Annotated in this window: 56 protein-coding genes and 1 tRNA gene (2 of these 57 running past the window's edge); 27 read left to right on the plus strand and 30 right to left on the minus strand. The window is 63.5% G+C overall.

Features of this window, described 5'->3' with window-relative positions; translation table 11 throughout:
* The 4 genes from E0501_RS09755 to petA all read right to left on the minus strand — a co-directional run.
* Positions 1 to 178, minus strand: the 5' end (the start) of a protein-coding gene (locus tag E0501_RS09755) for an AAA family ATPase (protein ID WP_137701189.1). It extends 1,715 nt beyond the left edge of the window; only the first 178 of its 1,893 coding nucleotides appear in the window; its start codon is at positions 176 to 178; its stop codon lies beyond the left edge, outside the window.
* A 153-nt stretch (positions 179 to 331) separates the two neighbouring features.
* Positions 332 to 1,117 (minus strand): cytochrome c1, encoded by a 786-nt coding sequence (locus tag E0501_RS09760; RefSeq protein WP_137701190.1) that lies wholly within the window; start codon positions 1,115 to 1,117, stop codon positions 332 to 334.
* A gap of 16 nt (positions 1,118 to 1,133) precedes the next feature.
* Positions 1,134 to 2,456, minus strand: coding sequence for a cytochrome b (gene petB, locus E0501_RS09765; RefSeq protein WP_137701191.1), 1,323 nt, complete (start codon positions 2,454 to 2,456; stop codon positions 1,134 to 1,136).
* Positions 2,457 to 2,468: 12 nt separating this feature from the next.
* Positions 2,469 to 3,041, minus strand: a complete 573-nt coding sequence (gene petA, locus E0501_RS09770; protein WP_137701192.1) for a ubiquinol-cytochrome c reductase iron-sulfur subunit — start codon at positions 3,039 to 3,041, stop codon at positions 2,469 to 2,471.
* A gap of 313 nt (positions 3,042 to 3,354) precedes the next feature.
* On the opposite strand from petA, the gene E0501_RS09775 reads away from it, so the two are divergent.
* Positions 3,355 to 3,927 carry a phosphatase PAP2 family protein gene (locus tag E0501_RS09775; RefSeq protein ID WP_137701193.1) on the plus strand — a complete coding sequence of 191 codons (573 nt, stop codon included), beginning with the start codon at positions 3,355 to 3,357 and terminating at the stop codon, positions 3,925 to 3,927.
* A 3-nt stretch (positions 3,928 to 3,930) separates the two neighbouring features.
* Here the strand turns inward: E0501_RS09775 and E0501_RS09780 are convergent, their stop codons facing one another.
* The 6 genes from E0501_RS09780 to E0501_RS09805 all read right to left on the minus strand — a co-directional run bounded on the left by E0501_RS09780 (position 3,931) and on the right by E0501_RS09805 (position 8,260).
* Positions 3,931 to 4,536, minus strand: coding sequence for a glutathione S-transferase (locus tag E0501_RS09780; RefSeq protein WP_137701194.1), 606 nt, complete (start codon positions 4,534 to 4,536; stop codon positions 3,931 to 3,933).
* A 70-nt stretch (positions 4,537 to 4,606) separates the two neighbouring features.
* Positions 4,607 to 5,233 carry an FMN-binding negative transcriptional regulator gene (locus tag E0501_RS09785; protein ID WP_137701195.1) on the minus strand — a complete coding sequence of 209 codons (627 nt, stop codon included), beginning with the start codon at positions 5,231 to 5,233 and terminating at the stop codon, positions 4,607 to 4,609.
* Positions 5,234 to 5,280: 47 nt separating this feature from the next.
* Positions 5,281 to 6,273 carry an OmpA family protein gene (locus E0501_RS09790; protein WP_137701196.1) on the minus strand — a complete coding sequence of 331 codons (993 nt, stop codon included), beginning with the start codon at positions 6,271 to 6,273 and terminating at the stop codon, positions 5,281 to 5,283.
* Positions 6,245 to 6,814, minus strand: a complete 570-nt coding sequence (locus E0501_RS09795; RefSeq protein ID WP_137701197.1) for a peroxidase-related enzyme — start codon at positions 6,812 to 6,814, stop codon at positions 6,245 to 6,247. The genes E0501_RS09790 and E0501_RS09795 overlap by 29 nt, the downstream gene beginning before the upstream one ends.
* Positions 6,815 to 6,816: 2 nt before the next feature.
* Positions 6,817 to 7,542 (minus strand): GNAT family N-acetyltransferase, encoded by a 726-nt coding sequence (locus tag E0501_RS09800; RefSeq protein WP_137701198.1) that lies wholly within the window; start codon positions 7,540 to 7,542, stop codon positions 6,817 to 6,819.
* A complete protein-coding gene (locus E0501_RS09805) occupies positions 7,529 to 8,260 on the minus strand; it encodes a competence/damage-inducible protein A (RefSeq protein ID WP_137701199.1) in 732 nt (243 codons plus the stop codon). The genes E0501_RS09800 and E0501_RS09805 overlap by 14 nt, the downstream gene beginning before the upstream one ends.
* Positions 8,261 to 8,319: 59 nt before the next feature.
* Here E0501_RS09805 and sfsA point away from each other — a divergent pair, with 59 nt between their 5' ends.
* From sfsA to E0501_RS09825, 4 genes are all read left to right on the plus strand, one after another.
* The gene (gene sfsA, locus E0501_RS09810) at positions 8,320 to 9,018 is read left to right on the plus strand and encodes a DNA/RNA nuclease SfsA (RefSeq protein ID WP_137701200.1); all 699 of its coding nucleotides are present in this window, start codon (positions 8,320 to 8,322) and stop codon (positions 9,016 to 9,018) included.
* Between the two features lie 197 nt (positions 9,019 to 9,215).
* Positions 9,216 to 10,061: a type I methionyl aminopeptidase gene (gene map / locus E0501_RS09815; protein ID WP_137701201.1), complete on the plus strand. Its 846-nt coding sequence runs from the start codon at positions 9,216 to 9,218 to the stop codon at positions 10,059 to 10,061.
* 4 nt (positions 10,062 to 10,065) lie between these two features.
* Positions 10,066 to 11,232, plus strand: coding sequence for an MFS transporter (locus tag E0501_RS09820; RefSeq protein ID WP_137701202.1), 1,167 nt, complete (start codon positions 10,066 to 10,068; stop codon positions 11,230 to 11,232).
* Positions 11,233 to 11,301: 69 nt separating this feature from the next.
* On the plus strand, positions 11,302 to 12,636 hold the full coding sequence (locus tag E0501_RS09825) for a ComEC/Rec2 family competence protein (protein WP_137701203.1): 1,335 nt from the start codon (positions 11,302 to 11,304) through the stop codon (positions 12,634 to 12,636).
* Positions 12,637 to 12,645: 9 nt separating this feature from the next.
* Here E0501_RS09825 and E0501_RS09830 read toward each other — a convergent pair whose 3' ends face one another.
* The 3 genes from E0501_RS09830 to E0501_RS09840 are packed head-to-tail and all read right to left on the minus strand — an operon-like array spanning position 12,646 to position 15,165.
* Positions 12,646 to 13,350: a hypothetical protein gene (locus E0501_RS09830; protein ID WP_137701204.1), complete on the minus strand. Its 705-nt coding sequence runs from the start codon at positions 13,348 to 13,350 to the stop codon at positions 12,646 to 12,648.
* A 49-nt stretch (positions 13,351 to 13,399) separates the two neighbouring features.
* On the minus strand, positions 13,400 to 13,960 hold the full coding sequence (rsmD, locus tag E0501_RS09835) for a 16S rRNA (guanine(966)-N(2))-methyltransferase RsmD (protein ID WP_137701205.1): 561 nt from the start codon (positions 13,958 to 13,960) through the stop codon (positions 13,400 to 13,402).
* Positions 13,957 to 15,165 (minus strand): NAD(P)/FAD-dependent oxidoreductase, encoded by a 1,209-nt coding sequence (locus E0501_RS09840; protein ID WP_137701206.1) that lies wholly within the window; start codon positions 15,163 to 15,165, stop codon positions 13,957 to 13,959. The genes rsmD and E0501_RS09840 overlap by 4 nt, the downstream gene beginning before the upstream one ends.
* 83 nt (positions 15,166 to 15,248) lie before the next feature.
* On the opposite strand from E0501_RS09840, the gene E0501_RS09845 reads away from it, so the two are divergent.
* Positions 15,249 to 15,737: a peroxiredoxin gene (locus E0501_RS09845; RefSeq protein WP_137701207.1), complete on the plus strand. Its 489-nt coding sequence runs from the start codon at positions 15,249 to 15,251 to the stop codon at positions 15,735 to 15,737.
* Positions 15,738 to 15,918: 181 nt separating this feature from the next.
* On the opposite strand, the gene mtaB is transcribed toward E0501_RS09845, so the two are convergent.
* Both mtaB and dapF read right to left on the minus strand, forming a co-directional pair.
* Entirely contained in the window at positions 15,919 to 17,175 is a 1,257-nt protein-coding gene (mtaB, locus tag E0501_RS09850) for a tRNA (N(6)-L-threonylcarbamoyladenosine(37)-C(2))-methylthiotransferase MtaB (protein WP_137701208.1), read from the minus strand.
* 1 nt (position 17,176) lies between these two features.
* Positions 17,177 to 17,998 (minus strand): diaminopimelate epimerase, encoded by an 822-nt coding sequence (gene dapF / locus E0501_RS09855; protein ID WP_137701209.1) that lies wholly within the window; start codon positions 17,996 to 17,998, stop codon positions 17,177 to 17,179.
* Positions 17,999 to 18,095: 97 nt separating this feature from the next.
* On the opposite strand from dapF, the gene E0501_RS09860 reads away from it, so the two are divergent.
* Together E0501_RS09860 and E0501_RS09865 are read left to right on the plus strand one after the other, a co-directional pair.
* Positions 18,096 to 18,171: transfer RNA gene (locus tag E0501_RS09860), tRNA-Lys, on the plus strand.
* Positions 18,172 to 18,365: 194 nt separating this feature from the next.
* A complete protein-coding gene (locus E0501_RS09865) occupies positions 18,366 to 18,920 on the plus strand; it encodes an HPF/RaiA family ribosome-associated protein (protein WP_137701210.1) in 555 nt (184 codons plus the stop codon).
* Positions 18,921 to 18,947: 27 nt separating this feature from the next.
* Here the strand turns inward: E0501_RS09865 and E0501_RS09870 are convergent, their stop codons facing one another.
* From E0501_RS09870 to E0501_RS09915, 10 genes are all read right to left on the minus strand, one after another.
* The gene (locus E0501_RS09870; protein ID WP_161594591.1) at positions 18,948 to 19,940 is read right to left on the minus strand and encodes a hypothetical protein; all 993 of its coding nucleotides are present in this window, start codon (positions 19,938 to 19,940) and stop codon (positions 18,948 to 18,950) included.
* A 232-nt stretch (positions 19,941 to 20,172) separates the two neighbouring features.
* The gene (locus E0501_RS09875; protein WP_137701212.1) at positions 20,173 to 21,129 is read right to left on the minus strand and encodes an SGNH/GDSL hydrolase family protein; all 957 of its coding nucleotides are present in this window, start codon (positions 21,127 to 21,129) and stop codon (positions 20,173 to 20,175) included.
* A gap of 12 nt (positions 21,130 to 21,141) precedes the next feature.
* Entirely contained in the window at positions 21,142 to 22,569 is a 1,428-nt protein-coding gene (locus tag E0501_RS09880; RefSeq protein WP_137701213.1) for an MBOAT family O-acyltransferase, read from the minus strand.
* A 27-nt stretch (positions 22,570 to 22,596) separates the two neighbouring features.
* Positions 22,597 to 23,142, minus strand: a complete 546-nt coding sequence (locus E0501_RS09885; protein ID WP_137701214.1) for a hypothetical protein — start codon at positions 23,140 to 23,142, stop codon at positions 22,597 to 22,599.
* Positions 23,143 to 23,155: 13 nt separating this feature from the next.
* Positions 23,156 to 23,707: a hypothetical protein gene (locus E0501_RS09890; protein WP_137701215.1), complete on the minus strand. Its 552-nt coding sequence runs from the start codon at positions 23,705 to 23,707 to the stop codon at positions 23,156 to 23,158.
* A 2-nt stretch (positions 23,708 to 23,709) separates the two neighbouring features.
* Positions 23,710 to 24,039: a type II toxin-antitoxin system MqsA family antitoxin gene (locus E0501_RS09895; RefSeq protein WP_161594592.1), complete on the minus strand. Its 330-nt coding sequence runs from the start codon at positions 24,037 to 24,039 to the stop codon at positions 23,710 to 23,712.
* Positions 24,026 to 24,994 (minus strand): alpha-ketoacid dehydrogenase subunit beta, encoded by a 969-nt coding sequence (locus E0501_RS09900; RefSeq protein WP_137701217.1) that lies wholly within the window; start codon positions 24,992 to 24,994, stop codon positions 24,026 to 24,028. Before E0501_RS09900 ends, E0501_RS09895 begins: the two co-directional genes overlap by 14 nt.
* Before the next feature lie 29 nt (positions 24,995 to 25,023).
* A complete protein-coding gene (locus E0501_RS09905; protein ID WP_205123480.1) occupies positions 25,024 to 26,244 on the minus strand; it encodes a thiamine pyrophosphate-dependent dehydrogenase E1 component subunit alpha in 1,221 nt (406 codons plus the stop codon).
* Positions 26,245 to 26,610: 366 nt separating this feature from the next.
* Positions 26,611 to 27,480, minus strand: a complete 870-nt coding sequence (locus tag E0501_RS09910) for a Crp/Fnr family transcriptional regulator (protein ID WP_137701218.1) — start codon at positions 27,478 to 27,480, stop codon at positions 26,611 to 26,613.
* A 34-nt stretch (positions 27,481 to 27,514) separates the two neighbouring features.
* Positions 27,515 to 27,976, minus strand: coding sequence for a host attachment protein (locus tag E0501_RS09915; protein ID WP_161594594.1), 462 nt, complete (start codon positions 27,974 to 27,976; stop codon positions 27,515 to 27,517).
* Between the two features lie 325 nt (positions 27,977 to 28,301).
* On the opposite strand from E0501_RS09915, the gene E0501_RS09920 reads away from it, so the two are divergent.
* From E0501_RS09920 to glpK, 5 genes are all read left to right on the plus strand, one after another.
* Positions 28,302 to 28,997 carry a Crp/Fnr family transcriptional regulator gene (locus E0501_RS09920; protein ID WP_161594595.1) on the plus strand — a complete coding sequence of 232 codons (696 nt, stop codon included), beginning with the start codon at positions 28,302 to 28,304 and terminating at the stop codon, positions 28,995 to 28,997.
* Between the two features lie 118 nt (positions 28,998 to 29,115).
* Positions 29,116 to 30,435, plus strand: a complete 1,320-nt coding sequence (locus E0501_RS09925) for an efflux RND transporter periplasmic adaptor subunit (protein ID WP_137701221.1) — start codon at positions 29,116 to 29,118, stop codon at positions 30,433 to 30,435.
* Positions 30,432 to 33,551, plus strand: a complete 3,120-nt coding sequence (locus E0501_RS09930) for an efflux RND transporter permease subunit (protein WP_137701222.1) — start codon at positions 30,432 to 30,434, stop codon at positions 33,549 to 33,551. The genes E0501_RS09925 and E0501_RS09930 overlap by 4 nt, the downstream gene beginning before the upstream one ends.
* A gap of 146 nt (positions 33,552 to 33,697) precedes the next feature.
* Positions 33,698 to 35,278, plus strand: coding sequence for a glycerol-3-phosphate dehydrogenase (gene glpD / locus E0501_RS09935; RefSeq protein ID WP_137701223.1), 1,581 nt, complete (start codon positions 33,698 to 33,700; stop codon positions 35,276 to 35,278).
* Positions 35,279 to 35,327: 49 nt separating this feature from the next.
* A complete protein-coding gene (gene glpK / locus E0501_RS09940) occupies positions 35,328 to 36,812 on the plus strand; it encodes a glycerol kinase GlpK (RefSeq protein WP_137701224.1) in 1,485 nt (494 codons plus the stop codon).
* Here glpK and E0501_RS09945 read toward each other — a convergent pair whose 3' ends face one another.
* Positions 36,813 to 37,190 (minus strand): hypothetical protein, encoded by a 378-nt coding sequence (locus E0501_RS09945; RefSeq protein ID WP_170222773.1) that lies wholly within the window; start codon positions 37,188 to 37,190, stop codon positions 36,813 to 36,815.
* Between the two features lie 163 nt (positions 37,191 to 37,353).
* On the opposite strand from E0501_RS09945, the gene E0501_RS09950 reads away from it, so the two are divergent.
* The 7 genes from E0501_RS09950 to E0501_RS09980 all read left to right on the plus strand — a co-directional run bounded on the left by E0501_RS09950 (position 37,354) and on the right by E0501_RS09980 (position 43,875).
* On the plus strand, positions 37,354 to 38,787 hold the full coding sequence (locus E0501_RS09950; protein ID WP_137701225.1) for an FAD-linked oxidase C-terminal domain-containing protein: 1,434 nt from the start codon (positions 37,354 to 37,356) through the stop codon (positions 38,785 to 38,787).
* Between the two features lie 57 nt (positions 38,788 to 38,844).
* Entirely contained in the window at positions 38,845 to 39,957 is a 1,113-nt protein-coding gene (gene glcE / locus E0501_RS09955) for a glycolate oxidase subunit GlcE (RefSeq protein WP_137701226.1), read from the plus strand.
* A gap of 5 nt (positions 39,958 to 39,962) precedes the next feature.
* Entirely contained in the window at positions 39,963 to 40,307 is a 345-nt protein-coding gene (locus E0501_RS09960; RefSeq protein WP_137701227.1) for a hypothetical protein, read from the plus strand.
* Positions 40,308 to 40,313: 6 nt separating this feature from the next.
* The gene (glcF, locus tag E0501_RS09965) at positions 40,314 to 41,597 is read left to right on the plus strand and encodes a glycolate oxidase subunit GlcF (RefSeq protein WP_137701228.1); all 1,284 of its coding nucleotides are present in this window, start codon (positions 40,314 to 40,316) and stop codon (positions 41,595 to 41,597) included.
* Positions 41,598 to 41,699: 102 nt separating this feature from the next.
* Complete coding sequence (locus E0501_RS09970; RefSeq protein WP_235857804.1) at positions 41,700 to 42,467, plus strand: trypsin-like serine peptidase; 768 nt, start codon at positions 41,700 to 41,702, stop codon at positions 42,465 to 42,467.
* An 11-nt stretch (positions 42,468 to 42,478) separates the two neighbouring features.
* Entirely contained in the window at positions 42,479 to 43,291 is an 813-nt protein-coding gene (locus E0501_RS09975; protein WP_137701230.1) for a trypsin-like serine peptidase, read from the plus strand.
* 116 nt (positions 43,292 to 43,407) lie between these two features.
* A complete protein-coding gene (locus E0501_RS09980; protein WP_137701231.1) occupies positions 43,408 to 43,875 on the plus strand; it encodes an Hsp20 family protein in 468 nt (155 codons plus the stop codon).
* 66 nt (positions 43,876 to 43,941) lie between these two features.
* On the opposite strand, the gene E0501_RS09985 is transcribed toward E0501_RS09980, so the two are convergent.
* Together E0501_RS09985 and E0501_RS09990 are read right to left on the minus strand one after the other, a co-directional pair.
* Positions 43,942 to 45,885 carry a vWA domain-containing protein gene (locus tag E0501_RS09985; RefSeq protein WP_137701232.1) on the minus strand — a complete coding sequence of 648 codons (1,944 nt, stop codon included), beginning with the start codon at positions 45,883 to 45,885 and terminating at the stop codon, positions 43,942 to 43,944.
* Positions 45,882 to 46,418 (minus strand): RNA polymerase sigma factor, encoded by a 537-nt coding sequence (locus tag E0501_RS09990; protein WP_170222774.1) that lies wholly within the window; start codon positions 46,416 to 46,418, stop codon positions 45,882 to 45,884. The genes E0501_RS09985 and E0501_RS09990 overlap by 4 nt, the downstream gene beginning before the upstream one ends.
* 104 nt (positions 46,419 to 46,522) lie before the next feature.
* On the opposite strand from E0501_RS09990, the gene E0501_RS09995 reads away from it, so the two are divergent.
* The gene (locus E0501_RS09995; RefSeq protein WP_137701234.1) at positions 46,523 to 47,041 is read left to right on the plus strand and encodes a DUF6647 family protein; all 519 of its coding nucleotides are present in this window, start codon (positions 46,523 to 46,525) and stop codon (positions 47,039 to 47,041) included.
* A gap of 92 nt (positions 47,042 to 47,133) precedes the next feature.
* On the opposite strand, the gene E0501_RS10000 is transcribed toward E0501_RS09995, so the two are convergent.
* Positions 47,134 to 48,612 carry an NAD-dependent succinate-semialdehyde dehydrogenase gene (locus E0501_RS10000; RefSeq protein ID WP_137701235.1) on the minus strand — a complete coding sequence of 493 codons (1,479 nt, stop codon included), beginning with the start codon at positions 48,610 to 48,612 and terminating at the stop codon, positions 47,134 to 47,136.
* A gap of 98 nt (positions 48,613 to 48,710) precedes the next feature.
* On the opposite strand from E0501_RS10000, the gene E0501_RS10005 reads away from it, so the two are divergent.
* Positions 48,711 to 49,502: an alpha/beta hydrolase gene (locus E0501_RS10005; protein ID WP_137701236.1), complete on the plus strand. Its 792-nt coding sequence runs from the start codon at positions 48,711 to 48,713 to the stop codon at positions 49,500 to 49,502.
* A gap of 55 nt (positions 49,503 to 49,557) precedes the next feature.
* Here the strand turns inward: E0501_RS10005 and E0501_RS10010 are convergent, their stop codons facing one another.
* Complete coding sequence (locus tag E0501_RS10010; RefSeq protein WP_137701237.1) at positions 49,558 to 50,547, minus strand: P1 family peptidase; 990 nt, start codon at positions 50,545 to 50,547, stop codon at positions 49,558 to 49,560.
* A gap of 154 nt (positions 50,548 to 50,701) precedes the next feature.
* On the opposite strand from E0501_RS10010, the gene E0501_RS10015 reads away from it, so the two are divergent.
* The 5 genes from E0501_RS10015 to E0501_RS10035 form a co-directional block, all read left to right on the plus strand.
* A complete protein-coding gene (locus E0501_RS10015; protein WP_137701238.1) occupies positions 50,702 to 51,910 on the plus strand; it encodes a M24 family metallopeptidase in 1,209 nt (402 codons plus the stop codon).
* A 293-nt stretch (positions 51,911 to 52,203) separates the two neighbouring features.
* Positions 52,204 to 53,280, plus strand: a complete 1,077-nt coding sequence (locus E0501_RS10020) for a GumC domain-containing protein (RefSeq protein WP_137701239.1) — start codon at positions 52,204 to 52,206, stop codon at positions 53,278 to 53,280.
* Complete coding sequence (locus E0501_RS10025; RefSeq protein WP_137701240.1) at positions 53,280 to 53,534, plus strand: hypothetical protein; 255 nt, start codon at positions 53,280 to 53,282, stop codon at positions 53,532 to 53,534. Before E0501_RS10020 ends, E0501_RS10025 begins: the two co-directional genes overlap by 1 nt.
* Positions 53,527 to 54,678 carry a hypothetical protein gene (locus tag E0501_RS10030; protein ID WP_235857805.1) on the plus strand — a complete coding sequence of 384 codons (1,152 nt, stop codon included), beginning with the start codon at positions 53,527 to 53,529 and terminating at the stop codon, positions 54,676 to 54,678. Before E0501_RS10025 ends, E0501_RS10030 begins: the two co-directional genes overlap by 8 nt.
* An 80-nt stretch (positions 54,679 to 54,758) precedes the next feature.
* Positions 54,759 to 55,793 carry the 5' portion of an AAA family ATPase gene (locus tag E0501_RS10035; RefSeq protein ID WP_137701241.1) on the plus strand. It continues 903 nt past the right edge of the window, so 1,035 of the gene's 1,938 nt are visible here — the first part of the coding sequence; the start codon lies at positions 54,759 to 54,761; its stop codon lies beyond the right edge, outside the window.

Raw genomic sequence — 55,793 nt, forward strand, 5'->3', positions numbered from 1 at the left:
TCAGGAAGCCTTCTTCGTGGGAGCGGGGCGAGATGTAGAGATCGCGGATATTGCCAGACATGACGAACTGGGAGCGCACCGAAAGGCTCGAGCGCATCTCGTCGTACCAGCCGGGATGGGATTCGTGGCTGGCTTCGGGATGTGCCGGGGCGCTGCGGTGGTTCAATGGTTTGTTCATCAGGTGCTCGGGCCTTTTCGCAGTCGAAATTGCTGCGGCTTTCCGTGCGACCCTAGCGAAGGATAGCGGCTAAAATTTGACCTTCCCGCGCCGGAACATGGCAAAGAAAAACCCCGCCGAAGCGGGGTTTTCCAAAGGCCTGTCGCGTCTGGATCAGTGTTTGCCCTTGTGGGGGGCCCAGAGGCGCTTGTTGGTCAGGTAGAGAAGCACCGAGAGGATGGTAAGCATCAGCACGCCGATGAAACCGGCCTGCTTGCGTGCCATCATCTTCGGTTCGGCCGCCCACATCAGGAAGGCCGACACGTCCTCGGACATGTGGTGCAGCGAGTTGCTGTGACCATCGTCGAATTCGACCATTTCATCCGAAAGCGGCGGGGCCATCGCGATCCAGCCGCCGGGGAAGGCGGTGTTCTCGTAGAAGATGGTGCCGGCTTCCTCTTTCTCCTTGCCGGTATAGCCGGTCAGGATCGAGGTGATGTATTCCGGGCCGCCCATGCCCTTGAAGAGCTGGTTGAGGCCGGTGCCGGCGGGGCCGTGGAAGCCCGCGCGGGCCTTGGCCATCAGGCTGAGGTCCGGTGCGCCGGCGGCCGTGTTGGCCGGGAAGTGGTCGGTCGGCTTGGCCGGGCGGAAATCCTCGAGCTCGGGGTCGAAGACCTCGAAGTTCGCGGCGTAGGCGCGGACCTCGGCTTCGGAGTAGTGCGGACCACCTTCGTCACCCAGGGTGCGCAGCGGCACGTATTGCAGGCCGTGGCAGGCGGCGCAGACCTCGGTATAGACCTTCAGGCCGCGTTGCAGCTGGTTCTGGTCGAACTTGCCGAACGGACCTTCGAAGGAGAAGGCCACGTCTTCGATGTGTTGTTCGCCACCACCTGCGGCCATGGCTCCGCCCGCCGAAAGGGCGAGGGCGGTTGCAGCGGTAAGTGCAATCTTTTTCAGCATTGTCCCTTGTCCTTTCTTATTCGGCCGGGGTGGCCTTGGTGCCGTAATGGGCCTCGAAGTCTTCTTCGATGGTGGCCGGTGCGGCGGTGGGTTTCTCGATCACGCCGAGGAGCGGCAGGATCACCAGGAAGTAGGCGAACCAGTAGGCCGAGCCGATGAGCGCGATGGTCGAGTAGGGCGGTTCGGCCGGCATTGCGCCACACCACATCAGGACAACGAAGTCGATCAGCAGCAGGTAGAACCACCATTTGAACATCGGACGGAAGCGGCCCGAACGGACGCGGCTGGTGTCGAGCCAGGGCACGAGCACCATCACGATGATGGCGCCGAACATGGCCAGCACGCCGAAGAACTTGGCGTCGATGATGCCGCCGGTGATCCAGCTGGCAAACATCACGACCCAGACATCCGCGGTGAAGGCACGCAGGATCGCGTAGAACGGCAGGAAGTACCATTCGGGCACGATGTGCGCGGGTGTCACCAGGGGGTTGGCTTCGATGTAGTTGTCGGGGTGGCCCAGGTAGTTGGGCATGAAGCCGACAACGGCGAAGAAGATCGCCAGGATCACCGCCAGGGCGAAGAGATCCTTGATCACGAAGTAGGGCCAGAACGGCAGCGTGTCTTTCGCCGCTTCTTCCTTGGAGCCGCGGCGGACCTCAACACCGGTGGGGTTGTTGTTGCCGGTGGTGTGGAAGGCCCAGATGTGCACGATGACCAGTGCCGCGATCACGAAGGGCAGCAGGTAGTGCAGCGAGAAGAAGCGGTTCAGCGTGGCGTTGTCCACTGCCGGGCCGCCCAAGAGCCAGGTCTGGATCGGTTCACCGATGAAGGGGATGGCGCCGAAGAGGCCGGTGATCACCGTTGCGCCCCAGAACGACATCTGACCCCAGGGCAGAACGTAGCCCATGAAGCCGGTAGCCATCATCAGAAGGAAGATCAGCATGCCGATGATCCAGGTCACTTCGCGGGGCGCCTTGTACGAGCCGTAGAAGAGGCCGCGGAAGATGTGGATGTAAACGGCGAAGAAGAACAGCGAGGCGCCGTTCATGTGCAGATAGCGGATCATGTGCCCACCGCGCACATCGCGCATGATGTGCTCGATGCTGGCAAAGGCGTAATCCACGTGGGGGGTGTAGTGCATCACCAGGATGATGCCGGTGACGATCATGTGCACCAGGCAATAGGCGAGCACGATGCCCCAGATCCACCACCAGTTCAGGTTCTTCGGGGTGGGGATCATGATCGTGTCATAGACGAGGCCGACCACAGGCAGACGCTTGTGCAGCCACTTTTCGATGCCCGACTTGGGCTCGTAATGATCGTGGGGAATTCCGGACATAAGCGCGTCTCCTTATCCGAGGACCAGTTCGTCGCCGTCGAAGGCAGCGACCGGAATGTCGAGGTTCCGCGGGGCGGGGCCTTTGCGGATACGGCCGGCCGTGTCGTAGTGCGAGCCGTGGCACGGGCAGAACCAGCCGCCGACGTTGCCGTCGAGCGTGTAGTCGCCGGCGTTGCCCAGCGGCACACAGCCGAGGTGCGTGCAGACGCCGATCATCACCAGCCATTCGCCGGCTTCGTCCAGCGTGCGGTTTTCGTCAGCGGCGTCGGCGCCGGGCTTGTTGGCGTTTTCTGCCTTGGGGTCGGGCAGGTCTTCGATGGCCACGGAACGGGCGTCTTCGATCTCTGCGGGCGTGCGGCGGCGGATGAAGACCGGCTTGCCGAGCCATTTCACCGTCAGCTGCGTGCCCACCTCGACGCCCGAGACATCGACCCGGATCGAGGAAAGCGCCGAAACGTCGGCGGAGGGGTTCATCTGGTTGACCAGAGGCCAGACAGCGGCACCTGCGGTTACGGCACCGGCCCCTGCGGTGGCGTAGTAGAGGAAATCTCTGCGGGTGCCTTCGTGATCTTCTGCGTGCGACACGAGGTATTCTCCGTTTTTTCGAGGCCCGAGCGGGCCACCGTCAAAGGGGCCGCAGAATCCAGCAGCCCTTCCCGGGGCGTTCTTTAGCGAGGGAATGCGCTTGCGTCCAGAAGCGATTGGCAAATGCGCGATTTCAACGCAGCCCTGAGTCCCTGAGGCACCTTTTTTCGCTCCTGGCATGTCCGGGGCGTGTGCCTGGCCCGGGCTAAACCGGAAGCGGGGCCTTTCCGACTACAACTCCGGTCCAATAGGTGCGGCAAAGGTTTCGGGGCAGGCACGGCGCCAGTTTGGTGCAACATGAGGAGTTCCGGGCATGCAGCGGTACCTTGGGCATTTCGGGTTCTTTCATTGGATCCGGCATGTGAGGGACGGGATCATTCTCGTCACGATCCTTTCTGTCGTGCTGTGCACGGGGACTCTGGTGGAAAGGTGCGGTGACCGGATGCAGGTCGCCCTGCCGGTACTGGGGCTGGGCTGTACGGTTGTGACCGGCGGAACCGGGCGATACCTGGCGCGGTTCGCGGCGATGGAGGTGGTTGTCCAGGGCAGCAAGTGGGAGCTGGGAGATCGACCGATCAACCGCCGCCCGAATGGCGGACTGAGCGGGTTTCCTTCGGGGCACACGGCGGCGGCGAGTTTCGGCGCCAGCGCGCTGGTGCATGACTGCATTCGTTCCAGCGCCCCGGTCAAGGCAGTGGTGCTGATCGCGGCCGGGTTTACCGGGGCATCAAGGATCGAGGCCGGCAAGCACGACATATGGCAGGTGCTTGCCGGTGTCCTGACCGGATGGCTGAGCGAGCGGCTGTTGCGCGGCGGAGTGAGGAGGGCGCACGAAGGCGTCCGCCGGCGACATGCGACGGGCCAGGCCAGCCGTCCGGGGCGTTGAATGTCAGTCGCTGGGCGCGGTGGCAACCATGCTGTCGCGCTGCGAGAACACGGCGAACCAGTCGTCGAGCGCATCGCTGCCGCTGCGCCAGTTGCGCGCGTCGTGGCGGAAATCGAGATAGCCAAGCGCGCAACCGATGGCGATATGGCTCATGTCAATCGGGCCGGAAAGGTGGCTCATCCAGCGGTCGTTGACCGCTTTGACTGCGTGGGAAACCTTGCTCCATTGCGCCTCGATCCAGTCTTCGGAGCGGTGTTCGGGCGGGCGCAGGCGGTTTTCGTAGGTCACGAGAATCGCGGCATCCATGATCGCGTCGGCGGTGGCTTCGAGCGTCAGCACCTCCCAGATGCGGGCATCGGGGTAGAAGCCGGCATTCGCGCGGGCATCGAGATACCGGGTGATGACCCGGCTGTCATAGATCGAGGGGCCGTCCGAGCGAATGAGCGCGGGGATCTTACCGGCGGGGTTCGCGGCGCGGACTTCTTCGGCGGTGGCGGTGGGGGCGGTCTTGACCGAGACAAGCTCGACATCATCGAACTGGCCGGTTTCGTGCAAGAGCGCGCAGACCTTGCGGACATAGGGCGAAGCGGCGGCGTAGATGAGCTGCATGGGTCGTGATCCTCCCGGCTGTGTTGTTTGCGGAGACGTTAGAGCGGGCGGCGGGCGCTGTCCACGCCTGTCAGGATGGCGGGGCGCGCATCATCGCGGCGAGGATCGCGACCTCCTGGCCCATGCCGTAGGTGCCGACGTGATCGGCGGCGGAAAGCCGGGCCGCGTCGGGTTTGTTCTGGCCCAGTTTCCAGGTGCTTTCGAGCGTGTCGATAACAAGCCGGAAGGGCAGGATCTGGCGCATCATGCGCTGTGCGGCGTCCGACGGCATCTTCGCCATCGTCCATTCGGGCTTGGGGGCGAGGCGGGATTCGAAATGCGCCGAGAGACGGTCGAGAATACCGGGCAGCGTGTCGGCGGGCAGAGGCTCGAGCCGGCCAGTGAGATGAATGGCGAGGTAGTTCCAGGTGGGCACCTGGTCATCGAGCCCGTACCAGTCGGGCGAGATGTAGGAATGTGGACCCTGCACGGCGAGGCGTGCGGGCAGGCCATCGGCGCCGCAGGCCCGCGCAATGGGATTGGAGCGCACCAGGTGCAGGTCGGCCCCGGTGCCGGCGTCGTCGATCAGGAAGGGGATATGCGAGAGCATAGGCGCGCCGTCGGGAGCGGCGACAGCGAGCATGCCGAAGCCCGTTTCGCGGGCGAGGGCGAGCGATTCGGCGTGATTGTCGGGGCGGAAAGCGGGATTGGGGTGCATGGGCGCATTGCGGGGGTGGACGCCGTTTTTGTCAAGGCGCGAGGCAGCTATTCGGTGTTGAGCAGGATCGCCTCGACCCGGCGGTTCATCTCGCGGCCTTCTGGCGTGAGGTTGGTGGTCAGAGGCGCGAGATAGCCCATGCCTTCGGCGGTCATCTGGTTGCGCGGGACACCATAAGCAGTGGCCAGCCGTTCGAGTACCGAGGCGGCGCGGCGTTTCGACAGCGCGATGTTGTTTTCAAGCGTACCCACGGCATCGGTGTGGCCGACAAGGGCGATACGGCGGTTGGAATCGGCCAGAAGGTAGGCGGCGAGCCGCGCGAGCGAGTCGTACTGGCCGTCGCCGAGATCGGAGGAGCCGGTTTTGAAATCGAGGTCGGAGAGCACGATATGGCCCCGGGTTTCGAGGGCTTGGGCCAAGGGCAGGTTGGCGTTGGTCTGCCAGTCGGCGGCTGGCGCCGTCGTCGCCTGTCCGCTGGTTGTCGGCTTGGGCGCGGTGGCGCCCTTGGCCGTGATCTGGACGATCTGGACGAAACCCGCGCTGGCCGTCCGGCTGACGATGATGGTGGCAAAGGACGATGCCCCGCCATCCGCCTGCAAACGGGCGGACAGAAAACGGTAGTCGTAGAGATCGACATGCATATCGGGGGCGGGGAAGACCTCGATCCCGAAGCGGAAATCGAAGCCGCCGCAGGTCGCGGCCTCACACTCGAAGATGATCTCGTAGCCCGCATCGGCAAGCTGGGTGCGCAGCGGATCGAGCAGTTGCAGCGTGGTGATGCCCTGGGCGTCGATGCGCCAGGCCCGTCGCGAGACTTGTCCTTCGACCTGGCGGGTCGGCGGTGCGCTGCCATCGGCGGCACCCGTGGGCAGGTTGTAGCTGTCGGGGCCGGTTATGCGCTCGGCGGTGAGACGCGCGTTTGACGGCAGGGTGAAATCGAGCGCATGGGCGGCGGGCGCACCCGCCGCCGCGATCAGCGCCAGGAGAACGGCGCCGAGCCACGTGCGAGGATCAGCGCGATTGCGCGTGGTATTCGTCATTCGGCCGCATGTCGGTGGCCGAGGCCACGCGGTTTGTCATGTTGTAGAAGCCTGCCACGTTAGCGATGTCCCAGATATCGCGATCGGAGAAACCCACGTCACGCAGGTGCTGGCGGTGCTTTTCCTCGATCTTGTAGCTTTCGACCGTCATCATCTCGGCGAATTCGAGCATGGCGTATTGCCGTGCGTCGAGATCGGCGCTGCGCCAGTTCATCACCATCATTTCACCCAGCATCGGGTTGCCCGAAAGCTCGCGCACGGCCTGGCCGTGGGCGGTGAGGCAGTAGAAGCACTTGTTGATCGAGGAAACGGCGACCGCGATCATTTCGCGTTCCAGCTTGCTGAGGCCGCTCTCGCCCAGCATCAGGTCGTTGTAGAGCGCGGTGAAGGCGTTGAGCTTGTCGATATCGAAAGCATAGGCCTGGAGCACGTTGGGAACGAGGCCCAGCTTGTCCTGGCAGATGTCGAAATATTTCTGCGTCTTTTCGGGCAGCGGGTCGACCATCGGCAGGTCGAGGGCGGTGGGGCGGTTGTTGCTCATCTTCAGTCCATCCGTTTGCGATAGTGATACTGTCCCACAAGGGTCATCCCAAGGGAAGTGTAGAGGGCGTTGGCGCCGGCATTGGCCTGCGTGCAGACCACCGACATGTGGGTGGCGCCCTGTTTTTTCGCCCAGAAGGCGGCGCGGCGCATCATCCATTTGCCCAGGCCCTGCCGGCGCTGGTGTTCCAGCAGTTCGAGCGCGTGGACCATGGCGATGCCATCGTGCATGGCGCAGAAGAGGCAGCCGCCGGGATGATCGTTCCAGCGGGCGATAATCGCCGTCTTTGGTCCGGCGGCGCGGTGCATCACGTTTATCCGGCCCGGGCCGATGCCGCCCTTGGCCCAGATATCGAGCATGATCGACAGCGGCTCCCATACCGGGATGGCGGTGACGGGCGGCACGGGTTCGGTGGTGAGCGTGTCGATGGGGGTGACGTAGAGATTGACCGGATCGACGATCTGATAGCCGCGCGCGGCGAGTTGCGCATCTAGATCGGCCTGGCCGTCGCGGATCATGAAAAGGCAAGGCTGATCTATGGCGCGCATCGCGGTCTCGGCCACGTCGAGCTGAGCGTCGGTGACCGGGCCCGAGACAGTTGTGGCGCTGACGCGCTGACCTCCGCCCCAGCCTTCGCGGAAGGTAAAGGGGCCATCGGTTTCGTAGCGTGCGGCGGGCCAGGTGCCGTCGATCACGTCATAGAGGGTGAACACGTCAGGTAATGGCATCGGGGAACATCGCTGCAAGGGCCTGCATCGCGGCGTCGAGTCGGGCGCCATCGTGGCCGCGGATCACGATATTGGCGCCGAAGGTGCCGGAATGAGAAAAAGGGTAGGAGCCGATCGAGAGATCGGGGAAATCCGCGGCAAGCTGGCCGAGAGGGCCGGCGATATCGCCTTCGCCGCGCTCGATACGCAGCGTCTGCGAGAGCAGCGGGGCGCCGCCAGTGAGCGTGGGCAGGACCGAGGCGACCATGGTTTCGAAAATGGTCGGCACACCGGCCATGACGTGACAGTTGCCGATGGAAAAACCGGGTGCGGCCGAGATCGGGTTGTCGATCAGGCTGGCGCCATCGGGGATGCGGGCCATGCGCAGGCGGGACTCGTTCAGCTCAGTGCCGGTGCGTTTGTAATGCGCGGCGAGGATGGCGCGCGCGTCGTCACGAACATCGATGGGGGTATCGAAAGCGGCGGCGATGCAATCGGCGGTGATGTCATCATGTGTCGGGCCGATGCCGCCTGAGGTGAAGAGATGATCGTACGCTGCCGAGAGCGCCTTGACGGCCGCCGTGATGGCGGGGGCATCGTCTGAGACCACGCGGACCTCTTTCAGGTCGATGCCGTGCTTGGTCAGTTCGCCTGCGAGGTGGTGCATGTTCGCGTCGCGGGTGCGGCCTGAGAGGATCTCATCTCCGATCACGAGCATCGCGGCGGTGGGGTTGGGCATGGGGGCCTCCTGCATGGGCGCACTTGAAGGGTACGCGGGGCAGGTATAGGCCTTGGGTCATGCGCTTTCAAACCCCTCTTGAACCGGCCCGGCTGATCCGGCGCTATAAACGCTTTCTGGCGGATATCCGGCTGGAGGACGGGCGCGAGGTGACGGCGCATTGCGCCAATCCGGGCAGCATGATGGGGCTGGCCGAGGAAGGCATGAAGATCTGGGTCGAGCCCAACGACGACCCGAAGAAGAAGCTGAAATACGGCTGGCGGCTGGTGGATCATGAGAACGGGCATTTCACCGGGGTGGACACGAGCGTGCCGAACCGGGCGCTGAAGGCGGCGCTGATGGCGGGCGAGGTGCCGGGGCTGAAAGCGCCGATGGTGCGGCCTGAGGTGAAGTATGGTGAGAATTCGCGCATCGACTTCCTGCTGTCGGGGGATGGGCCGGATATTTTCGTGGAGGTGAAATCGGTGACGCTTTGCCGGCAGGCGGGGCTGGCCGAGTTTCCCGACGCCAGAACGGCGCGGGGGCTGAAGCATCTGGAGGAACTGGCGAAGGTGGCGCAGGGGGGCGCCCGCGCGGTGATGCTCTACCTCGTGCAGCGCACGGATTGCGCGCGCGTGGGGATCGCCGAGGATATCGACCCGGCCTATGCCGAGGGGCTGAGCCGGGCGCGCGACGCGGGCGTCGAGGTGATGGCGTTCGATTGCCGGATTTCGCCCGAGGAGATCACGCTGGGCGGGGCGCTGCCGTTTCAGGGGTGATGCCTGCGCCCCGGCGTGCGGCCCACCTACCCGCCCCCGTGCGCCGGGGCGCGGGCACCGTTGGTGTGGTGCGCGGTGCATGGGCGGGATTTGAGTATTTGTTCCAAGAAAGAGCACCCGGTGCGGAAAGAAGGCAATCGGCGCCACGGGTATTGCATGCTCTGGCCCTTGCGTGCGTTCTGCCCTAAGTAAGGGCAATGATACTGAATATCGGCAAGAAGGCTGGCGCCGTGAACGAGACACACCGGGGACGCATGACGCGAGAGGGCATCCGCATTCACGAGACGGCAGATTTCGCCGGGATGCATGTGGCAGGTGAACTGGCCGCGCGTATTCTGGACGAGATCGCCGAGCATGTCTTTCCGGGCCAGACCACGGGCGAGATCGACCGGATCATCGAGGAGAAGGTCAACGCCGCCGGGGCGAAATCGGCGACAATCGGCTACAAGGGCTACAAGCACGCAAGCTGTATCAGCGTGAACCACGTGGTTTGCCACGGCATACCGGGTGACAAGAAGCTGAAGGATGGCGATATCCTGAATATCGACGTGACCGTGATCGTCGATGGCTGGTTCGGGGATACGAGCCGGATGTACGTGGCCGGCAAGCTGAGCCGCAAGGCCGAGCGGCTGATCCAGGTGACGCATGATGCGCTGTTCAAGGGGATCGAGGCGGTGAAGCCCGGCAATACCTTTGGCGATATCGGGCACGCGATCCAGAGCTATGTGGAAGCCCACCGGATGAGCGTGGTGCGCGATTTCTGCGGTCACGGGCTGGGCCGGGTGTTTCACGCGCCGCCCAATGTGCTGCATTACGGCCGCGAGGGCACCGGGCCGGTTCTGGAGGAAGGCATGTTCTTCACCATCGAGCCGATGGTGAACCTCGGGCGGCCGGAAACCAAGGTGCTGGCCGATGACTGGACAGCGGTGACGCGTGACAAGTCGTTGAGCGCGCAGTTCGAGCATTCGGTGGGCGTGACTGCGGACGGGGTGGAGATTTTCACCCTGTCGCCGGCGGGCAAGTTCCACCCGACCTGGGGCTGATCGCATGCAGGATCGGGCCCGCGCGGTGATCCCGATCCTGGCGGCGGCGAATTTCATCATCGGCATCGGGGCTTTCCTGGTGATCGGGGCGATGGTGCCGATCATCGAGGACCTGGGCGTGAGCCCGGCCCGGGGTGGCTGGATCATGACATCCTATGCCGTCAGCTACGCGGTGCTGTCGCCGGTGCTGGTGTCGCTGACCGGAGGTATCGGGCGACGGCGCGTTCTGGCGGCGGGGATGGCGGTTTTCGCGGTTTCGCTGGCGGTGGCGGCGCTGGCGCCCAATGACATCGTGCTGAATGCCGCAAGGGTGATGGCGGCGGCGGGGGCGGGGATTGTCACGCCGGTGGGTGCGGCGGTGGCGGCGGGGATCAGCCGGCCCGAGATGCAGGCCCGCGCGCTGTCGGCGGTTTTCCTTGGGTTGACGCTGGCGCAGGTGATGGGCGTGCCGCTGGGCAGTTTCCTGGCCTATTCGCTGGGCTGGCGGGCGGCGTTCTGGATTGTCTGCGGCCTGTCGCTGCCGGTTCTGGCGGGCGTGTGGCTGCTGATCCCGGCGGGGCTGACCTTTCGCCCGGTGAAGCTGTCGGATCTTGGCCGGGTGCTGGCCACCTGGCGGCACATGTTCGCGGTGCTGTTCACCTTCAGCTTTGTCGGTGCGACTTATGTGATCTTCACCTTCCTGACGCCGCTGTTGACCGAGACGATGGGATTCGGGCGCAACCAGATGACGCTGATCCTGCTGGTTTACGGCAGCGGCGCGGTAGTGGGGAACCTGATGGGCGGGTGGCTGACCGATCGGATCGGGCCGTTTCGCACGCTGCTGATCCTGTCATCATCACATGTGATCTGGAACACGAGCTTTTCCACCCTGCCGATGCCGGTGGCGATGGTTTTTGCGCTGGTCTTTCTGTGGTCGACATTCGGCTGGTCCTTCTTCGTGGCGCAGCAGACGCGGCTGTTGCGGCTGGCGCCCGAACGCGCACCGGTGATGATGGCGCTGAATGCCGCCGCGCTCTATGCCGGGGTGGCGGCGGGATCGGCCGTGGGCGGCGCGGTACTGAGCGCGTGGGGCCTGGGCGCGCTGGGCGTTGGCGGCGCGGTTGTGGCCTTCTGGGCGGTGGTGCACCTGGTCTGGTCCGAGGCGATGACCCGGGACGGTGCGGTGAACTAAGCTGCGCGACAGGATCGTGATTTCGTGCTAGGGTTGCGCCATTGATTGATCCATTTCCGGGAGGCGCCCATGGCATTGCGGTTTTCCACGCGCAAGACGCAGCGGTTTTACTACCAGCTGGATGGCGAGGACGAGAGTTATGTCCTGATCTATGGTGACGAGATCGACATCCGCGACGGCGCGTCGTTCAAGGGGCCGGATTACGCGAAAGCGGTCTATCGCGGGCGCGAGGGCGCGGTGCGCAAATACAGCATCGGCGGCGAGAAAAAGCCCGATGTGGGCACTGAACGGGCGATGGAGATGTATTTCCTGGACGTGGGACAGGGCGATGCCGCGTTCATCGTGACGCCGGGGGGCAGGAAGATCCTGGTGGATGGCGGTATCCGGCGGACGACGACCACCGACTTCCTGGTGTGGAAATACCGGCTGGACAAGCCCAACACGCGCCTGACGATCGACCACCTGTTTCTGAGCCATGCGGACGAAGACCACGTGGTGGGCCTGATCCCGCTGCTGAAACACCCGCGGGTGACGGTGAAGAATATCTGGCACAACGGTATCGCGCTCTATGCCAGCGGCTATAACGAGAAGCTGGGCCATGTGGCGGATGACAAGCTGCATACGCTGCATTCGTCGCTGGACGACCTGGATGGCGCCGACCTGACCGACACGTTCGGCGAGTGGATTGCCGCAGTACGCGAGCAGGGCGCGAATTATGCCGCGCTGAGCAAGGCGGACGGCGCGGTGGACGTGGGCGACCCGGACGTGCGGATGGAGATCACCTCGCCCATCAAGGAAAGCGACGGTACGCTGCTTTGGCTGAAGGACAAATCGCACACGATCAACGGGCATTCGCTGACCTTCCGGCTGGTGCACGGCCATGTGCGGGTGTGTTTTTCGGGCGATATGAACGTCGAAGGGGGCAAGCATATCCTTGCCCAGCCGGGCGGGGCGCTGTCGCTGGATGCGCATGTGTTCAAGTCGCCGCATCACTGCAGCCACGAGTTTCACATTCCCTATCTCGATGCGGTGCGGCCGCTTATCACCGTGGTGTCATCGGGCGACAGCCCCGACCACGGCCATCCGCGCGCCAGTTTCCTGGGCGCTGTGGGGCGTTCGGGGCGGAGTGACCATCACCTGGTATTCTCGACCGAGATCGCGGCGACATTCACCGACACCGGCGAAGCGGATGCGCCCGCGCCTGAGGTGCCCGAGGGGACCGACCCCGACCTGATGTTCGCCACGACCGAACTGAACCGGATGGCGCGGCGGCGTTTCAAGCAGGCCCTGCCGGGGATCATCAACGTGCGCTCGAACGGGCGTGAGATTTTCGCCGCGCGGCGGGTGCAGGCCGGGTACCAGTGGGAGGCCTATGAGGCGATCGACATGACCGACTATCCCTGAACGCGCGGCTCAGCCGAATTTCAGGAACAGTCTCGCATAGGGCTTCTTCAGGCCGCCGATCGCGGCCTTGATGGCTGCCGCGTCGCCCGCGCGGGTGGCGGTGAGTAACTCTTGCACAGACGTGGTGAAAGCTTTGATCAGGGCTTCGTATTCGGGCGTTCCCGCCGCGCCGGGCGGAGGCGTGCCGACCAGGTCCCTTGCGAGATAGTCCAGCACCGCGGCGCGTTCGCGCAGGGTGGCGATGCCGGCGTCATCAAGCGCGGACAAATCCGAGGCTAGGACATGTTCCATTTCGGCGTGATAGGCGTTCATCCGGTCCGAGAAGGTTTCGATGGCGTTGCGGGCGTGCAGATCGCTCAGGAGGTCGCGTACACCTTCGAGCGTTTCATGTGCTCCGGGCAGATCACCCTGTCCGATCTGCGCGCGGGCAAAGACCAGAATTGCAGTGACCGCCAGCATGGTGGTGGCATATTCGTCATCGTTTTCCAGGTGGGGCGGCGGGTTTCCCCAGGCGTCGATCAATGCCTGCCATTTTTCGGAAAAGGAGTTCGTTGCCTTTTCCGCGGCGGCCGCATCGCCGGAATTGGTGGTGAAGAGCGCAGCGCGATAGCTGGCATAGGCATCGCGGTACTGCGCTTCGAAATCGGCGACCGGCCCGGCATTGGCGGGATTGGCGAAGGCCAGAAACAGGCCGAAAGAAAGGGGGCGCAACATGATGCTGTCTCCGATGTTTTCTGCAGGGTGCCGAGCGGGCTGCGGGCTGTCAATCGGCGCGCAGGATCGAGATGGTGGTATCACCATAGCGCCGCGTGTCGAGCAGCGTGGTGCCATCGGTCGGGGTGATGGCGGTGTTCTCTTCCCACACGATGAGCGCGCCCGGGGCTATCCAGCCGCCGGCCAGCGCAGCGGCGAGCGCGCGTTCGCCCAGCCCCTTGCCATAGGGCGGATCGAGGAAGACGAGCGTGAAGGGCGCCGCGGGGCAGGGCCCGAGCTTGCGGGCGTCGCGGCGGAAGAGTTTCGTGGCGCCCTGGGCCTGGCAGATCTCGATATTGCGGCGGATGAGGGCGCGGGATTTCACCCCGTCATCGACGAAGGTTACGTGCGATGCGCCACGCGACAGCGCCTCGAGCCCGAGCGCGCCAGTGCCGGCAAAGAGATCGAGCACGCGGGCATCGGTGATCGGATCGCCGAAGCGCCCGCCTGAGAGGATGTTGAACAGGCTTTCGCGGGTGCGGTCGGTGGTCGGGCGCAGATGTGCGCCCGCATCGCCCTTGCCCAGCGATGCCAGCGCCCGGCCCCTGAATGCACCGCCGACGATCCTCACGCGAGCAGCGATTTCAGCTCGGTTTCCGGATCGGCCACCGCCGCCGGGTCGGGCGATTTGCCGGCCTCGATCAGGCGCTTGCCGATCATGTAGGCGCGTGGATCGTTCATCGCGTCGACCGCCAGCAGCGTGTCGCCCCGGTAATACCAGAAGGATTCGCTGCCTTCCTTGTCACCGGCGCGGGTGATGACGCGATCGTAGCCGGCATTCAGCCCGGCGATCTGCAGTTTCACGTCATACTGATCCGACCAGAACCAGGGCTTCGCGATATAGTCCTTGCCCGCGCCGAGCATGTTTTCGGCCACCACCTCGGCCTGGTCGATGGCGTTGGGCACGGATTCCAGCCGGATGCGGGTGCCGTGATAGGGGAACGAAGCGCAATCGCCCGCGGCCCAGACATGCGGGTCCGAGGTGCGCCCCTGTGCATCGGTCTTGATGCCGTTGTCGATCTCGAGGCCCGCAGCCTCGGCCAGCGCGGTGGCGGGTGTGATGCCGACGCCGACGATGACGAAATCGACCGGCAGTTCACGGCCGTCCGACAGGCGCGCACCGGTAACGCGGGCATCGCCGGTGAGGGTTTCCAGCCCGACACCTTCGAGAATCTTCACCCCGTGGCGCGTATGCAGATCGCGGAAATAGTCCGAGGTTTCGGGCGCGGCCACGCGTTGCAGAATGCGGTCGGCCATTTCCACCAGCGTGACGTCGAGGCCCTTTTTGGCCGCGACAGCGGCGGCTTCGAGACCGATATATCCCCCGCCGACGATCAGAACGCGGCGGCCCGGCTGGAATTCGGGCGCCATGCCATCGACATCCCGCAGGGTCCGGACCACGTGCACGCCCTGCAGCGCACCGCCAATGGCGGCAGGCAGGCGGCGCGGCACCGAACCGGTGCAAAGGGCCAGCATGTCATAGGTGAACTCTTCGCCCCCGGCGATCACCTTGCGGCTGGCGCGGTCGATGGCCTGAACCGTGGTTCCCAGGCGCAGCGCGATATCGTTCTCTGCATAAAAGCTCTCGGGCCGCAGGTAGAGCCGGGCCAGTTCCATCTCGCCCAGAAGGTAGGCCTTCGACAGCGGCGGGCGCTGGTAGGGCGGTGCGTTTTCTTCGCCAACCAGAGTGATCGGTCCGTCATGGCCGATATTGCGCAGCTTGGCGACGAGCGAGGCGCCGGCCTGGCCCGCGCCGATGACGACGATGTGAGACATGAATGCATTTTCCCGCTTCGCTGATCCGGACCGAGCCTATATCCGTAACCTTCGTGAACGCAACGCAAGATAAGGAGCGCGCAATGACGATTTCCGTGGGAGATGACCTGCCCGGCGGCACTTTGATGACGATCGGGGCCGAGGGGCCCCAACCGGTGGAACTGGAAAGCAAGGTGCAAGGCAGAAAGGTCGTGATCTTTGCCGTGCCGGGGGCCTTCACGCCGACCTGCCATTCGGCGCATGTGCCCAGCTTTCTGCGGGTCAAGGACGAGCTTGGCGCCAAGGGCGTTGACGAGGTGATCTGCGTTTCGGTCAACGATCCGTGGGTCATGCAGGCCTGGGGCGATGCCACGGGCGCCGCCGCTGGTGGGATTACGATGCTGGCCGATGCGACCGGTGCGTTCACCAAGGCAATCGGCATGGATTTCGATGCTCCGCCCGTGGGATTCTCGGGCCGGTCGAAACGCTATGCCATGCTGGTCGATGATGGCGTGGTAAAGGTGCTGAACATCGAAGAAGCATCCGGCACATGCGAGATTTCCGGCGGCGAGGCGATGCTCTCGGCGCTCTGAGCCCTCGCCGGGCCGGACCGGCAGGGGCGTGACCCTCCCCTGCCGGTCTTTCTTGGCAGAAGCACTCATTGTGCGACGGCGCGTCTGCGCATGCCGTCAAAACCGGGACAAGGGCGATCGGAAAGGACCGGGCCGAGCGCAGCGAGGCCCCCGGGCGACGGCAAAGTCGGCGCAAAACCTGCTAGGCTGTCAGGCGCTGGCCGGTCTGGCCGGTGATCGTTGCCGATATGATCTGGCCCTCGGGCCTGGGCGTGGCGAAATCGACCTCGGCAAATTGCCGGGTGCGGCCCATATGCGGGTTTTCCATCAGGATGTCATGTGTCCGCCCCTGCTGCGCGGCCAGGTGGCGGGCGACGGCGGCATCGCCGGCGGCGCGCAGGCGCGCGGCGCGTTCCTTGATCGCCTTGCCGTGAACCTGCGGCATGCGTGCGGCCGGCGTGCCGGGGCGCGGCGAATAGGGGAAGACATGCAGCCAGGTGAGGCTGCACTCGTCCACCAGTTTCAGCGAGTTTTCGAAATGCGCCTCGGTCTCGGTGGGAAAACCCGCGATGATGTCGGCGCCGAAGGTCATGTCGGGGCGCAGCCGCAGGGCCTCCTCGGCAAAGCGGATCGCGTCGTCGCGCAGGTGGCGGCGCTTCATCCGCTTGAGGATCAGGTCATCGCCATGCTGCAGTGACAGGTGAAGGTGCGGCATCAGCCGCGGCTCGGTGGCGATGGCCTGCATCAGGTTTTCATCTACTTCGATCGAATCGATCGAGGAGATGCGCAGGCGCGGCAGATCGGGCACCAGTTTGAGGATACGCATCACCAGGTCGCCCAGCTTCGGCGCGGCCGGCAGGTCGGCGCCCCAGCTGGTCAGGTCGACGCCGGTCAGCACGACTTCGTTAAAGCCCTTGTCCACCAGCCGCTTGATCTGGTCCACCACCACGCCGGCCGGTACACTGCGCGAGTTGCCGCGGCCATAGGGGATGATGCAGAAGGTGCAGCGGTGATCGCAGCCGTTCTGCACCTGGACATAGGCGCGCGAGCGTGTGCCGAACCCGTCGACCAGGTGGCCGGCGGTTTCCGTGACGCTCATGATGTCGTCGACCAGCACGCGTTCGGTTTCGCCGGTGAAATCCGGGGCAAGGCGGGCCCAGGTGTCGGGCTGCATCTTCTCGGTATTGCCGATCACCGCGTCGACCTCGTCCATCGCGGCAAAGCTTTCCGGGTCGATCTGCGCGGCGCAGCCGGTGACGATGACCTGCGCGCCGGGATTGTCGCGCCGCAGGCGGCGGATTTCCTGGCGCGCCTTGCGGACGGCCTCGGCCGTGACGGCGCAGGTGTTGACGATCACCGCGTCGCCCAGGCCCGCCTGCGCGGCAAGGTCCTTCATCGCCTCGGTCTCGTAGGCGTTGAGACGGCAGCCCAGCGTGGTGAATTTCGGCGCGCCGGACATCTCAGCCCCTCCAGACACCGTCGAACACATGGGCGGTGGGGCCGGTCATCCAGATGCCATCCTCGGCCAGGCGGACGTGAATCGTACCGCCATCGAGATGCAGCGTGACATCGCGGCCAACCAACCCGCGCCGATGCGCGGCATGCGCCGTGGCGCAGGAGGACGACCCCGAGGCCAGCGTGATGCCGGCGCCGCGTTCCCACACGCGCATGCGCAGGGCATTGTTACCGATCACATGGGCGAACTGCACGTTGGTGCGTTCGGGAAAAAGCGGATGATGTTCGATCTCCGGGCCGCGCGCGGCGAGGTCAACCGCCTCGGCATCCTCGACGAAGAAGGTGCAATGCGGGTTGCCCATGGACGTGGCCGTCGGGCCGCCCTCGATCGGCAGTTCGAGCGTGTCCATCTCGCGCGCGAGGGGGATCTGATCCCAGCGGGTTTGTGCATGGCCCATGTTGACCGATGTCAGCCCGTCGCCGGCGTCGCGCGCGGGCAGCAGACCATGATCCGTGGCAATGAGCACCTCGGCCTTGCCGGTCTCCTCCATCAGATGGCGGGCAATGCAGCGCGTGGCATTGCCGCAAGCCGCCGAGAGCGAGCCGTCGGAATTGTAGAAGACAAGGTGCAGGTCTGCGGCATCGCTGTCGCGCATCACCGCAAGCTGATCGAAGCCGATCCCGCGATGGCGGTCGGCCATTTTCGTGGCGATCCCGGCCGTGACCACGGGTGCCCGCCCGCGCTCGTCAACAACGACGAAATCGTTGCCGAGCCCGTGCATTTTCATGAAGGCGATATCGGTGTCGTGCATGGTCATGCGCGGCATATACGCCCCGCCCGACGATGAATCCAGTCGCACCGGAAATTTCGGCAAGATTCGGGGTTGACCCTTCGCAGGCATCTTTCTAGATAGGCCGCCTAGTGGGCCGTTAGCTCAGTTGGTAGAGCAACTGACTTTTAATCAGTGGGTCGCAGGTTCGAATCCTGCACGGCTCACCACTTCAACAGCAGAATTCATGGGCCTTTTGGGGCGGTATTGATGCGCGCGGTCAATGCGTGTTGCTGTCATTGGTCCATTTTGGCGATGCGAACCCGGCCGAGGGATGCGATCTGCCCGGCTATCTGGCCGCGGGCAATCGGCGCTGTGGGCCGGGGTCGCGCAGATATTCGATCGCGCTTCACGAGGACAGAAGATGCAGACAGAACCGATAATCACATTTCGCAACATGGAAACATCGGCGGCCGTCAAGGAACTGGTCGGCCGGCGCATTGATGCGCTGGAACACCTGAACGACCGGATCGTCGGCGTCGAGGTCATCCTGGACGCACCGCAGAAGCGCAAGGTTTCGGGGCGGATGTTTCGCGCGAGGGTCAACCTGCAGGTACCGGGCCCCGACCTTTCATTCGAGCGCTCGGTGGCGCAAGGTTCGGCGCGCGACGACCTTCTGCTTGCGGTTAACCGAGCTTTTTCAGCCGCAGAAAAAGCACTCAAGAAACAGAAGAAGCAGATGGGGCGGGTCGAGGTGAAACAGCATCCGCCGGTTCTGCATGGCGAGGTGACCCTGATTGAGGCCGAACTGGGATATGGCTACATGCGCGCGGATGATGGCCGAGAGGTTTATTTCCAGCGTGATAGCCTGACCAGTGAAGGCGATTGGGAGAAGATCGAAAAAGGGACGCAGATGCGGTTTCGCGAGCGGCAGGGCGAAAAGGGGCCTTTTGCGACGGGCGTTACGCTGGTCGAGTGAACTGCAGCGGCCAGGTGGTCTGACGGGTCAGGATCCGTGACCGGCACCTGAGTGTGACAGGAAAAATTTTCGCACGTCCGGCAGGATGCGCCGACGCCAGCACGCCCCGTGGAACAGGCCGAAATGCCCGCATTCGGGAGCGACCAGCGTCTTGCGGGCCTTTGCCGGAATTGCGGGAGTGAGTGCGTGGGCCGCCTGCGTCTGGCCGGGCGCGGCAATCTCGTCCAGGGCGCCATCGATGGTCATCAGGGCGGTGTCGGTGATGGCGGCGGGATCGATCACACGCCCGTCGAGCCGAAGTGTGCCCTGCAAGAGCGCGCGGGAGAGAAAGACACGGTCGATGTTTTCGGCAAATTGACGCGCGTCGAGGTCCATGACCGAGGTATAGAGATCGCCGAACGGAAAATGCACCGGGTCCGCGCCATCATCATCGCTGATCTTTCGGGCGAGCTCGGTATTGCGGGCCTTGGCCTGGTCGAGATAGCGGCTGAGCGCCGTCAACTGAAGCTCGGCCGGGTAGACCCAGCGGCCCCAGCCATCGTGATCCGAGCCAACGCGGCCGATGGGCACGATATCATACCAGTAGCGGGATTTTTCGCGGATGAGGCGCACAACCGGCGTGGGGTTGGCCAGTGGGTCAACCGGGGCGGCGACAAGGGCCAGCGCGGCCGGGTTGTGACCTGGGGTGCGTTGGGCGATATCGGCAACGGCGGCAAAGGCGGGAATACCGCCCTGGCACAGGGCGAGGACCGAGAGGCCCGTGCCACATAGGCCGATGGCGTCGGAAACCGCGCGGATGTTGTCCTCGAAACCGAAGCGGCCGCAGGACGTGGGCACATGGCGCACGTTGCTCCAGTCGAGAACGGACACGGTGAAATCGGGCAAAAGCCCCAGGACCACGTCGCGCATAACAACCGGGAAATGGCCCGAGAGCGGCGGCACGATGAGCAGTGTCGGAGCTGGCTGCGCGCGCTCGACCAGATCGAACCGGCGCAGGGTGAAAAACGGTGTCTGGTGCAAGGCGTTTTCAGTAGCGGGCACTGTGCCGCGGTCACAGCTGACGGCGGTTATCGCGAAAGGGCGATAAAGAGGCTGATCGGCCCCTTGGAAGAGGGGCGCAGCGGGCGGGCCGGCCAGAGGGGACATGGCGCTTTCGGTGGCGAGCTTGGATGGTTCGGCCCTTTATACACGAGCGTGAGACGGGTGAACATTGACCGGCGTCAAACGCGGTGTCGCTGGGGGCGCGATCCAACTAGTGCAGGATGGATTGGAGGTGGCTTTCGTAAAGGGTTTCCATACCCTGGCGATTGAGGTGGTCGGGATCGAAATAGAATTCCGGACCCGGCAATTCCGCGCGCAGGTCATGCAGGGGAACATTCAGGCGCTGCAGCATCTGGCCGAGCCTTGCATCGAAGGCGTTAAGATCGGGGAGTGCGTCCCGAAACGGGCCAGCGACCGGCAGGCGCAGGATTTCGATTTCGCTGCCGGCGGCGTGCGTTTCGGCGATCAGTTTCTCCAGCGTGCCGAGATAGCGATTGGCCGTGGCCATATCGGTGCCGTCGGGAAAGAGATACTCGGCCCGGCTCTGGATTGCGTGGCGCGACGGACGAAAGCCTTTGTCGAAGGCGGCGCGCCCCTCCCAGCCGGGTTGGGGGAAGCGTTCGGGCGGGTTGAGCTTGGAAAACGCCGTCAGGTAGTCGGCGAGCGCGGTGACGGGGACGCTTTCGCGGCGCACCATCTGCCAAAGGCCGGAGGCCGTTGAGAGGCGCGTGGGGGTATGGCGCAGCAGCGTGCGGTCGGCGATCCGGTCTTCGTTCCAGTCGGGCGCGTAGAAGGCGAAATCATCAAGGATATAGAGCACGCGGCGCGCGGTGAGATCAGCGTGGGCCTGACGGGCCACGAAAAGCGCGTAAAGCGGCCCGGCGCCGGTTTCGGCCAGCACCATCATGGATTGGCCCGTTTCAGCACCGAGGCGCGCGGGTATGCCGCCAAACTCAAGCGGCATGGCGTGTGAGGAGCCGATTACCAGCCAATCGACCGTTTGTCCTTGGCGTGCAAGCAGTATCTGAAAGGGACGGCTGCCGGGGGTTCGGGCGATCCAGCGGTCGGCCAGCGTTGCGGCTGCGGCGTAGAGCATCAGGACAAGCGCGATGAAGCCGGCAGTACTGCGTGCCGTGATGAGGCGGGTATGGCGGGGGGGTGGGTGCATATCCTGCCTCGCCTAGAACTGCATGTAGACGAAAGCCGTGTCCGACCAGCGTCCGAAGAGAAGCAGGATGAAGGCCAGGGCCAGCCATGCGGCCCAGTGGACCCAGCGGGGCAGACGGGTGAGCGTGCGGCAAAAGCGCGGGAACTCGGGCACGGCCTCGACCAGGAGAAGAGCCGCGACCAGAGCGGCGAGAAACCCGTGTTCCGCGGTGAAGGGATAGGCCGCCAGAAGGCCGGGCAGTTCGGGCAGGGCGGCCCAGATGCGGCGCAGGATCAGCATGGCATCGCCGATGTTGCCGGCGCGGAAGAAGACCCAGGTGACGAGGATGAGGTGGAATACGATCAGGCCGGCCAGAATGGCGTGGAGCCGTGCCCAGGCCGAGCCCGAGAACCGCGCGGTGAGCCACTGGCGGGGATGATAGAGCGCGCGCTCTGCCCAGACGAACAGCCCGTTCAGCGCGCCCCAGATCAGGAAGCCCCAGCCGAAACCGTATCCGAGACCGGCGTGCCACAACCCGCTGGCGAGGAAGACCGCCATCAACGCGGGGTATCGGATCAGCTGACCTTTGCGGTTCCCGATGAGCGGGTTGTACAGGTAGTCGCGGAACCAGTTGGACAGGGTGATGTGCCAGCGCCGGGACCAGAAGTGGCTGACCGAGGTGGAGAAATAGGGGCGGTGGAAGTTTTCGGAGAGCCGGATGCCGAAAAGCCGCGAGATGCCGCGCGCCATGTCGGTATAGCCCGAGAAATCGCAGTAGATCTGGAAGGCGAAGGCATAGCTGGCGATTACCAGTTCCATCGGCACGGCATATGCCGGGATGGCATAGGTGCGATCGACAAAAGGGGCGAGATTGTCGGCAATGACGACCTTTTTCACCAATCCCCAGAGGATGAGTTGGGCCGAGATGACAATCACCGCCGGGCTGGGCCGCAGACGGCGGCGCAGGGTGGTGGCAAAGGCGGTGATGCGTTCGAGCGGGCCGGCGAGCAGTTTCGGAAACCAGGCAAGAAACAGCAGGTCCTGCCCAGGGCCTGCGCGCGCGGCCAGGGGGGCCCGGTAGCGATCGACGATCAAGGCGATCGCGGTGAAGGCATAGAACGAGAACCCCGCGGGCGCGGTGAGCCCGAGCGTGGCTAGATCGCCGCGGGCTGTCGCCCAGGGCTCGTAGTATTTCAGAAGGCCCATAAGGCCGAGAATGGCAGCGACACCCATCCAGAGCGCGAGGCTGCGAAAGCGCGTTGAGGTGGTAAGGAACCGCCCTGCAGCAAGAGCGACGAGGGCGACGGCCGCGAATGCCGCGAGGCTGTCAGAGCCATGCGTGCCGTAGTAGACGAGGCTGGCGAGGATCAACCATACGAGGCGCGCGTATCCGCGCAGAAGTACCGCGCCGGCGAGCGCCAGAGGCAGGAAGAGAATGAAACCGGGCGAGGTGAACAGCATGGGCGAGCCCCCTTCCCGGCTCAGGCCTTAGTACGAGGCGCCGCCTGCGCGCAGGGCCTGCGGAACCTCGTCAATCGGGATGCCCGCGTTGAGAACGAGATAGTCGGCCAGAAGGCCGCGTTCCTCGGGCGTCATCTTGATCTCGATATGGCTGGGCGATTGCATGGTGCCGAGCCAGGCCTCGCGCGCGCGGCTTTGGGTGATGACGACGGTAATGATATGGCAGGACTGGCAAAGCTGCATAGCCAGATCGCGCCCGTCGCGGGGTAGGTCAGCGGCCGGGTCGATCGGTGCGCGGACGGCAAGATACTGGGCGAGCGTGTCGAGCTCCCAGCTTTGCAGACTGAGCCCGCCTGCGCTGTCGATTTCGCCGCGCCAGAATTCGGTATCGCCCTTTTCGGAAGAGAGGCGCGCCGCAAAACCATCGGGAAGGCCGCTGGCCTGCGCGGTTTCCAGAAGGCTGCGCCCGCCGGGCGGTATGAAGGAAAAGATGTCATCCTCTTGTGCGAGGCTGGCGGCCGTGCCGAGGGCCAGGGCAGTGACAATTGCGGCGCCGAAACGGGGTAAGGCCATTTTTTCCTCCTTGTCAGAAGCGCAGTTCGGGGGGGACGTCTTCGAATTTAAGCGGCATGTTGAGAGCGGAATAGGCGGCAAAGGTCTTGCGCTCGATCTCGGTCATCTTGATTTCGGTGTGGAAGGGCGCGTTGAAGGTGCCGAGCCAGGCAGGTTCTTCGCGCTTGATCATCAGGTATCCGCTGAAGAACGAGTGGCAGAACTGGCAATGCGCGATGGCAAGATCCTTGCCGTCGAGGGGCAGCGCGTCGAGATCGCCGGAGGCAAGGGCATCGCGCTGATCGGATGTCAGCGGGAAATTGAACGCGGCGTAGGCTGCGAACGTTTCGGCCGCGCGGTCATCCGCAAAGCGGCCTTCGACCAGGGCCCAGTCCAGCCACTCCGCACGATCGGCGGAGCGGCTGGCGGTTTCGGCGAGTGCGGCACTGTCACCTGCGAAAAGATCGGTCAGCAGGGTCCTGCCGCCGGACGGCATGAAATCATACTGGCCGGTTTGCGCATGCAGGATCGGCGTGGTGACGAGCAGCAGCCCGAGCGCCAGAGCCTTGACGGTGCCGGAACGCATGATCATGCCCCCTTCGGGTATGTGAAGACAGGCACGCGGCGTTCGCCTGTCTGTTGCGCGTCGCGAAAGTCGGCGGCGCGCAGACGGTCCAGGCGCATGGCGGTCTGGTCTTCGGTGTATTGTTCGCCGCATCGGTTGCAGATGAGCGCGGGCACGCCTTCGACAAGAACCATCCGGTCGCCGGACCAGAAGGCCATTTCGACATGCGCGCGTTCAAGGTGACCCGACCCGCAGCTGTCGCAGCGGGGCGCGTCCTGCTCGTCGGCCTGTTGGCGGCGATCCCCTTGTGCCAGGGGATCGCCGTTGGCCTGCGCCGTGTCAGAGCATTGCACGGGCAGCCTCCACGACGTTTGCCACATCGGGCCGCATCCAGGTGAACATTTCCGGAGAGGCGGGCGGCGGCGCATCGGGGAAGGCCACACGCTTGTAGCGTGCGCCGTCGACGTTTTCGGCCACGCGGGCGATCACCTCGGCGCCGGGGCAGAGCGTGTAGTAGGATTGGTCCACCGTCAGCAGGCGCTTGGTCTTGGCGACGGACGTGACCAGCGTTTCGGTGTCCATTTCCTTGAGCGCCCGCAGGTCGATCACCTCGATCCCGGCACCTTCGTCGGCCAGCATCTTGGCGGCTTCCAGCACATCGGGCATGCCCGCGCCGGAACTGACGATCGTCAGATCGCTGCCTTCGGTGCGCACAGCGGCCTTGTCGAGCGGCACCTCGTAGGGTTCGTCCGGCACCTCTTCGGTCAGGGTGCGCAGCCCGGCGGGGTAGAGATAGACCACCGGATCGGGCGAGCGCAGCGCCGCATGCATCAGCCCCTTGGCATCATAGGGTGTCGACGGGATGACCGTGCGGATGCCGGGGATGTGCATGTAGTAGCTGTCCTCCTCGTAACAGGAGTGCTGACCGGCGAAGCCGGGGGTCTGGCCCGTCATCTCGATCACCCAGACGACCGGCATTTCGGCCTTGCCGCCGGTCATGTGCCGCAGCTTGCCGGCGACGTTCTGGATCACCTCGAAGGGGATGCAGGCGCCCTGGTAGGGGATATAGGTGGCGGCCTTGGACCCGGAGAGACCGGCGCCGAGGACGGCCGAAGCCATCCAGTTTTCGTCGATCCCGGTGTTTACGCAGCGTTTGCGTCCGAACTCGGTTTCCAGGTTGATCACGGGTTTGCCGGGGTTCGAGGCCACCGGCGGGGTGAGCTCGAAGATCCAGGTCATCGCCGGGTCTTCGCGCATTTCGTACTGTACGGCTTCGAGAACCGAGTACATCCAGCTTTTCTGTGCCATGGTGTTGTCCTTTCAGGAAATGCGTGCGTTCAACCGAACTGGCGCGGCGGAACCGTGCCTTCGGCGAAGACGTGTTTGAGACCATCCTCGGGGTTGCAGAGCGGTTGGCTGAGGCCCCATTCGAAGGCCGCCTTGATCTCGGCCTTCACCTCTTCCTCCATGTCGAGGGCGGCCTGGCGCTCCATCACACCCCAATCGACGAGGATGTTGCGGGCGATCTCGACCGGGTCACGCTGCATCCAGGCGCGGACTTCGCGCTCGGGTCGGAACGAGGTGATGGCGAGCGGGTCATAGCCGAATGCACCCAGTTTGCCGGCCTCGGCACCCGGGGCGCCCCAGTGGTTGTAGTAGCGGTAGGTCTTGGCCTCGATGAAGGTGGGGCCACCGCCCGCGCGGGCACGATCGACCGCTTCCCTGGCCGCATTGTAGACCTGGACCACGTCCTGTCCGTCGACGACGATCGTCGGGATGCCATAGGAAGCGGCAGCGGTGGCGATGTCTTCGTGCGGGCAGGAATAGGAGTAGTGCGCGTACTGGTGATAGAGGTTGTTTTCACACACGTAGATGAACGGCAGGTCCAGCAGTCGCGCATTGTTCAGCGTCGAGTGGAAATGCGGCGCGGCATAGTTGCCGTCGCCCGCGAACACCACCGACACCTGGTCGGAGCCGCGCGCCCGCATGGCAAAGGCGGATCCCGAGGCGATGACCGGCGCCGGGCCGATCATCCCGTCGGCGCCGATGAAACCGACCGAGGGGTCCGAAATGTGCATCTCGGCGGCATACCCGCCGTTCATGCCGGTGGCGCGGAAGTCCATCTCGGCCACCATTGTGGGGATGTCCACACCTTTGGCGATGGCATGGCCCGAAGGGCGGTGCGAGGAATAGACCAGATCGATCTGATCGAACGGACCGTCATTGCGCAGCGCGGCGCAGACGCCCGTGGCGACAGCCTCCTGACCGGCATAGAAGTGGTTGTAGCCGCGATACTCGGTATTGGTGAGCATCTCGTCCGCCTGGGTGCGTTCGTGCCAGCGGATCTTGAGGATCGTGCGATACATGTCGATCAGCTTTTCATCCGGCAGATCCTTGGCGAAGAAGTTGATATCGCCCTGCGCGGCAAAGGCCACCTGACGTGACGCGGCAACAGCGGCGCCCGTCAGCCCTGCGAGTTTCAGGAACCGCCGGCGCGCCTTCGAGGACAGCGTGTCATCGTGTTGACGCTCAGGGGCAGTGTCATGGGTATCCTTCATGGTCTCTCTCCCTTTTGGGGCGCGATGAGCCTAGATCGAAGCTCTTCGCGCCGCGATGCACCTACAGACTAGGAGCTTCCGAGCGCGCCACATTGACGGCGCGCAATGCAATCAGCACGTGAATTTGGGCAGGCAAAAAAGCGCCGGCCGCGGAGTGATCCGCGGCCGGCCTTGGAAAGACCGGATGCGCGTATCTGGGGCGTGGCGCACCCGGTTATGTGCCCGGCAGCCCAGGAAAGGGATCTTGGCTCTGTCGGGGTTTGCGGGCGCCCGTCTTGTTGCCGAACAAGGCGCCATGTTGCGGGTCAGCTCGCTTTCACCTCGATTTTGCGCTCGGTTTCGCGTGCTTCGACAGGTTTTTTCACGTCAACCTTGGGTTTTTCCTGTGCCATGGTCGACCTCAGGTGGTTTTGTCCGCCCGGGGCGCGCGCCATATTTCGGGCGTTCAGCCTCACTTGTGCCGTTCTTGCGCGAAACGGCATTGATGGCGGTCAAAAGCGTTGGGTGCCGCGGGTGGGTATCCGTGAAGAACGGATCATCGAGACCGGCCATTTCGACCAGGCGAGCAGGATCCTGAACCCTGTACCGTTTTCCTTCGAGATGCGTGACGATCCCGGCCACGGAAAGCTCGGTCATCAGGCGGCTGATCGTTTCCATCGACGTGTTGCACAGATCGGCCCAGTCCTTGCGCCCGACAGGTACAGAGATGACCACGCTGCCATCCGGCAGCGGTTCGCAAGGGATCATCGTCGAGGCCCAGAGAAGGAAGGCGAGGATGCGTTCGCGGCTGGACAGGGCGCCGCGAATGAGCGCCATGTTGAGTTGTCGGAGCAGCTGTTCATCCATGGCGGCGACAACGCCGCGGCGAAAGACGGCATCTTCGTCAATGAACCTTTCCACGGCGCTGGGCTCGAAATGGCAAATTTCGCAATCGGTTGCCGCTTCGAGCGTGTATTTCACCGTTCTGCCGGGAAGTTCGCCCACGAGATCGCCGGGCAGATCAAGGCCGATCACCGTTCGGTCGCCTTCGCGGGTGAGCCGTTCGCGGCGGAGATAGCCGCGCTTCAGAACGCCCACCAGCCCGGGCTTGTCGCCGACTTCGAAAAGCATTGCGTTTTCGGACAGGCGGTATGGTGTTGGGGCCGTGGCGACCGGTGTGCGCTTCATCTGCCTTATCGATCGGCAGATATCGGACTGGTTGTGTTTGCATACCAAACAATTGTCTTTGTAACACATACTTTCCTCCCGCGGTTGGGGGTGTGAATTCGTGTTACGCCAATTGGCTTTTTGGCGAAGTACTTAAAATCTCGGCAACTTTCTGACGCAAATCTGATTCGCTTAGATGAACAAGACTTGCAGCACACTCGAAATAGACAGTGCGGCGAAGTGGTGGCCGCATTTTCTGTTTCAGAAGGTCCAGCATGATTGGTGTAGCAAGAATTGCGAGCTGATCAAAGTCCCGAGCCAGGCGGTGGCTATCGAGAAATGAGCAGACATAAATCGCAAACTCTTCCATGTCGCTGCGAATTGCTTCTGACTTACAATCGCGCGATGCAGATGCGGACGTGTGATGCGTGTGCCCGGCTTCGAAAGTCCTGCGCAGATGACCGTGCCGGCTTTTGTTCACCAGCTCGGCCGGCGCTTCGGCAGGCGATCTTCCATCCAAAATCCCGCGCAGGATTCGTGCTTTGACGCCGTCGATGACTAGGGCCCAGGTTCGCGTTTTCCGCATGAGACTGCTCCCAGCGATATTCATGCTTCAAGAAACGCAAATGCAGGTGATTCCGTCATTGATGGTTATCAACGCGGACCGGTGCCGGAAATTTCCGGTTGCTGAGTACATGGAAATGGGCCAGTCTTTCGCAGTAATTTTCCATCTTTCCGCGTGGCGCCAAGAAACGGGTATTGTGTGGATTATTGTGTGCCTTGGTTGCTGTATCGTTCAATCTGACCAATAGTTGAAGAATAGTGGTGTAATGAAAAACAGCTCTGAACGGCCGCGGCGCCCGAATTCGAGTGCTCCTTGTGCAACCGAGGACCTCGAGGTTTTTTCTGAGTTGCCAGCGAAGACACAGCAGGAATTGAACGGCTTGTGCCGCCGGAAGGTTTACGAGGCCGGCGCCACGGTTGCCTATGAACAGGAAAAGCTGAAATACATCGGCTGTATTGGCAAAGGCATCCTGCGGATGCGCAAATCTCTGCCAGACGGTCGCGATCATATCGTTGGACTTCTGGTTCGGGGTGACATGTTCGGGCGGGTTTTCGACGGTCCGGTGCATTTCGCGATCGAGGTCGCAACCGATGCCGAGATCTACATGTTCTCGCGCAAGGGGTTCGAAGACCTCCTGACCCGATCGGTCGAGCTTGAACGGATGGTCCTGCTGAACATCCTGAGCGAATTGGACGCCGCGCGCGAATGGATGCTGATCCTTGCCAATCACCGCACCACGGAGCGGCTTGCCGGTTTCCTGCTGGTCCTGTGCCGGCGCTGGACGAATATCGCGGGCGTGACGGCGAGCAGCCCGATCAGGATCAAGATGCCCGTAAGCCGCAAGGACATGGCGCAGTTCCTGGGAACACGTCCTGAATCCATCAGCCGCGCGTTCCATGCCCTGAACGATGACGGGATCATCAAGCTGAACACGCCGCACGATATCGAAATCCTGGATTTTGATGCGCTGATCGACCTGTCCGGAATGGAAGAGTTGCACGAAGATACGGCCATCGACGCGTTGCGGGCGGGAGGCGACTGAGCAAGCAGCGCCAGCGTTTCACCGGCGTTTTTTCTTCAGTTTAAGGGGTCGCATTGCCATGGTGCGGTAATTGTGGCTGAGTCTGTGCAATATGGTGTGACCTTGGAAGGATGATGTCATGCGCGCGTCGATAACTTTCCTTGCCCGGGCCCTGGCCTTTGCGATCCCGGTCGCGTTGGGCGTCATCGGGGTTGCCTATTCCGATAACCTCAAGACGGCCCCTGCCACCAAGGAGCGTGCGCGCCCGGTGACGCCGGTACGGGTGATTACGCTGGCCCCGATCGAGATCGTACCGCGGGTTACCGGATACGGAGCCGTTTCGCCCGCGCGGGAATGGCGCGCCGTCGCGCGGATCGAAGGGGAGGTGATAGAGGCCATGCCGGGGCTGGCCAGCGGGGCGCTGGCCGAGGCCGGAACACTGCTGGCGCGCATTGATGACAGCGACTTGCAGCTTGATCTGGCGCAGGTCGATGCGCAGCTTGCCGCGCTTGACGTGCGTGACGACACGATCGAGGCGAGCAAGGCGATCGCGGCATCGGACGTGGCGCTGACCCGGGCGGAGCTGGAACGACAGGCGGCGCTGGTCGAACAGGGCGTGACAACGCCCGCGCGTCTGGATGAGGTGCGGCGGCAGGAGCTGGCCGCGCGCGCGAAGCTGACCGATATCGACAACCAGCTGGCCTTGAACGCGGCCGAGCGCGAGGTACTGAAAGCACAGCGCGCCTCGATCGAGCGGGCCCTGGGATTTGCCGAGATACGGGCGCCCTATGACATCCGCATCAATGAGGTGTCGGCCGAAACGGGCCAATACGTGACGCGTGGCCAGACGCTGGTGACGGCCGAGGGCACAGAGGCCGTGGAGATCGACGCGCAGTTCCCGGTCGGGCGGATCGGTCCGGTGATCCGGGCGATGCCGGGTGAGATCACCGTGACCGATTTCAAGGCCCGGGTCCGCCTGCCCGCGATGGGGCATGACACGACATGGGAAGCCGTCGTGGAGCGGGTCGGAGACGCGATCGACGCGCGCACGCAAAGCGGTGTGATCGTGGTGCGGGTGGACGACCCGCTGGGACAGGCCAAGGCCGGTGAGCGCCCGCCATTGCGGCGCAACATGTTCGTCGAAGTGACGTTGGCCGGGCCGAGGCAAACCGTTCTGGCGGCGCCGCTCGCGGCGGTAGAGAGCGGAAGGGCTCTGGTCGTTGGCGCAGAGTCGACGCTGGAACGCCGGGCGGTGCAGGTGGCCTATGCGATCGGTGATGTCGCGGTCATTGCCGATGGTCTGGCCGAGGGCGACAAGCTGGTTCTGACGGATCCGGCGGTTGCGGTGCCAGGCATGGCCGTGAAGCCTGTCGAGGACAAGGCGGCGATGGCGGCACTGGCTGCCGAAGCCGCGGGCAAGAGCGGCGGCGGACAGGGCAAGGGCGGGAGCAAGCCATGATCGGCCTGTTTGCCCGTCATCCGACGGCAGCCAATATCCTGATGATCGCCTTTATCGTGCTGGGGATCGCCGCCGCGCCGACATTGCAGAGGGATACCTTTCCGGTCATCCCGCCGTCGGAGGTGGAAGTACGCATCGCCTATCCGGGCGCGTCTCCGGCCGAAGTCGAGCGGGGCATCTGCACCGTGGCCGAGGATCCGTTGCGCGGTGTCGACAACCTGAGCGAGTTGGCCTGCCTGTCGCGCGAGAACATGGCCGTGATCCGGGCCGAGATCGTCGAGGGCGCGGACATGACGCGCTTTCATAACGACATCAAGGCGGCGGTCGACGGGATCAACAGGTTTCCGGACAAGGCCGAGGATCCCGTTACCCGTGTCGTTGAACGGGTGGCGGCGGTGGCCTCGGTCGCCGTGACGGGCCCCGAGGACCCTGCGGTTCTGCTGGCCTATGCCGACGCTCTTGCCGAGCGGTTGAAGGCCGATCCGCAGATCAGCCAGGTGGAGATATCGGGGTTTTCGGATCGAGAAATAGCGATCGAATTCGAGGCCGAGGCGTTGGAACGTCACGGGCTTTCGATAGCCGACGTGTCTGGCGTTCTGGTGCGGAGCAGCCTGGATCTGCCGGCAGGCGCGCTGGAGGGGCGCGAGGGCGAATCGGCGATCCGTTTTCTGGGTGAAAAGCGCACGATCGGCGATCTGGCCCGCATTCCGTTGACGGGCACGGTCGCGGGCAGCGAGGTGCGCCTGGGGGATGTGGCAACCATCAGCGAAGGATTTGCCGACCCGGCGCAGGCCGCGTTTTTCAACAATCGCCGGGCCGCCGTGATTGCCGTGAACAAGACCGCCGAGCAGGATGCGCTGCGCGTCAAGGCCGCGCTGGACCGCCAGGTCGAGCAGGCAAGGGCCGAGGCGCCCGGCAATATCGAATTGTCCATCTCGCAGGACTCGACCGGGAATATCCGCGACCGGCTTCGTATCATTTTCGAAAACGGCGCGCAGGGCCTGTTGCTGGTGCTGGTGGCGATGTGGCTCTTCTTTGGTTTCCGCTTTTCGTTCTGGGTGGCGATGGGTTTGCCGGTGTCGTTCCTGGGGACGGTCTTTGCCATGCAGTTGATGGGCCTGACCATCAACATGATCACGATGGTTGCCCTGCTTGTGGCGATTGGTCTGCTGATGGACGACGCCATCGTGATCTCGGAAAACATCGTGCGGCGACGGCAGGCCGGTGAGGGCGCCACGGAAGCGGCGATCAAAGGGGTCAAGCAGGTGGGACCGGGCGTTGTGGCCTCGTTCCTGACGACGGCGATGATCGTCGGCCCGCTTGGTTTCCTGACGGGAAATATCGGCGCGATCCTGAAATTCATGCCGATCGTGCTGCTGATCACGCTGGTGGTCAGCCTGGTCGAGGCATTCCTGATCCTGCCCAACCACCTGCGCCACTCGTTGAAAGGTGAGTTGCGGCCGGGCGCAGTCAGCCGGGCGGTGAACGGGGCTTTCGACACGCTGCGCGACCGGGTTATCGTACCGCTGTCCGAACTGTCGTTGCGCTACCGCTATTTCACCATGGGCGTGGCAGTGATGCTGGTGATGCTGTCGGTTGCGCCGATCACCGGCGGGTTCCTGAAGTTCCAGAGTTTTCCAAACCTGGAGAGCGACACGGTCGAGGCGCGGCTCTTGCTGGTTCAGGGCGCACCGTTGGAGCGCACCGAGCAGCGGGTTGCCAAGGTCGTTTCTGCGCTGGAGAAGATGAACGAGGAATGGTCACCGGACCAGCCCGAAGGACAGGCCCTGGTGCAAAGCTACACCATTACCTACAGCCAGAACGCGGATACGCCCGAAACCGGGCCACATATGGCAACGGTCAGTGCCAAGCTGCTGCCCGCCGGTGTGCGCACGACCGAAGTGACCGATATCGTGGATCGTTGGCGCAAGCTGACCGGGCCGCTGCCGGACATGGCAGCAGTGCGGTTCACCGACAAGGAGCGCGGCGCGGGGGGTAAGCCTATCGACCTGATGGTGCAGGGCGAGGACCTGGCCGAGTTGCAGGCGACCGCCAAGGAATTGCGCAGGTTCTTCCGTGAATTCGAGGGCGTGCGCGACGTGACCTTCGATTTGCAGCCTGGAAAACCCGAGTACATCGTCACCGTCAGGTCGGCCGAGGCCACGGCGCTTGGCGTGTCGCCGCAGGCGATTGCCACGGCGTTGCGTGCAGGGTTCCGCGGGGACAGCGCTCTGAGCATCGACGACCGTCTGGGACAGGTCGATATCGTGGCGCGGCTTGCTCCGGGAGATCGCCGGACGCCCGCCGATATCGAAAGCCTGCGGATTGCCGGGCCAAATGGTGCGCTGATTCCGCTTTCGGCAGTGGCCGAAGTGAAAACCGCGCGCGGCTTTGCGACGATCAACCGGGTCGATGGTCAACGGACAGTCAGCGTTCAGGGCTCGATCAACCCCGACGTGGCCAATTCGCGCGAATTGATGGCGGCGATGAAGAGTGATTTCCTGCCAAGGCTGGCGGAAACGCGGCCCGGGGTTTCGGTGCGCATCCTGGGTGAGGCCGAGGACACGGCCACGACCGGGGCTTCACTGTTGCGGAACATGGTGATCGGGGCGCTGGGGGTATTCCTGATCCTTGCGTTCCAGTTCCGTAGTTTCGTGCAGCCGGTCGTCGTTCTCGTGGCGATCCCGATGAGCCTGACAGGGGTCATCTGGGGGCACATGGCGCTGGGGCTGCAGATTTCGCTGCCGAGCCTTGTCGGGTTGGCGACGCTGGCCGGTGTCGTGGTCAACGACTCGATCCTTCTGGTGAATTTCATCAAGGAGAAGTTTGCCGCGGGCGAAGAGCTGATCCCGGCCGCGCGCGAGGCGGTGCGCGATCGGTTCCGGGCAATTTTCCTGACCTCGCTGACGACGATCGTGGGGTTGGGGCCGCTGCTGCTGGAACAAAGCACGCAGGCACAGTTCCTGCGCCCGATCGTAGCAAGCCTTGCCTTCGGCCTGACAAGCGCCACGTTGTTGGCATTGTTCGTGACGCCGGCGATGTTCCTGATCCTTGGCGACCTGAAGCTGGTGCGCCGGGAAACCGAAATCGAGCGCCTGAGCGGTGCGACCGCGTGACAAGGGCGGTGGTGCCGGATTGCGGGTTAACGTTTGGTCAGGCAGGACGGGGCGGGATTGCGGTGTGGCCGCGCGCCTGACAATCATCGCCGTGACTGATGCCATCGGGCCGGACGATTTCGATGCAGCCACGGGATTCGGAGAGGATGTTGACGGTAGAGGACAGCGCATCTGTTCCATTGGACCTGTTCATCATTGGCGGCGGGATCAATGGCTGCGGTATCGCGCGTGACGCGGCCGGGCGCGGGTTACGCGTGGGATTGGCCGAGATGGGTGATCTGGCACAGGCCACGTCTTCGGCTTCGACCAAGCTGTTTCATGGCGGGTTGCGCTATCTAGAGTTTTTCGAGTTCCGGCTGGTGCGCGAGGCGTTGATTGAGCGCGAAGTTCTGTTGCGCGCGATGCCGCATATCAGCTGGCCGATGCGCTTCGTGCTGCCCTATCACGCCGAGATGCGTTTTGAGGGCGGCACGCCGATGGCCCGGCTGTTGTCTGTGGTGATGCCGTGGCTGCGGGGGCGGCGGCCCGCGTGGCTGATCCGGCTGGGGCTGTTGCTCTATGACACGATGGGGGGGCGCAAGATTTTACCCGCCACCCGTTCCGTTGACCTGAGCACGGCGCCGGAGGGCAAGCCCTTAAAGTGCATCTATCGCAAGGCGTTCGAATATTCGGATTGCTGGGTCGAGGACTCACGCCTCGTGGTTCTGAACGCCCGTGACGCCGCGCAGCGCGGTGCCGAGATCCTGACCCGAACCAAGGTTATACGGGCCGAGCGCGGGGACAGAGCATGGACCATAACGCTTGAAGACTTGGAGACCGGCGCCCAGCTGACGCGCCGCGCAAAGGCGTTGGTGAATGCCGCCGGTCCATGGGTGGCGGAAGTTGTTTCCGACATTGCGCAGATCGAGAACCGTGAAGGTGTGCGCCTTGTTCGGGGCAGCCATATCGTCACGCGCAAACTGTTCGAGCATGACAAGAGCTATTTCTTTCAGGGGCGCGATGGGCGGATCATCTTTGCCATTCCCTATGAGCAGGATTTCACCCTGATCGGCACCACGGACGAGGATCACCCGGATCCTTCAGAGCCACCGGTCTGCACCGAGCAGGAGCAGGAGTATCTGTGCGCTTTCGCATCGGAATATTTCGAGACGCCGGTGACCCGAAGCGACATTGTCTGGACCTACTCGGGGGTGCGGCCTTTGTATGATGACGGGGCGAGTTCGGCCACGGCGGCCACGCGCGACTATGTGCTGCGTCTGGATGCAGATGGCGCGCCGCTCTTGAATGTGTTCGGAGGCAAGATCACCACCTACCGGCGGCTGGCCGAGAGCGCGATGGCCCGTCTGGCGCCGCACTTTCCCGGACTTGCGGTGGACTGGACGGCCGGCGCTGCCTTGCCCGGCGGGGATTTCCCGGTAGAGGATGTCGAGGCATTGATGGCGCGTTTGGCGGCGGACTATCCGTTTCTGGCGGCGAATGTAGTGCGCCGGCTGATCCGGGCCTATGGCACAGAGGCCTGGAAGGTTCTGGGCCAAGCGCGCGATGCCGGGGACCTGGGACGGGATTTCGGAGCGGGGCTGAGCGAGCGCGAACTGACCTGGTTGATGCAGAAAGAGTTCGCCCGGCGCGGAGAGGATGTGCTGTGGCGACGCTCGAAACTGGGCCTGCAGCTGGACGAGGATACGAGTGCCGCCGTGGACGCGTGGATGCGTGCCGCCGCGGTATAGGCAAAATGCACCTTGCCGCCTATCGTGACGAAAACAGGGGAGAGTGCAGATGACCCATATCCTTGCGATCGATCAGGGCACCACGTCGAGCAGGGCGATCGTTTTTGACGAAAAGATTGGTATCAAAGCCATCGCGCAGGAAGAGTTTCCGCAGCACTTTCCGGCATCAGGCTGGGTGGAGCATGACCCGGCCGACATCTGGGCCACCACCGCCGGCACCTGCCGCGCAGCGATCGAACGTGCCGGCATCACGGCCAGCGATATCGCAGCAATCGGAATCACTAACCAGAGAGAGACGACTCTGGTCTGGGATCGCGAGACCGGCCAGCCGGTCTGCAATGCGATTGTCTGGCAGGACCGGCGCACTGCCGATATGTGCCGTGCGCTGAAGGCCGAGGGGCATGAGCCGATGATCACGGCGCGCACCGGGTTGTTGCTGGACCCGTATTTCTCGGGCACCAAGCTGCGGTGGATTCTGGACAACATTGAGGGCGCGCGTGCGGCGGCGGGGCAGGGAAAGCTGTTGTTCGGCACCGTCGATACCTTCCTGATCTGGAAGCTGACCGGCGGCAAGGTGCATGCAACGGATGCCACCAATGCGGCGCGCACGTTGCTTTACGACATACGAGCCGGAGAATGGAGCGCGGAGATATGCGAGTTGCTGGATATCCCGATGGACATGTTGCCCGACGTGCGGGATTGCGCGGCGGAATTCGGCGTGACGCGCGCCGATCTGTTCGGGCGCGAGGTGCCGATCCTGGGGGTTGCCGGTGACCAGCAGGCGGCAAGTGTCGGCCAGGCCTGCTTTTCCCCGGGGATGATGAAGGCCACCTACGGCACTGGGTGTTTCGCGTTGCTCAATACCGGGGCAAAGCCGGTAATGTCGGAAAACCGGTTGCTGACGACGATCGCCTATCGGTTGGACGGAAAACCGACATATGCGCTGGAGGGGTCGATTTTTGTTGCCGGGGCGGTGGTGCAATGGTTGCGCGACGGGCTGAAAATCATCCGCGAGGCGCGGGAAACGCAGCCTTTCGCCGAAGCCGCGGACGCCAGTCAAACTGTGATCATGGTGCCGGCCTTTACCGGGTTGGGTGCGCCATACTGGCACGCGGATAGCCGGGGCGCGATTTTCGGGCTCACCCGCAACTCGGGACCGAACGAACTGGCCCGTGCGGCGCTGGAGAGCGTTGGTTTCCAGACCCGTGACCTTTTGGAAGCGATGCACGCCGACTGGACGCCCGAGGGCGACGGCGTGCTGCGCGTCGATGGCGGTATGAGTGCCAGCGACTGGGCGATGCAGTTTCTGTCAGACATCATCGGCGCGCCCGTGGACCGGCCGAAAGTGCTGGAAACCACGGCGCTGGGGGCCGCTTGGCTGGCGGGGATGCGGGCCGGTGTCTATCCGGCGATGGCGGAGTTTTCCAACAACTGGGCGCTGGAGAAACGTTTTGAGCCGCGGATGAATGCCGCGACCCGCGACGAGAAATACGCGGGCTGGACCCGGGCAGTGGCCGCGACGATGAGCGTTTGATCAGGGCTGCAGATCAACGGCGATGCGTTCGTCGCCCCAGCCGGTTTTCGAGCACCTGGCACGGATGTAGACGCGTCGCATGCCATCGGGCAGCATCAGGTTTATCAGCGAGCGGGTGAAGGGTTGTTCGTTCACATGCGGATGCATGAGTTCGCGAAAGCCCAGGCGATTGCCGGCTTCGTCGACGACCTCCCACCCATCGGCATAGTGATCCCAACCGGTATCGGGATGTTGCAGCGTCACGTCGATACGCCAGCCCATTCCAACGCGCGAGGTTTCCACCGACAGGATTTCGGGCATGTCGGCGCGCACGGCGAGGGGCATCAAAAGCACAGCAAAGGCCAGCGTGGAGAGGCGTATGAGTCGGGATCGCAGCATGGAGGCTCTATAGCGTCAGGCGGTTGAAGATGACATCTCAACTCTTCGTGTCGGCTGGCGTGATCGCGCGTGCTGCGGCATTTGCGCATCAAGTCCGGGAACTCGAAGCTTGCGCATTTTCTAAATTGGTTATATTTTTTTACCAATTGATCGGAGAGTGCCCATGGAAATGCCAACCCCGGATCCGAAGGTTTTGGCCAAGAAGCCCCAGTTGGTCGAGCGGTTGCTGCAGGTGTTGCCGGAAGACGCGGTTATTCACGAAGAGGCTGAAACGCGTGCCTATGAATGCGACGCGTTGACCGCCTATCGGTGTCCGCCGCTGGTGGCGGTGCTGCCCGCGAACACGCAGGAAGTATCGGACGTGCTGCGTATTTGCCACGAGTTCGACGTGCCAGTGGTGCCGCGCGGGTCGGGCACGTCGCTGGCCGGTGGTGCGCTGCCGACTGCCGACAGCGTGATCCTGGGCGTTTCGCGCATGAGCGAGGTTCTGGAGGTCGACTATGACAACCGCTTTATCCGCGTTCAGTCGGGCCGCACCAACCTGAGCGTGTCCGGCGCGGTGGAAGAACAAGACTTCTTTTATGCCCCCGACCCTTCATCGCAACTGGCCTGTGCGATCGCGGGCAACGTGGCGATGAATTCGGGCGGCGCGCATTGCCTGAAATACGGCGTGACCACCAATAACCTGCTGGGCGTCACCATGGTGATGATGGATGGCGAGGTGGTCGAGATCGGCGGGGCGCATCTGGACTCTGGCGGCTATGACCTGCTTGGCCTGATCTGTGGCAGCGAGGGCCAGCTGGGTGTGGTGACCGAGGCCGCGCTGCGTATCCTGCGCAAGCCCGAAGGCGCGCGGCCCGTTCTGATGGGATATGACAGCAACGAGGTGGCGGGGCAGGTTGTGTCGGACATCATCAAGGCAGGCGTATTGCCGGTGGCGATCGAATTCATGGACCGCCCCTGCATCCGGGCGACCGAGGCGTTTGCCGGGGCAGGATACCCGGATTGCGAGGCGCTTCTGATCGTCGAGGTTGAAGGCAGCGATGCCGAAATCGACGAACAGCTGGGGCTGATCCTTCAGATCGCCCGCAAGCACAACCCGGTTGAGCTGCGCGAGAGTGGCAGCGCGGAGGAGAGCGCGAAAATCTGGCTGGGCCGCAAATCGGCTTTTGGCGCGATGGGGCAGATCAACGATTACATGTGCCTTGATGGCACGATCCCGGTGAGCCAGCTGCCTTATGTGCTTCGCCGGATCGGCGAGATGTCGAAGGATTATGGGTTGGACGTGGGCAACGTGTTCCACGCGGGCGATGGCAACATGCACCCGTTGATCCTGTTCGACGCCAACAAGCCAGGCGATCTGGAGAAATGCGAGGCATTCGGCGCGGATATCCTGCGACTCTGTGTCGAGGTCGGCGGTTGCCTGACCGGAGAGCATGGCGTTGGGATCGAGAAGCGGGACCTGATGGTGGATCAGTTCGCCCCCGATGATCTGGATATCCAGATGGCGGTGAAGGATGTGTTTGATCCAGCGTGGCTGTTGAACCCGGCAAAGGTTTTCCCGCTTGCGGCATCAAGTGGCCGACGCGCAGCGTGATCATCCGCCCCGGGGCAGCCCCCGGACCCCGAGGTATTTAGCGAACAGAAGAGTATGATGACGCCTGAGACGGAAGAAGAACTGAGCGCGCTGATCGCGGGGGCCGAAGGGCCGCTGCGCATTGTCGGGGGGGATACCCGCCCTGTGGGCAAGCCGGTGGCGGGCGAGACGCTGAGCACCGCGGCCCTGAGTGGTATTGTAAACTATGAACCCGGCGCACTGACGCTGGTGGCGAAAGCGGGCACGCCGGTGGCCGAGGTGGAGCGGGCACTGGCGGCAGAAGGCCAGCGGCTGCCGTTCGAGCCGATGGATCATCGCGGGCTTCTTGGCACCCAGGGGGAGCCGACGATCGGCGGTGTTGTCGCCGCGAATGTGAGCGGGCCTAGGCGGATTCAGGCCGGCGCATGCCGCGATTTCCTGTTGGGGGTGCGGTTTGTCGACGGGATGGGCCGGGTTCTGAAAAACGGGGGCCGGGTGATGAAGAACGTGACCGGCTATGATCTGGTCAAGCTGATGGCGGGGAGCCGAGGCACGTTGGGCGTGTTGACCGAAGTAAGCTTCAAGGTCTTGCCGGAGCCGGCCAGCGCGGTGACGCTGATCCTGAACAGCAACGATGAATTGCAGGCGGTTGCGGCCATGACGGCGGCCCTGCGATCGCCATTCGAGGTGACGGGAGCCGCCCATATCGGGGGAAAAACCCGATTGCGGATCGAAGGCTTTGCGGAAAGCGTAGCATATCGGGCGAAGGCGCTTGCGGATCACCTGTCGGGTTTTGGCCAGGTAGAGGTTGTCGACGCGCCCGATGCCGTCGCCGCGCTTTGGCGCGAGGTGCGCGATGTTGAGCCGTTCCACCTTGCCGACGGGGATGTCTGGCGTTATTCGGTCAAGCCTTCGGACGGTCCTGCCCTGGCCCTCGGGCTGCGGGAAAAGGGTGCCCGTGACGTGATCCTTGATTGGGGCGGCGGCCTTCTCTGGTGCCTGGCGCCCAACGGCGCCGATATGCGGCCCGAGGGCTTGAATGGCCACGCGACCCTTGTCCGGGCCAGCGAAGAGACACGTGCGAAGCTGCCCGTTTTCCAGCCCGAAGCGGCACTGATCCAAAAGGTTTCGCAAGGTTTGCGCGATAAGTTCGACCCGAGGGGCATTCTGAACCCCGGGTTGATGGGATGACATCCATGGCACTGTTTCTTGCATATGTGACCGTTTTCATCGCGGGGCCTGCGGTTTTCCTGGGGCTGACACGGGCCGCGCCATCGCGCCACCGCGTGATGATGGGGGCAGCGTCTGTGGCCGGATTGATGGCAGCGGCCTGGATTCTGAAAGGCGTTCAGCAGGTGGATGTCATCATCCTGGCGTGGTTGACCTGTGCCTGGTTGGGCTGGGTGGTAACCATCGCCACCGTAGTTCAGGCTGTGCGGCTGCGCATGGGGCTGACGGGTGTGAGAAAGTGGAGCGCGGCGTTGGGCGCTGCGGCAACGGCGGCGCCGTGGTTCGGTCTGTCGCTGGCACTGGGGACATGAGGGCGGATGCAAACCAATTTCACTGAGCAACAGCTGCGCGATCCGGGCATAAGCCGGGCGAACGAAATCCTGAGGGCCTGCGTGCATTGCGGGTTTTGCACAGCAACCTGTCCGACCTACCAGATACTGGGAGACGAATTGGATAGCCCGCGCGGACGCATCTACCAGATCAAGGACATGCTGGAAAACGAGCGTGTGCCGGATGCCAAGACCGTCAAGCACATCGACCGTTGCCTGAGCTGCCTTGCCTGTATGACGACCTGCCCGTCGGGTGTGCATTACATGCACCTTGTCGATCACGCGCGCGAATACATCGAGGAACGCTACAAGCGGCCGCTGGGTGACAGGGTGTTGCGCTGGATACTGGCGCGTATCCTGCCCTACCCGGGCCGGTTTCGCCTGGCCCTGCTCGGAGCCAAGATCGGGCGTCCGTTCCGCCGGTTGGTTCCAGATGCACGGTTGCGCGCGATGCTGGAGATGGCGCCGAAGGAAATTCCGCCGGTCAGCCGCAATGACGACCCGCAGACCTTTGCGGCGAAGGGCGAACGCAAGATGCGTGTCGCCCTGATGACAGGCTGCGCGCAAAAGGCGCTGAACACTGATATCAACGATGCGACGATCCGCCTGTTGCGGCGCCTTGGATGCGAGGTGGTGGTGGCGAAAGGTGCGGGCTGTTGCGGGGCGTTGACCCATCACATGGGCAAGACAGGGGAGAGCCACGCAACGGCGGCCAGAAACATCCGCGCATGGGTGGCGGAGATGGACGGCGAAGGGCTGGATGCCGTGGTGATCAATACAAGCGGATGCGGCACGACGGTGAAGGATTATGGCCACATGTTCCGCAACGAGCCTCTGGCCAAAGAGGCCGCGCGGGTGGCGGGGATCGCCATGGATGTAAGCGAACTTCTGATGAAGCTCGATCTTCCGGAGGGCAACAACCGCGATATGCGCGTGGCCTATCACGCGGCCTGTTCGTTGCAGCATGGCCAGCAGATCAAGACATATCCCAAGGACCTTCTGAAAAAAGCAGGCTTCGAAGTGGTGGAGCCCGCCGACAGCCATCTGTGCTGTGGGTCTGCCGGAACGTACAACCTGTTGCAGCCCGAGATTTCCGCCCAACTGAAACAACGCAAGGTGCGCACGCTGGAGGCCAGGGAGCCGGATGTGATCGCAGCGGGAAATATCGGCTGCATGATGCAGATCGGATCGGGCACGGGCGTGCCTGTCGTGCATACCGTTGAGTTGCTGGACTGGGCAACGGGTGGGCCGCGGCCCAGGGCGCTGCCCTAATTTTGCCCCAAGTTTCGGGTATCGCGGCATCAACAAGACGTCGGAGGCCCGGTTTTGCGCAGGATCCTTTTTGTTTTTGCTGCCATTCTGGCGGGGGCGGCCGTGCAGGCAGAAGATGCCCGTCTGAAACGCCTGGACACCGGCGATGACAGCCGTGGCTGGGAGGCCGTCGGGCGGCTCGATATCGGTGGAAAGGGTTTTTGCACCGGTGCGCTGATTTCCGACAACCTGGTCCTGACGGCGGCCCACTGCCTGTTTGACAAGCATACCGGCGAGCGGATCGACCATGCAAAGATCGAATTCCTGGCCGGGTGGCGCAACGGGCGCGCCTCGGCCTATCGCTGGGTTCGGCGCGCGGTGATCCACCCGGATTACGTGTTCGACGGCACGGCCATGGCTGATCGTGTGCGCAACGATGTTGCGCTTCTGGAACTGCATCACCCGATCCGCAACACCACGGTGGTTCCGTTTGAGACCGATGCGAGGCCCAGCAAGGGCGACAGCATCGGCGTAGTTTCCTATGCGCATGACCGCGCCGAGGCACCTTCTATCCAGGAGGTCTGTCGGGTGATGGCGCGCCAGCAGGGCGTGCTTGTCATGTCCTGCGATATCGACTTCGGCTCGAGCGGATCGCCGGTGTTCAGCTTTGACGGAGACCAGCCGCGGATCGTCTCGGTGGTTTCGGCCAAGGCCGAGGTAAACGGGCAGAATGTTTCGCTGGGCACGCAATTGCAGAAACCGCTCGAAATTCTGCGCGCCGAACTGGCGGCCGGTGGCGGGGTGTTTGCCGGTAGCGAAAATGCCCGGGTCAAACGTGTAACCGTGGGCGGCGCGCGCAGTGGCACCGGGGCGAAATTCGTGAAACCGTGATGCGGATGCTCATGACCAGCTTCGCGCTGCTTATTGCAGCGCTGCCGGTTCGCAGTGAGCAGGCAAGCGCGCTTATCCCCTTGGACAACAGGTCCGACCTGCTTGGCTGGGAGGCTGTCGGACGCCTTGAGATCGCAGGCACCGGATATTGCACCGGCGTTCTGATCGCCACGGATATCGTGTTGACGGCTGCGCATTGCATATTCGACCGCCGCACTGGCGAAGCTGTGCCGACTGACAGGATGTCATTCCGAGCCGGATACAGCAAAGGCACGTCAATCGCGGCCCGTGGTGTTTCGGCCGCTGTTGCATCGCCCGAATATTTCCCGACCGCGCCAATGACGCTGGAGAACATTCGCGCGGATGTGGCGCTTCTGAAGCTCGATCAGGGCATTCCCGCAGCAACGGCCGCGCCTTTCGCGCTGCTCGGTGCGGCGGAAAGCGGGACGCGCGTGAGCGTTGTTTCCTATGGGCAGGGCCGCAGCACGACGTTGTCGTGGCAAAGGGAGTGCGGCCTGCTTTGGCGGCAAAGCGGCATGATGGCCTTTGACTGCGATGTGACCTTCGGGTCCAGCGGCGCACCTGTTTTCGTGCGGCACGGACAACGGGCGCGCATTCTGTCGCTGGTTTCGTCGGGCGGGGCGCGAAATGGCAAGCCGATTTCCTTTGGTACGGAGTTGCCGCGCGCCGTGGATCAGTTGAAGCGCAAGCTGCGCGCATTGCCTGTCAAGCCAGAAACAGCGACCGCAGGCGAAAGGCACATTCGCGTCGGCGAGAAAAAAGGCGCTTCGGGCGCGAAATTCGTCAAGGTCCCGGGGTCTTGAAACCCGCAATGCAACTGCCCAAATGAGTTTTGCCGGGGTGCCTTTTAGGGCCCCGGAAACGTGCCTGTCCCTTCCGGGAAGGCGACATATCGGTATCGCTCAAAGGAGGATGACCCATGCGAAACTTCGATTTTGCACCGCTTTACCGCGCGACGGTCGGTTTTGACCAAATCGCGGACATGCTTGACCGCGTTCTTTCAAGCGACGTCACGCAAAACACCTATCCGCCCTACAACATCGAAAAGACCGCCGACGATGCCTATCGCATCTCGATCGCCGTTGCCGGCTTCGCCGAAAGCGACCTGACGGTCGAGGTGAAAGAGGGCGCGCTGATCGTGTCGGCCCGCAAGGCCGAGGAAGACGAGGGCCGCACCTATCTGCACCGTGGCATCGCCACCCGTGCGTTCGAGCGCCGGTTCCAGCTGGCGGATCACGTCAGGGTGGTGGGCGCAACCCATACCGACGGGATGCTGCACATCGATCTTGTCAGAGAAATTCCCGAAGCGCTGAAACCGCGCCGGATCGAGATTGCCAAGAGTGAGGCCAGTGAAAAAGATGTCCTGGACGCCGAAACGGTGAACTGATCCGCCATCGGCAGACTTGATAAGCGTGGCCCGGGCTGATCGCCCGGGCCTTTTCTTATTTCGGGATTAGCGCGACAGGCTGGCGGCCAGGCGCATAAGGCGGACGGCTTCGGCGCGATAGCCGAACGGATCATCGCCGCGTGCATCCACGGCAAGCGCGATCATCTGTTCATAGCCCCAATCGCCCAGATACTGACTGCCGGTCAGAAGCTGGCCGAAACCGGCGATCGCCGCGGCAAAGCGGATGTCGTCACTGGCGGCGCTGCCCGGTTGGATCGGGGTTTCGATCAACTCGCTCTGTTCCGCGCCCGGCGCCTTGTATCTCAGTTTGAGATAACCCAGTTCGCCGCGCAGATCCGTGCCGGGTTCCGTCGCGCCATAGCGCAGCGGGTCGGTCAACCGCGCGGGCGAGTCGACGGGTGTGATCTCGTAGATGGCCGTAACGGTGTGACCCGCGCCGATATCACCGGCATCAACCTTATCGTTGTTGAAATCCTCGCGGTTGAGCGCGCGGGTTTCATAACCGATCAACCGGTATTCAGCGATTTGCGCGGAATTGAACTCGACCTGGATTTTCACGTCGTTGGCAATTGGAAAAAGCGCGCCTGAGAACTGATCGACAAGCACTTTCTGCGCTTCGTTGAGTGTATCGATATAGGCGGCCTGACCGTTGCCGTTCTGCGCCAGCGCCTGCATCGTCGCGTCGTCCAGGTTGCCGCGGCCAAAGCCCAGAACCGACAGATAGGTGCCGCTGTCGCGCTTTTGCGCGATGTAGTTCTTGAGCGCGTCCGGGTCGGAGAGGCCGACGTTGAAATCGCCGTCAGTGGCCAGGATCACGCGGGTAACCTCGCCTTCCGTGGCCATGCTGTCAGCCACGGCGTAGGCCTGTTGCAGACCAGCCTGCCCGGCGGTTGAGCCGCCCGCCGAAAGAGCGTCAAGCGCGGCGAGGATCGTGCCCCGCGCGCTGGCGGGGGTGGGGGCAAGCACCTGTCCGGCGGAGCCGGCATAGGTGACAATCGAGACCTGGTCCCGAGCGTCAAGGCGGGGCAGCATCAATGCAAGGCTTTGCTTGAGAAGCGGTAGCTTGTCTGGCTGGTTCATCGAGCCCGAGGTGTCGATCAGGAACACGAGGTTCAGGGGCGGGCGGGTGTCGGTGACAGGTTTGCGCCCCTGGATGCCAATGTGCACGAGCCGTGTGCCCGAATTCCAGGGCGTTGGCGTGACCGTGACGGTGGGTTTGAACGGGGCTTCACCTGCCTGCGGCGCAGGATAGTCGTAAGGGAAATAGTTGATCATTTCCTCGATGCGCACAGCCTCTGGCGGCGGCAGCTGGCCCGCGGTCAGCGAAGAACGAAGGACGGCGTAGCTGGCGGTGTCGACGTCGATCGAAAAGGTCGAAACGGGATCCTCGGCAGCGACTTTGAGAGTGTTCTGCGCGGCATTCGAGAAGGACTCGGTGTTTGGCCCGGGCCCCGGTAAAGCGAGATCATCGCCCGGCGCGGGGCGTTGCGCCATCTTGGGTGCGACCAGGGTTTGCGAGGGTTCGGCGCCTTGGGACCGGGTGCGCAGGCGGGCTGTGCCGGGCGCTTCTTGCAGGGCGCGCGCAATGGGCGCCTCGCCCTCGGGGGCTGGGCTTTCGGCCTCGTCCGCAAGGCCAACGGGCGCGGACTCTTCAGCCGTGGTTTGCAGTTCGACCGGGGCCGAGCGACGTTGCAGATCAGGCAGAGGCGCCTGCGAAAGCTGAGGCAGGGCAATCACCACGCCAAGGGCGACAAGGGCCGTCGTGGCTGCCAGGGCGCCGCGTGTGGACATATGGGCAAGCATGTTCGCTACTCCTTTGATGAGGCCCCCTTCGGGGCGTTCGGAGTTACGACGTGCCGCGGCAGCGTTTTCTTGGTGCTCGGCAAAGTTTTTACGGGCCAGCGCGATATGCGCGGCCCGGCTCGCCGGATCGGACGCCGGTGTGGCCTGATCCATCAGGCGTTTGAGGTCATCAAGATCGTCGGTCATGCCTGATCCTCTTTCACGCGCAGCGCGCGCAGCTGTTTCTTGGCCTCGGAGATGCGCCAGCTGACCGTGCCCTCGGAAATGCCGAGCACCTGGGCCGCCTCGGCGTGGGTCATGTCATCGAGCACCAGCGCAAGCGTGTCGCGCTGATCGTCCGAAAGCGCGCGCATCGCCTGGGTCAGCCAGTCGAGCGCCTCGGCGGTTTCGGCATTGGCGGCGCGGCGGTTCGCTTCCCAATCGCCCCAGCCATCGTTGTGGCGCGCGCGTGTCGCCGCGCGGCGGCGGCGATCATGCGCAGCGTTGACCGCGACGCGGTAGAGCCACGTCGTGAACCGGGCCTGGGCGTGGAAAGCTGACAGTTTTGCCGGCAGGGCGGCGCAGATGTCCTGTGTCAGGTCCTCGGCTTCGGAGCGTACGCCGGTAAGGCGGAAAGCAAGGCGGAAAAGCCTGTCGTAGTGGCGTTCGAGCAGAAGGGAAAAGGCCTTGCCGTCCCCGTCTGCTGCCGCCTTTGCAAGGCTTTCGTCGCTGGTTTTCATGCGCATCACGTTGGTTGGACGCAGGTCACGCGTCAATCCTTGGAAAAATCTTGACCGGCAGGAAAATCGGTGTGAGCTTCGTCTCCCCATACAAGGATTGCAGGATGAAATGGGTGCTTCGCCTAATTGCCGCGACCGTGATCGTCATGAGCGGTATCGCGGCTTTCGCTGAGAGCGATTGCGCAGACCGCGTCACGGTCAGGGATGTTATGGGGCAGGACGGCTTCGACGCGCTGATCGGATGGATCGCGCTGCACACCGATTATGACGTGACGCGCAGTTACTACGATCCGCCCGCCGTCAGCTTTTGCGACGTGGGGGAAACCGTGCCTTATGAAGGCAGGGAACTGATCGTGGAGGACATGCTGAACGCGGCCTTCGATCTGGAGGCACGCAATATCTACCTCGTGCGTCCGTGGTCGGCCGATGATGTCTATGACCGTTCTGTGCTGCTGCACGAACTGATCCACGATGTTCAGCTTCTGAACCGCGACTGGCCCTGTATCGGCAAGCCCGAGCTCGAGGCCTATCTGCTGCAGGATCGTTGGCTGAAGGAGCGGGGGATAAGGGTGCGGTTCAACTGGGCCGAAATCATCCGCCTGTCGCGCTGCCCCGAGGAATAGAGCGGGGCGTTCGATATATGGTGGAGGGATGGAAACGCGCCGCCCATCGGCTGTGAGCGGCGCGCTGGTTTTTCGCTGGGACTGTCTGCGGATCAGACCGACATGCAGATGTATTTCATCTCGAGAAACTCATCGATGCCGTGGCTTGAGCCTTCACGCCCCAGTCCCGATTGCTTGACCCCGCCAAACGGCGCGACTTCGGTCGAGATGATACCGGTGTTGACGCCGACGATGCCGTATTCCAGCTCTTCGGCCACCTTGTAAACGCGGCTGAGATCCTTGGCGTAGAAATAGGAGGCGAGGCCGAAGATCGTGTCGTTGGCCATGGCGATCACCTCGTCCTCGTCCTCGAACTTGAAGAGCGGGGCCATCGGGCCGAAGGTTTCGTCCGTGGCCACATGCATCTCCTGGGTGGCGCCGGTGATGATCGTGGGCTGGAAGAAGGTGCCACCCAGATTGTGCTGACTGCCGCCAAAGGTGATCTTGCCGCCTTTCGAGAGGGCATCGTCGATATGTTCGCGCACCTTGTCGACCGCGTCGGGATTGATCAGCGGGCCGAAGGCGGTGTCCTCTTCGAGGCCGTCGCCCACTTTCATCGAGGCCAGCTTCTCGGCCAGTTTTTCGGCGAAGGCATCGTAGACGCCGGCCTGCACATAGATGCGGTTGGCGCAGACGCAGGTCTGGCCGTTGTTGCGGAACTTGCACATGATCGCGCCTTCGACCGCAGCGTCGAGATCGGCGTCGTCGAAGACGATGAAGGGCGCATTGCCGCCCAGTTCCATCGAGCATTTCATCACCTGGTCCGCGGCCTGGCGCAGCAGGATTCGGCCCACTTCGGTACTGCCCGTGAAGGTGAGTTTGCGCACGGCAGGGTTTTCGCAGAATTCCTTGCCGATTTCCGAGGAGCTGGACGAGGTGACGACTGAAAACACGCCATCGGGGATGCCCGCGCGCTTGGCCAGTTCCCCCAGCACCAGCGCGGAAAGCGGCGTTTCCTTGGCGGGGCGGGCAACCATCGAACAGCCGGCGGCCAGGGCCGGGCCGGCCTTGCGGGTGATCATCGCGTTGGGGAAGTTCCAGGGCGTGATCGAGGCGGCGACGCCGATCGGTTGGCGGATCACGGTGATACGTTTGTCGCGCTGGTGGCCGGGGATGGTTTCGCCGTAGACCCGCTTGGCCTCTTCGGCGAAAAACTCGATGAAACTGGCGCCATAGGCGATTTCGCCTCTTGCTTCGCCGAGCGGTTTGCCCATCTCTGCGGTCAGGATGGTGCCAAGGTCGTCCTGGTGTTCCATCATCAGATCGAACCAGCGGCGCAGCACGGCGGCGCGTTCCTTGCCGGTCCACTTGGCCCACTCTTTCTGGGCGGATTCGGCCTTGGCGATCGCATCGGCCACCTGGGTGCGGGACAGATCGGCCACTTCGGCGATCACGTCGCCGCGGGCGGGGTTGGTGACGGGGAAGGTCTTGCCGCCTTCGCCATCGACCCATTCACCGGCGACATAGGCCTTGGTGACAAGGAGTGTCGGGTCCTTGAGAAGCGATGCGAGATTGGTGACAGTGTCGAGCATGGGCGTATCCCCCCTTCGTGGATGTGCGGAAATTGGTCTCGTCAAGGCAAAGCATTTGGGCCTAGGATTGTCTAGGGCCAGATAGGGAGAGAGTTGCCGTGGAACTGGACGATGCCTATGCCAATGCTGCCCATATTCCGGGGGCCGAGGACTATCCCCCGCGATGGGCCGAAGCCGCGCGGATGTGGCGGACGCGCACGGCACATGACGATCATGCGCGGCTGGACCTGGCCTATGGTGCGCGCCCGCGCGAGCGGTTCGACCTGTTCCTGCCGGAAGGCGCCCCAAGGGGGCTTCTGGTGTTCGTGCACGGCGGCTATTGGCTGAAATTCGACAAGTCCTACTGGTCGCATCTGGCCGCTGGTGCCGAAGCGCGGGGCTGGGCCGTGGCGATGCCGTCTTACGATCTGTGCCCCGATGTGCGGATCAGCGAGATCACCCGCGAGGTTGCACAGGCTATCGATGTCGCGGCGGCGATGGTGGAGGGGCCGGTGGTGTTGGCCGGCCATTCAGCCGGCGGGCACCTGGTATCGCGCATGCTGGAACCGGGTCTGCTGGCCCCGGGGGTGGCGGCGCGACTAAGAAAGGTCGTTCCGATCTCGCCCGTGGCGGATCTGCGGCCGCTTCTGAAGACCTCGATGAATGCCGACCTGAAGCTCGATGAGGCAGAGGCAGCGGCGGAAAGCCCTATTCTGATGCAGAACCGCCTGGATGTGCCCGTCACGGTGTGGGTGGGTGCCGAGGAGAGGCCCGCGTTCCTGGACCAGGCGAGATGGCTGGCCGAGGCCTGGACCTGTGACCGCGTGGTAGCCGAGGGGCGGCATCATTTCGACGTGATCGAGCCGCTGGAACTGGCGGACAGCGATCTGGTCGAAACGCTTCTGGGATAGCGCGGCGTGGGGGCCAGCCCCCACACCCCCGGGATATTTTCGGCAAGATGAAGGGTTATAGAGACGCCCAGCAGGGCAGGGTATCGCCCTTGGCGGGCGTGGCATGGAAAACCGCGCGGGCGATGGCGCGGGCCATGACGGTGGCCGCGGCGTGACCCAGGTAGAGCGTGTCCGCGAGCGGGTTTTCCAGTGGCCTTGTGCCGGTGGCGGCGGCGAAGATCAGGTCGCCGTCCATCGGGGTGTGCGACGGCACCAGCGCGCGGGCATAGCCATCATGCGCGGCGGTGGCGAGGCGGGTGCACTGGGCCTGTGTCAGTATCGCATCGGTGGCGATGATGCCGATGGTGGTGTTGGCGTGTTGGGACAGCTTCGTAGGCGGCAGGTGTGGTTCCGGGTAGGTGGCCGATGCTCCGAGACCGCCGAATTCATCGTCCATTTCGAAGGGTGCGGCCCAGAAATGCGGAGTATCGCCCACGGTCGCCGAACCCAGCGCATTAACGGCGACGAGCGCGCCTACGGTGTGGCCCGAGGGCAGCACGACCGAGGCCGAACCGAGCCCGCCCTTGAGATTGGCGGTGGTGGCGCCGGTGCCGGCGCCGGCTGTGCCGAGATCGAAACTGTCCGAGGCATTGGCAAGCGCCTGGCGGCCAAGCGCCTTGTAGGGGTTGTCCGGCCAGGCCTTGTCGCCGCCGTTGAGCAGATCAAAGAGGATGGCGCCCGGCACGATCGGCACACGCTGATCGCCCACGGCAAAGCCGCGGCCCATGGCGCGCAAGGCATCTGCCGCGCCCGAGGCGGCATCGAGGCCGAAGGCCGAACCGCCCGACAGCACCAGCGCATCGACCTGTTCGACCGTCTTGTCGGGGGCGAGCAGATCGGTTTCGCGGGTGCCCGGCGCGCCGCCCATGACATGCACGCCACAGGTAAACGGTTGGTTACCCAGCAGAACGGTGCATCCGGTTTTGATTGCCGCGTCGGAGGCGTTTCCGACGGTCAGCCCGGCGACATCCGTGATGAGATTTCGATCACCTGTTCTGGCCTGCATGACGATCTTCCCCGCTAAGTGTTAATTCCATCTTGCCAGAACGCGCGCGATGGGCAAGGAAGGATCAGGCCCGGGGCGATGGCGTCGCCCCAAAGGCGGGCTTCTCTGACAGTCCTGAACGCCGGGACCTTTCTTTGGGCAAAGGAGGGTCATTATGACTGCACGTCCTGAAATGTATCGTTTCCACAATGGCGAAAAGGCGAAGCTGCCGTTTGCCGAGGTCGAATATGCCGCGCGGTTGAAGATCTTGCGGAGCATGATGGATGACATGGGGGTGGGCGCGGCCGTATTCACCTCGATGCATGGCATCGCCTACTACTCGGGCTTTCTTTATTGTTCGTTCGGACGGCCTTATGGCCTTGTCGTGACCGACAGCGAGTGTGTCACGATCAGCGCGGGCATTGATGCGGGCCAGCCCTGGCGGCGGTGTTATGGTGACAACATCACCTATACCGACTGGCAGCGCGACAATTTCTGGCGCGCGGTCAAGAGCGTCACGGGGGAAGGGCAGGTAATCGGCTACGAGGGCGATCACCTGACCCTGATGCAGCGCGACAAGCTGGAGGATTTCCTGAACCCGGTGACGATGGTGGACATCGCCCCGGCCAGCATGCGCCAGCGGATGATGAAATCGAAAGCGGAAATCGCGCTGATCCGTGAAGGCGCGCGGGTGGCCGACGTGGGCGGTTACGCGATCAAAGAGGCCGTAAAAGAAGGGGTTCGGGAGATCGACGTGGCCATGGCGGGACGCGATGCGATGGAACTGGAGATCGCGAAATCCTTTGCCGATGCGGAGTATCGCGACACCTGGGTCTGGTTCCAGTCCGGGATCAACACCGACGGGGCGCATAACCCGGTGACGGGGCGCGTGCTTGAGCGGGGCGATATCCTGAGCCTGAACACTTTCCCGATGATCAGCGGCTATTACACCGCGCTGGAGCGCACGATGTTCGTGGGCGAGGTGGACGCGGCCAGCCTGGCGATCTGGGAGGCCAATGTGGCGGCGCATGAATACGGCATGAGCCTGCTGAAACCGGGCATCTCCTGCGCCGAAGTTACCCATAAAATCAATGACTTCTTCGAAGAGCGGGACCTGCTGCAATACCGCACCTTCGGCTATGGCCATTCGTTCGGGGTGCTGAGCCATTACTATGGCCGCGAGGCGGGGCTGGAGCTGCGCGAGGACATCGATACGGTGCTACAGCCGGGCATGGTGATCTCGATGGAGCCGATGCTGACGATTCCGCAGGGAAATCAAGGGGCTGGCGGGTATCGGGAGCATGATATCCTGGTCATCACCGAGGACGGCAACGAGAATATCACCGGCTATCCCTATGGTCCGGATTTCAACGTGGTGGGCTGAGAACGCCGCGTTAAGACTTGGCCCGGACGGCCGAAAATCGGGGGGTGATTTGCGTGCACCCCCCGGCTGACATCCGGCTGCCGTGCAAATCGTCGCCCCGCGTTAACTTTTAGCGCAACGCGCGGTGCGCCTCTTTTCAGCCCGAGGCATGGATTTCCCTGCCCGGGGGCCTTTCCCCTTCCTTTTGTCGTGCCGTTTTGCAACACTTTGGTCAAATCAGTGGTCCGGGTAATGTAAAAACAATTAACTTTGCCCATATCCATCCCAAGTGATTGACCGGAAGGGAGTAATTGATGGCAAATTTCGAGGAACAGGTTCTGGAATCGCAAAAGCAGGTGGCGGACGCCCAGGCGAAGATTTCCGAATTGACCAGCCGGATCGAGACCGCACGGCAGAAGATGAAGTCGGGCGAGGACATCGCCATCGACATCGAGAACGCCACGCTGGACGAAGTGCACGCGCATACCGAGCTGATGAATGCCAACATTGCCGAACTTATCATGGGACTGGATGATGTGACGGCGGCGTTTTCCAAGGACTTCGACGAGATGCGCTCGAAGACCGGTTGGGAAACTTTCGTCGGGTTCTTTTCCAAGGCCAAATCGGATTCGATGCGCGGAGAGCGCATTCGTAGCGCCAGCATCGACGACAAGCTGCAGGATTTGATTTCGAAATCCGACGTCATCACCAAGTTGTTGCAGGGACAGCTCGATGTGCTGAACCAGCAGAAGGGCCAGGTGGAAACCAACCTGAGCGAGACGCTGGACGAGCGCGAGCTGACCGTGGGCGAACTGGAAACCGTGCGGGCGGAAATCCAGGCGATGGATCCGAAGATCATCGAGCTGGAAAACAAGATCGCGGTGGAACAGGATGCGGCGGCGCGCACCAAGCTGGAAACCGAGCTGGCCGAGCTGAACTCGAAGTACAACGAGCTGGTGCAGGACGAGCAGGTGAAGCTGGCCAAGAGCCAGACGCTGGAGCGTTATATCGAGAAGGGCAAGACCTGGATCGACAGCCTGCAGAACCAGGCGGCGACGCAGATGGTGCTGATCAACAAGCTGCAGACGGATACGAAACAGCGGGTGGTTCTGTATGACGCGCTGACCAAATCGCTGAAAACCGCGCAGCAGCAAGACGTGGCCCACCGGATCAACGAGATCGGGGTGGAGACCGACAAGGAAGCGCAATCGTCGATGGCGGCGATCGGGGCGGCGACCAACCAGCGCATGGCCGACATGATGGAAGCGCACGAGGAACACATGGTGTTCGCCCGCGAGGTGCTGGAGGCCAAGGCCAAGGCGGATGAACGCTTTGCCCGCCGGTTCCAGAAGATCGTCGAGAAGCACGACAAGAACCTGTACGGGGCGTGATGCGCTTCTGGCTGTTGCAGTTGAGGTATCACACCGGTGCGTGGTGGGGGCCGGTTGTGATTGCGGTTGGTGCGATCGCGCTGGTGTTGGGTGTGAGCAATGATCTCGGGTCCGGGTTCGTTTGGGGCGGGATCGCCCTGGTGGGTATCGGGATCGTGCGGGCAGCCTGGCAATCGCGCGGGCGGGCGTTGTCGGATTACGACGGTACCAACTATCCCGCCGATACCTGCGCCTCCGGGGGAAGCGATGACTGACATCACCGATCGCCGCGACGATATCACGATGGACCGCGATCACGTGGGGCTGAGCGATACGCTGGCCAGCCGGCGCTATTTCGCCAAGTTCGAGGCGATAACCGCGCACCTGACGCGGGTGGCGGCGCAGATGCGGGCCGAGGGGCAGCTGGGCGCCGAGGACGTGGAGATATTGACGCGCTACATCGTGGCGCTGGGATACACGTTCCAGGCGCTGAGCATGAAATACCTGCTGGTCGGGCGCGACACGGGGCGGTTTTTCGGATCGCTTGAGATGGACCGGGTGGAATCGGGTTTTCCGGTGTTCAACGAGCTGTTGGTGATGGCCAACGACGCGGCGCAGGCGGCCAAGCATCTGGAGCACATGCCCAGCGCCGAGGCGCTGAAGGACGAGATGGTGCGCAAGATCCTGGGCGACCGGGAGATCCCGACGAAGCTGCAATTCGCGCTGAGCCAGCGGCTTTATTACGAGGAATTGCTGCGCGGCGAGCTTTTCTGGGCGCGCAACGATCCGCAGGCGGTGTGGCAGGGCAATATCGAGGAGCGGCGGCGCAAATACCTGCTGCACTGGGCGGTTTATGACAGCACCATCAACCTGCCGACGATCTACCTGATGGAGGTAGAGGATTCGGGGCGCACGGCACTGCCCAAGGATCAGCGGCGCTGGCCCGAGGTGCAGGCGCACCTGATGGGGCAATCGGTGGGCGGGCTGAAACTGGTCACTATCGCGCGCGGGTTCGACGAGGACTTCGACGACCTGCACCCCAAGCGGCTGCGCCGGTTCCACCTGGGGCCGATGTATTCCTCGGCCTATACGTTGCAGACCGGCCCGCTGCGGGAGGTGCTGCGCGACGCGAGATCGCCCGAGGGGCAGGACTGGGCGCTGGCCTGGACGATCGAGGAGCTGGAGAGCGAGCGGGTGACCGAGGAGCGCGCGGGATGGTTTTCGACCGTCGAGCGCGAGGTGTTCGCGCTGGACCCGTTCTCGGGCCGGGGTGTGGACACGGGCGCCACGCGCACCGAGCGCGCGATCATCCTGCCGCAGCGGCCCTACCAGGTGCTGGAAGAGCGCCAGCCGCCGGGTTTCGCGAATGTGCGCAAGTTCGTGGTCAGCCGCGAGGGGCGTGTGCTGAGTTACCGGTAAGGGGCGAATTTTCTGCGAAAATTCGGGGCGCCCCTGGCGGGAGTATTTGGAGCAAGATGAAGCATGGGTTTGGGTGAGAGATGAGCCGGACAAGCGATCAGATGGAGCTGCGGGAGGAGGACATCCGCAAGCATTACGCGGCCGCCGCGTCGATGCTGGAAGGGTTCGACCACACGCCGCGGATTGCCAAGGGCAAGGAGGTGGCCAGCGAGGAGCGTTCGGCGGGGATTGGCACGCGGCGGCGGTTCCGGACCACGACGCCGGGGTTGGTCACCCGTTCGACTGCACGGCCCGAGGGCGTGCAGTTGCTGGCGCGGATCGAGGCGGCGGATGGCGATGATCCGCTGGTGAGCCCGGCGCAGGCCAGCGTGATGGGCGCGCTGCGCCGCGCGATCGCGATCGCGCTGGCGGTGGCCGAGAATTACGGCGAGCAGACCGGGCTGGCCGATCTGAAGCGCGCGAACCTGGAAGGGGCGCTGCCGGCGGACCGCAAGACCGCGTTTTCCGAGCTCTTGACCGCCGAGGCGCTGATCACGCTGCATGTCTTCGGCAATGCCACGGCGTTTCTGCTGGCGCCGCACCTGACCGAGGTGAGTGTCGAGGTGGGCGAGGCCGAGGAGGTTCTGACCGATAATGGCCAGCTGGCGCTGCATGGCGCGCTGTGGGAGCTGGACCAGGATATCGCCGCCTTTGCCGGCGATGATGCGCGGCTGGTGGCGACGGTGAGCGCCTATGCCGAGCAGCTTATGGAGAAGGCGGCGTTGCGGGCGCAGACCGCCGGGCGGCTGGAGCCGTTTACCGGGGCGTCGTGGAAGGTGGAGGCCGACGAGTTCGACATCCGCGGGTTCCAGCCGGCGCACAAGGCGCGCGGCAGCGTTCTGACCATGACATTCAAGAAGCCGCACGAGGTGGTGGGCAACCATATCGCCAAGTACCAGGCGATGAAGCTGTCGAAGATGCTGATGGCCTATGATTTCGAGCGGCGGCTGAACCCGTTTGCCGAGCTGGGCGGCTTCATCTTTACCTTCATGGGCGACGGCGCGCCGGGGACGGGCAAGACCACGCTGATCCAGATGATGGCGGGGCTGATCAAGGGCTATTGCGACAATGCGGGG

Origin of the sequence: Marimonas lutisalis (genome assembly GCF_005434965.1) — a bacterium.
Lineage (GTDB): Bacteria > Pseudomonadota > Alphaproteobacteria > Rhodobacterales > Rhodobacteraceae > Marimonas_A > Marimonas_A lutisalis.

Coding starts and splice junctions, on each gene's coding strand:
- E0501_RS09830 (WP_137701204.1), bottom strand. CDS start 13,350: ATGTTGCGCCCCCTTTCTTTCGGCCTGTTTCTGGCCTTCGCCAATCCC.
- E0501_RS09915 (WP_161594594.1), bottom strand. CDS start 27,976: ATGCGGAAAACGCGAACCTGGGCCCTAGTCATCGACGGCGTCAAAGCA.
- glpK (WP_137701224.1), top strand. CDS start 35,328: ATGACCCATATCCTTGCGATCGATCAGGGCACCACGTCGAGCAGGGCG.
- E0501_RS09795 (WP_137701197.1), bottom strand. CDS start 6,814: ATGAGCAACAACCGCCCCACCGCCCTCGACCTGCCGATGGTCGACCCG.
- E0501_RS09930 (WP_137701222.1), top strand. CDS start 30,432: ATGATCGGCCTGTTTGCCCGTCATCCGACGGCAGCCAATATCCTGATG.
- E0501_RS09790 (WP_137701196.1), bottom strand. CDS start 6,273: ATGACGAATACCACGCGCAATCGCGCTGATCCTCGCACGTGGCTCGGC.
- mtaB (WP_137701208.1), bottom strand. CDS start 17,175: ATGTCCGGCGCGCCGAAATTCACCACGCTGGGCTGCCGTCTCAACGCC.
- E0501_RS09945 (WP_170222773.1), bottom strand. CDS start 37,190: ATGCTGCGATCCCGACTCATACGCCTCTCCACGCTGGCCTTTGCTGTG.
- E0501_RS09875 (WP_137701212.1), bottom strand. CDS start 21,129: ATGCACCCACCCCCCCGCCATACCCGCCTCATCACGGCACGCAGTACT.
- E0501_RS09785 (WP_137701195.1), bottom strand. CDS start 5,233: ATGCACCCCAATCCCGCTTTCCGCCCCGACAATCACGCCGAATCGCTC.
- E0501_RS09805 (WP_137701199.1), bottom strand. CDS start 8,260: ATGCCCAACCCCACCGCCGCGATGCTCGTGATCGGAGATGAGATCCTC.
- E0501_RS09840 (WP_137701206.1), bottom strand. CDS start 15,165: ATGTCTCACATCGTCGTCATCGGCGCGGGCCAGGCCGGCGCCTCGCTC.
- glcF (WP_137701228.1), top strand. CDS start 40,314: ATGCAAACCAATTTCACTGAGCAACAGCTGCGCGATCCGGGCATAAGC.
- E0501_RS09885 (WP_137701214.1), bottom strand. CDS start 23,142: ATGGCCTTACCCCGTTTCGGCGCCGCAATTGTCACTGCCCTGGCCCTC.
- E0501_RS10025 (WP_137701240.1), top strand. CDS start 53,280: ATGCGCTTCTGGCTGTTGCAGTTGAGGTATCACACCGGTGCGTGGTGG.
- E0501_RS09950 (WP_137701225.1), top strand. CDS start 37,354: ATGGAAATGCCAACCCCGGATCCGAAGGTTTTGGCCAAGAAGCCCCAG.
- E0501_RS09910 (WP_137701218.1), bottom strand. CDS start 27,480: ATGTGTTACAAAGACAATTGTTTGGTATGCAAACACAACCAGTCCGAT.
- E0501_RS09990 (WP_170222774.1), bottom strand. CDS start 46,418: ATGAAAACCAGCGACGAAAGCCTTGCAAAGGCGGCAGCAGACGGGGAC.
- E0501_RS09775 (WP_137701193.1), top strand. CDS start 3,355: ATGCAGCGGTACCTTGGGCATTTCGGGTTCTTTCATTGGATCCGGCAT.
- E0501_RS10030 (WP_235857805.1), top strand. CDS start 53,527: ATGACTGACATCACCGATCGCCGCGACGATATCACGATGGACCGCGAT.
- glcE (WP_137701226.1), top strand. CDS start 38,845: ATGACGCCTGAGACGGAAGAAGAACTGAGCGCGCTGATCGCGGGGGCC.
- E0501_RS09825 (WP_137701203.1), top strand. CDS start 11,302: ATGGCATTGCGGTTTTCCACGCGCAAGACGCAGCGGTTTTACTACCAG.
- E0501_RS09890 (WP_137701215.1), bottom strand. CDS start 23,707: ATGCGTTCCGGCACCGTCAAGGCTCTGGCGCTCGGGCTGCTGCTCGTC.
- E0501_RS09905 (WP_205123480.1), bottom strand. CDS start 26,244: ATGAAGGATACCCATGACACTGCCCCTGAGCGTCAACACGATGACACG.
- E0501_RS09845 (WP_137701207.1), top strand. CDS start 15,249: ATGACGATTTCCGTGGGAGATGACCTGCCCGGCGGCACTTTGATGACG.
- E0501_RS09760 (WP_137701190.1), bottom strand. CDS start 1,117: ATGCTGAAAAAGATTGCACTTACCGCTGCAACCGCCCTCGCCCTTTCG.
- E0501_RS09980 (WP_137701231.1), top strand. CDS start 43,408: ATGCGAAACTTCGATTTTGCACCGCTTTACCGCGCGACGGTCGGTTTT.
- E0501_RS10010 (WP_137701237.1), bottom strand. CDS start 50,547: ATGCAGGCCAGAACAGGTGATCGAAATCTCATCACGGATGTCGCCGGG.
- petB (WP_137701191.1), bottom strand. CDS start 2,456: ATGTCCGGAATTCCCCACGATCATTACGAGCCCAAGTCGGGCATCGAA.
- E0501_RS09925 (WP_137701221.1), top strand. CDS start 29,116: ATGCGCGCGTCGATAACTTTCCTTGCCCGGGCCCTGGCCTTTGCGATC.
- E0501_RS09880 (WP_137701213.1), bottom strand. CDS start 22,569: ATGCTGTTCACCTCGCCCGGTTTCATTCTCTTCCTGCCTCTGGCGCTC.
- dapF (WP_137701209.1), bottom strand. CDS start 17,998: ATGCCGCGCATGACCATGCACGACACCGATATCGCCTTCATGAAAATG.
- E0501_RS09800 (WP_137701198.1), bottom strand. CDS start 7,542: ATGCCATTACCTGACGTGTTCACCCTCTATGACGTGATCGACGGCACC.
- E0501_RS09960 (WP_137701227.1), top strand. CDS start 39,963: ATGGCACTGTTTCTTGCATATGTGACCGTTTTCATCGCGGGGCCTGCG.
- E0501_RS09865 (WP_137701210.1), top strand. CDS start 18,366: ATGCAGACAGAACCGATAATCACATTTCGCAACATGGAAACATCGGCG.
- map (WP_137701201.1), top strand. CDS start 9,216: ATGATACTGAATATCGGCAAGAAGGCTGGCGCCGTGAACGAGACACAC.
- E0501_RS09780 (WP_137701194.1), bottom strand. CDS start 4,536: ATGCAGCTCATCTACGCCGCCGCTTCGCCCTATGTCCGCAAGGTCTGC.
- E0501_RS09820 (WP_137701202.1), top strand. CDS start 10,066: ATGCAGGATCGGGCCCGCGCGGTGATCCCGATCCTGGCGGCGGCGAAT.
- sfsA (WP_137701200.1), top strand. CDS start 8,320: ATGCGCTTTCAAACCCCTCTTGAACCGGCCCGGCTGATCCGGCGCTAT.
- E0501_RS09975 (WP_137701230.1), top strand. CDS start 42,479: ATGACCAGCTTCGCGCTGCTTATTGCAGCGCTGCCGGTTCGCAGTGAG.
- E0501_RS10000 (WP_137701235.1), bottom strand. CDS start 48,612: ATGCTCGACACTGTCACCAATCTCGCATCGCTTCTCAAGGACCCGACA.
- E0501_RS09985 (WP_137701232.1), bottom strand. CDS start 45,885: ATGACCGACGATCTTGATGACCTCAAACGCCTGATGGATCAGGCCACA.
- E0501_RS09995 (WP_137701234.1), top strand. CDS start 46,523: ATGAAATGGGTGCTTCGCCTAATTGCCGCGACCGTGATCGTCATGAGC.
- glpD (WP_137701223.1), top strand. CDS start 33,698: ATGTTGACGGTAGAGGACAGCGCATCTGTTCCATTGGACCTGTTCATC.
- E0501_RS10020 (WP_137701239.1), top strand. CDS start 52,204: ATGGCAAATTTCGAGGAACAGGTTCTGGAATCGCAAAAGCAGGTGGCG.
- E0501_RS09900 (WP_137701217.1), bottom strand. CDS start 24,994: ATGGCACAGAAAAGCTGGATGTACTCGGTTCTCGAAGCCGTACAGTAC.
- E0501_RS10015 (WP_137701238.1), top strand. CDS start 50,702: ATGACTGCACGTCCTGAAATGTATCGTTTCCACAATGGCGAAAAGGCG.